Origin of the sequence: Lysinibacillus zambalensis, from assembly GCF_040183165.1 — a bacterium.
Classification (GTDB): domain Bacteria; phylum Bacillota; class Bacilli; order Bacillales_A; family Planococcaceae; genus Lysinibacillus; species Lysinibacillus zambalensis.
Genome location: NZ_JBEGDG010000008.1, coordinates 115343 through 173013 on the forward strand (window position 1 = coordinate 115343; position 57671 = coordinate 173013).

Here is a 57671-nt window from a genome sequence, read left to right on the forward strand (position 1 = left end):
AGCTCACGTTCGTCGAGCATATGCAAATAGTGATATAGTTGTGCAACATGCTCTTTATGTTCAATTTTTTCTGTTGCACTTTCTTCATCGCATTGTAAGAGATCACGGATTTGTAGGGCGTTACCATCCTTATCTGTACCGATTGGCTCAAATAAGGAAACATCTTTTTGCACTTTTTTTTGTGTACGCAGATGCATTAAAATTTCATTTTCGATACAGCGGGCGGCATAAGTGGCAAGACGGGTCTTTTTGTCAGGCGTATAACTTTCTACGGCTTTCATCAGACCAATCGTACCGATGGAAATATAATCATCAAGTTGTTCATGCTTCGGGTGGAATTTTTTTACAACGTGTGCGACAAGTCTCATATTACGTTCAATTAGGTCAAGACGCGCTTGCTCATCACCGCCTAAAAATCGTTCAATACAAGCAGCTTCCTCTTCTTTTGAAAAGGGTTTATGGAAAGTTTGCCCCTTTAAATAGCCAAGTAATGCTGGGATCTCAAGCCATAACTGCAACATAGATGTAAAAATTCCGCTCATTGAATGATTTCATCCTTTCCCCATTTTTCGACAGTATATGTTTTAAAGCTGTGTTAAATGAAAAAAAGTGCAACAGCAAATGCGCTGTTACACTTTTTTTAACGTGAGTGTACTAATCATTAGTAATGCTAGTATAGGGAATAGGAAAAGATAAAATACCGGGTGGAACGTATTAGATGCGAAATACGTTAAAGTTAAGACTGTACCTGCCGCAGTAATCGGTAGCCCTGTGAAATAGCCGTTTGCTTCTGAAATGTTGAAGCGAGCTAATCTCATCGCACCGCAGACGATATACAATACTGTCATTGTCATACCGACAAAACCAAAGTCGACTAAGACAACTTTATACATTAATAATGCAGGTGCCACACCAAATGATATAATATCACTCATAGAATCTAATTGTTTGCCTAAATCAGACACTTGTCCAAGTGCTCTAGCCACCTTCCCGTCATAGCGATCAAGAAGGGCTGCGATAAAGATAAACAAGACACTGTAGCTATAGTATTCATGTAGTGTAGCCATTATGGCCGCGCCGCCGAAGGACATATTACTGATTGTGATAAAATTTGCTGCTTGCGATTTCATTTTCTTAACCGTGGTATCCACCAACTTGTGATAAAAAAACAAGGGGGATCACTCCTTTGCACTTAAGATATTGTACCATTATACTTCGAATGCGAAAAAATTGACAGTCTAAATTAATCGATAGGGGTTTTGTTTTATGAAAGAAAAACTATATCAACGCTTAATTGAATTAACAAACGGTAAGCAATCTTCCCAGCTTTTGCAATCTATTGCAAAAGCAAAGTGGAGTAAACGTATTATTCCTAGTTACATGAAAGTATACGATATTAAACTTGAAGAGGTTGCGAAAAAACAACAACAATTTTCAAGTTTACATGACTTTTTTACAAGAGAGCTTTTAGAAGATGCACGTACAATTGAACAAAATCCCAGTACTTATGTGAGTCCAGTGGATGCCAAAGTAGAATCATTTGGGCGTATCGAATGGGATATGACATTTCTTGTAAAGGGTAAACCTTATTCATTACAAGATTTACTTGGCAATACAGAACGTGCTTCACAATATGCAGATGGGCATTTTATCGTGTTTTACTTGAGTCCCGCAGATTATCACCGAATTCATAGCCCGATTGATGGAGAGGTGTTACGACAGTATACACTTGGTCAAAAATCCTATCCTGTTAATCAGCTCGGTCTTACATACGGTAAAAAGCCAATATCGCACAATTATCGTTCGGTAACGGAGCTGAAAGTGGCAAATAAACAGCAGATAGCGTTTATTAAAGTTGGCGCTACCTTTGTAAACTCTATTGTGCTCACTAATACAACAACCCAGTGGCATAAGGGTCAAGAAGTCGGATATTTTTCATTTGGCTCAACAGTAGTTATGCTGTTTGAAAAGGATGCAATAGAATTTACGGAAAATGTTGTACAAGGAAGCCCAATTCAAATGGGTGAAGCCTTCGCAAATATGCTATAATGGTCGAATAATACGTTTAGATTAGGGGTCGCTATTTTGTATAATTTTTTATTACCAAATGAATTTGTCACGAGTATTTATGAAATTACACCGGAAAAGCTACAAAACTTAGGTATTAAAGGGATTATTACGGATTTAGATAATACGCTTGTGGAATGGGACCGTGCAGATGCAACGGAAGAGCTTATTATTTGGCTTCGCATTATGAAAGAATCTGGCATTCGTGTTATTATTGCGTCGAATAACAAAGAAGCGCGTGTTAAGCAGTTTGCTGAGCCATTAGGTATTCCTTATATTCATAAGGCAAGAAAGCCACTTCGTAATGCCTTTTATAGCGCCATTATTCAATTGGGGCTACGACCGCAGGAAGTAGTAATGGTAGGAGACCAACTACTAACTGATGTAATGGGCGCAAATCGTCTAGGCTTGCATACGGTACTAGTAAAGCCGGTTGCACAATCAGATGGGCTCGTAACAAAATTCAATCGATTTATTGAACGCCGTGTGTTCAATACTTTAAAACGAAAAGGAATCAGTACTTGGGAGGAAAAAGAATGAACGAAATGCCAAATTGTATTGGCTGTGGTACAACAATTCAAACAGAAGATAAAACAGCAGTTGGGTATGCACCCCCATCATCATTAGAAAAAGACGTGGTCATTTGCCAACGTTGCTTCCGTTTGAAAAATTATAATGAAATTCAACCAGTGTCATTAACAGATGACGACTTTTTACGTATTTTAAACGGTCTTGGAACTCAGCAAGGCTTAATCGTAAAAATTGTTGATATATTCGACTTCAATGGGAGTTGGCTACCGGGACTGCACCGCTTCGTAGGTAAAAATCCTGTGTTATTAATCGCCAATAAAGCTGATTTATTACCGAAATCTGTGAAACCGAAAAAAGTGATTAATTGGCTAAAACGAGAAGCGAAGGCTCTAGGTCTACAACCTATTGATGTACTTTTAGTAAGTGCTCATAAAGGAAAAGGGATGGCTGAAGCGATGGAAGCCATTGATGAGTACCGTAATGGACAAAATGTTTACGTTGTAGGCTGTACAAATGTTGGGAAATCCACGTTCATTAATCGCATTATCAAGCAGGCTACGGGTGAAGGTGAAGTAATTACAACTTCTCATTTCCCAGGTACCACTTTAGATATGATTGAAATTCCACTAGATGATGGTAGCTCATTATATGATACACCAGGAATTATTAATCATCATCAGATGGCACACCATATTGACGCTAGTGAATTAAAATATATTATGCCTAAAAAAGAAATAAAGCCAAAAGTATATCAACAAAATGCAGGACAAACATTATTTATTGGTGCCCTTGCTCGTTTTGACTTTATTCAAGGAGATCGTTCCGCATTTACGGTTCATGTGGCAAATGATTTACCAATTCACCGTACAAAGCTTGAGAAGGCAGATACATTATATGCAGAACATAAGGGTGAGTTGCTTGCACCTCCAACTGCTGAATTTATAGAACAACTACCGCCATTAGTGCGTCATGAGTTCTCAATCAAAGAAGCGAAAACAGATGTTGTATTCTCAGGTCTTGGGTGGATTACTGTGCAGCATGCTGATGTAGTTGTAGCAGCTTATGCACCAAAGGGTGTACAAGTTTCAATTCGCCCATCACTAATTTAAGTTGTACAAGTAGAGAAGAGGGACTAGGAAATGAAGAAATGGTTTGCGGTTATTGGTGATCCGATCGAGCATTCAAAATCCCCAGCGATGCATAATGCTTGGTTCGAGGAACTGTCGATAGATGCGACGTATATTCCAATTCGTGTATCTTCTGAAAGTTTGGAGTCAGCGGTTGCTGGTCTAAAAACATTAGGTGCAAGTGGTTGGAACGTTACAATTCCACATAAAACAGCGATCATTCCTTATTTAGATGAGCTAGATGAGTTGGCAGAAAAAATGGGAGCTGTCAATACGGTTGTCCGTACAAAAGAAGGAAAATTAAAGGGATACAATACAGACGGTGTTGGTTTTGTGCGCTCGCTTGAAGAGGCTGTTGGCAAGTCACATAAAGACAAGCCAGTTCTTCTGATTGGTGCGGGCGGTGCTGCTCGTGGCATTGCTTTTGCTATGCAGCAGCAAGGTTATACGAATTTAACCATTGCCAATCGCACAGTGGCAAACGCAAAGGTAATTGTCGATGAAATGGGTATAGGAAATGCTATTTCTTTAGCAGATGCAGAAGAATCATTAGCTGATTTCGGCATTTTAGTGCAAATGACATCGGCTGGCCTTGCTACGGGCAATTTTTCAATGCCATTTTCATTAGAACAACTTGCAGAAGGCGCAATTGTGGCCGATATTGTGTATAATCCATTAATGACGCCTTTTTTAAAAGCGGCTGATGAAAAAGGAGCAACCGTCGTTACGGGTCTTGGAATGTTTGTTCATCAAGGGGCTATTGCTTTTGAGCATTGGCTTGGTGAATACCCGAATACAAATTCAGTGATTGCCCAACTAAAGGTGCAATTAGGAGGATATTAATTTTTATGTTAACAGGTAAACAAAAACGTTTTTTACGTGCAGAAGCACATCATTTAACACCAATTTTCCAAGTAGGAAAAGGCGGCGTTAATGACGAAATGACAAAGCAAATTCGTGAAGCATTAGAAGTAAGAGAGTTGATTAAGGTACGTATTTTAGATAACTGTGAAGAAGACAAGCATGGAGTGGCAGAAGCACTTGCTAAAGGTGCTCATGCAGAGCTTGTACAATTAATTGGACTAACAGTTGTTTTATATAAAGAGTCACGTAATAATAAAAAGATTGCATTACCAAAAGCAACGAAATAAGGTGAAACGATGAAAAAGGTCGGTTTACTGGGAGGTACATTTAATCCGCCACATATTGGACATTTAATGATGGCTAATGAAGTACTTCATGCTTTAGATCTTGATGAAGTTCGCTTTATGCCCAATGCAATACCACCACATAAGTTTGCACCTCATGATGCTAGTGATGTGGAGCGCCTTGAAATGGTAAGGCGTGCAATAAGTCCATATCCGTATTTTTCTGTGGAGTCGTATGAGGTGGATAAGGGTGGCGTATCCTATTCATATAAGACACTTTCTGCGATGTGTATAAGAGAGCCTAATGTGAAGTTTTACTTTATCATTGGCGGTGACATGATTGATTCACTTCATACATGGTACTGTATTGATGAATTAGTGAAGCTTGTGCAATTTGTAGGAGTAAAGCGTCCAGGAACAGAGGCCACAACAGAGTATCCTATACTAATGGTGGAAGCTCCCCAAATCGATTTATCGTCCACACTGCTTCGTGAACGCCTTGCTACTGGAGGAACGGTTACTTTTTTACTGCCAGAAGCGGTAGAGACGTTCATACGAGAGGAAGGTCTTTATGGAACGCGAACAGTACCTAGCGGCGATTAAGCCACGCATGCCTGAGAAGCGCTATATTCATACCATTGGTGTAATGGAAACTGCCATTGAGCTAGCAAAATTTTATGGTGAGGATGAAAAAAAGGCTGAAATTGCAGCCATCCTTCACGATATTGCGAAATATGCAGATATTGAATGGATGGAGCAAATCGTCCTTGATGAAAAATTAGATGCTCGCCTTATTGGCTGGGGTAGTGAATTACTACATGGTCCAGTAGGTGCTTATATTGCAGAAAGCGAATTTGGCATTGTTGATGAGGATATGTTAAATGCTATTCGTTTTCATACAACAGGACGCGTAGGCATGAGCCGTTTAGAAAAAATTATTTTTGTTGCAGATATGATTGAACCGAATCGTAAATTTGATGGTGTTGATCGTCTGCGAAAAAAAGCAAAGAAAAGTTTGGATAAAGTGATGAGCGCTTGTGTACGCCATACATTGGGATTTTTAATTGACACAAAACAACCAATTTATCCATTATCAATAGAATGTTACAACGATATGATGAAAAGAGAGGACAGTGAAGGATGACTTCAACTTTATTACAATCAGCTTACAAAGCAATTGACGACAAACACGGTGAGGATATTGTCGTTTTAAATATGGAGGGCATTTCACTTTTAGCAGATTACTTTATTATTGCTCATGGTAATTCTGACCGCCAAGTGCAAGCAATCGCACGTGAATTACAAGAGGTAGCAGTAAAAGAGGGCTATGAAATTCGTCGTGTAGAAGGCTTTGATGCAGCACGCTGGATTCTTGTGGATCTTGGAGATGTTGTAGCGCATGTATTCCACAAAGATGAACGTGCTTATTATAATTTAGAACGTCTATGGGGCGATGCACCGCAATTAGACATGCCAGAGGCTTAAGTGTGAGTAGCTACGAACGATTTGCACACGTGTATGACGAGTTGCAAACGGATATCCCTTATGAACGTTATGTAGGATGGGTATTGCAGCATGCACCGAGCACTCAATACCCGAATCTTTTAGATATCGGCTGCGGTACAGGCGTGCTTAGCCTGGCGTTTGCGCAGGCAGGCTACAAGGTGAGTGGGGTTGATTTATCGGAAAGTATGCTCTCCATTGCTGCAGAGCGCTTTGCTGATGCAGGATTACATGTGCCTCTCTATTGTATGTCGATGGATGAATTAGATGGATTTGGGGCGCTTGACGTTGTAACGATTGCTATTGATTCGCTGAATTATGTAATGGACGAAAAAGCAGTTTATTCAACATTAGAACGTATTCATGCTGCTTTACGAGATGAAGGCCAACTGTTTTTTGATGTGCATTCGTTATTTAAAATGAATGATATATTTTTAGACGGTCCGTTTACGTATGACGATGGTGACATTAGCTATGTATGGCATACGGAGCCTGGCGATTTTGAACATTCCGTTGTCCACCAAATGACCTTTTATGTGCGTGATGCTGCAAGTGATTTGTATGAACGCTTTGACGAAGAGCATAATCAGCGCACGTTCTCAATCGATCAGTATATGGCATGGCTTCATGCAATTGGCTTTAAACATGTAGAAGTAACAGCTGATTTTACTGATGAAGGTCCTGAATATGAAAGTGAACGCATTTTTATCCGTGCGGTGAAATAGAAGAACAGCTTGCTGGTAAACTAACTAGCAAGCTGTTTTTTTGCTTTGTGAACAAGTTCTTTACTAAGAAAACAGAATTGTAATATCGATTTTGAAGTGGTGAATAAAGCAGAAAAGAATGTATAATAGCACGAATTATTTCAAGACAATTCGCATATATTATTTACAAAAAGGGGATATTGTAAATAGATAAAATTGTATTTTTGTAAAAAAATATATTGTATGGTGGTGAGAGGTGATGAAAATGAGTATAGCGGTAATCCAAAAAACACAAGAATCCATTGACTTAGCGTTTCAAACTAAAGACGCAGATTTATTAGAAAAAGAAACACAATTCCTTCTATATTCTCTTAGGGATTCTATCCCTGATACATTTTCAGAATCAGTTCGATATATTCAATTAAGAGAAACAAAATTAAAGCCATCTGAAAAATTCATGTCGGACACAATCAAACTATTTTTTGATCAAGTATTAGAACTATTGGATGAAAAAAATCAGAAAAAAAATGAGTTAAGTGCTGTTAAGTTGGCATTTGAAAAATTGTTTTTAGAAACGACAGATTGCGGATATATAGATTATGATTATGATATAGCCGAGTTAGTCTCTACTGAGCAAGCAGCAGAATATTTAGGGGTTTCAAAGCCAACTATTTATAAGTATCTAAATAATGGTCTAGAATATAAAATAATTAACAACGTTAAAAAAATTCCTAGAGTTGCACTTAAATTATGGTCCGATCCAGTTACATCGTTTGAAATGCAATGGATACACGAAGAGAAAAAACGTAGAGCCCAAACACTGGAAGAAAAGTTGGAGGTTATCCAAGGTAGAATAACTGAATATGAAATTGAATATGGCGGAGAGTTTGAATATTTGTATGGAAATAAAAGTGATAGCCTAATTGATGGATTAGATGAGGCTGTAGACGTTTTTGATTGGAAGGGGTATATAGTGCAGAAAAATGCTTTATTAAAGCAAATACAGGCTAAGAAAGGTACAAATGCCTAAATTAACTGATTATGCACCATTATTAACTCGCTTTAATCCAATCTTACGTCAACCTACAGATTTATTAATTGAAGATGATCCTATTAATCCAGACAATACAGTAATCAAAATTACATTACTTTCTTAGTGGTTTTTATGGCGAAACCCAACTTAGGGTTCGTGAGTGGTTTGATAAAAATGACAATAAAATACAATGCTGCTATCATAGAAAAAAATAGAAAGAAGCCTGGTCATATCAGTGCCTGGGAAAATGAGCACCATTTTGTTCCTCACCATATGCTACAAGAGACGCTCAATAGTGATCCACACCATCATCATCATCATCATCATCATGTAACAAGGGATAGGGCACAGTTGCAGGATAATTGGACAATAAGAGATTTAGAGAGTGTGTAACCTTTGTGGAAGAGTTTATTCGTGAAAATAAACCGTACGATAGTAAGATGTTGTAATCAACGTTCTGAAAATCAAGAAAATATTAAGAAGTGGTTTGCGTCTATGCATACAACCGCTTCTTTTAATAATGCTATAACCGAAGGGCTATCAATAAGTTTTGTAATGAAAATCCTGATTACAACAATTGAGTTTGTCACGAAAGGGAACGGAAAACCGCAAAATAATAAGATATAAATCATTTTCGATTCAGAATACCTTGCAGGCTAAATAAACGAAATAATTGTAAGAGTAATTTTTCTAACTACCCAATTAAAGGAGCTGAAATTATGTGGCACTTAACAATGCAAGATAAAAAAGCATATGAAAATGCGATGAGACTATTTATTTACGAATCAGATGAAGAGTGGACAGATTACCTTGCCTATGCAAAGGAAAATGATATTGATCCATATAAGGAAAAGAAGCAAGAGTTAGATGTAATACGCGATAGTTTAATGAACTATTTACCACTGCGATTTCATACATATATTTTAGATAGTACGTTGAATACACCAGATGTTCCTAAACATGTACGAGAAGATTTTTTAGGATGGAGAAATGAACAGGAGCAGCTATTTGAAAATATTCTCGATGCAGCATATGAGGAAAAGCAGAAAACGTTAGTTTATATGAAACCGAAGGAGAGAGAGGTCTTTGAACAAAGCCTTCATGATGCAACAATAGTTAGTATTCAACGTAATGCTACTCAAGTTGAATTAACATTTGATATGGCAGGGGGCTTTACTGCAAAATCAATCATTTCTCTAACGTTTAACAAAATTTTAAGTGAGGTAGGTCAAGTAGAACCAGAGCAGTTTTATATTTATGATGAGCTCAGAAAAACAGCGAATGGAATGGCACTACGTGTTATTTTTGATTGTCCAGAAGTGGAATGGACGATTGAAGCAGCGGAGTTAGACGCTGAATTTTATTATCGCCCAAAAACATATAGTGATTTTGCTGAAAACGGTAATTTTTCTACATACGTTCAAACATTGCAGCTAGAGCATGGTTTAATCTTTATTACACCACAATTAAAAAAACGAGTAATCGGGATTCAGCAACACGCACCGTTTTTAGTTTTAGAAAATAGCAATCTATATGAAAATGATCGAGGCGTTTTTGTAGATACAATATGTGTGGCAGACAAATTAGATGATTGTATTCATTTTTTACATACAGATACATATGAAGACCCGTATGCACATTTTAGTGAGCCAGTACCAATACAGGACTTGGAGGAGGCGGCCCTCGGTACGGATTTAGAGTTAAAGGTTCGCGCATGGAATACAATGTATGCTAATCCAGTACAGCTCGCGGAGAAGATTAATCATATTTTAATGAAGATGAATCCCGCTCAAGAGGATGATATGATGCGAAATGTGTTTATTCGCCATTTTTACAATGAGGGAATCTTAACGACTGAGCTCCAAGCGAAATTTAAAGATATCTTAGCAGAATAACGCTTGTAGAAAGTAATGCTGAAAAGAGGCTGGGACAAAACTGGTCGAAACCTTAAAAAGTGCGAGAAATCAATTTAGAAACGTTGATTTCTCGCGCTTTTTTGATGTGAAAATTTTTATACGCAAATTATTAGTGCGGTCAGATAGTGTTGCATGAAGGTAGATCTCGATATTTTTCGAAAGTTGGTAGATAAATTAAAAAAGTTGGTCGATAAATCGATAAAGTTGGTCGATAAACAATCAAAAGTTCTCGATAAATCTCAAAACTGCAGCTCAAAATTTATGACCATAAAAATAAAAGTGACGGATAGAATGTCAGAAAAAGAGTTCTTCACCAAAATGTTTGAGAAAGCAACACATTGTGTTCACCTCCACATGATGAGTGGTGATCTTACTAAAGTCTAGGGTCGACAGGATCACTTTCGAGTGCTAGTGTCCCGAGTACACATTCATGAATACGGGCAGTCGATTCACCTTTAACAAAACGTTCTATTCCTTCTAGTCCGAGTGCGAATTCACGCAATGCATGCTTCATTTTTTTACTTGGATTACGTTCCTTCAGTTTCGTTAAATGGGAAGGCTCTAAATAGTCCATACCATAAATAATTCGTAAATACTCACGACCACGTACTTTAATTGCGGGCTGAATGAGCTTGCCATTATATTTTGTGACAAATATTTCAGGTTTAATAACAATGCCTTCATGACCAGCAGCAGTCATTTCCTCCCACCAAGTAATGATCTCCTGTTCAGAAGCTTCATCCGTAAGGACTTTAAACTCTGTTTCAATAAATAGTGTTGAATTTTTGGCAAATAGTCGATTCATTTCCATATGCCATATATGCGGTTTATGGAAAAACGTTTCCGAACTATGAGCTAATACATGGAAGGGTGCAATTTGAATAGATGAAGCATCCTGGACATCCCAACAATAATTTTGGTGAACAGTTGAAAAACGTTGTGCATTTTCAAGTAACCCCTTATACTCCTGAAGCCATTCTGAAACATCGATTTGTACGGTGTCACGTAGTTTCTCTAAAAGCTTTGTGCGGTCCATTAGTGCTTGCTCAGCTACATGTGCATACTGTTGATCGATTAGTTGTTGCGCTTTTAAGTTCCAAGGTAAAATTTCTGCATCGAGTAGTACGAAATTTGTATTAAACTGTTCGAAATAATTTTTCTCTATTAATTCTGTATGAAGTTGTTGCAAAATTTTTTGTTCTGTCTCTTTATCGAAAAAACGCCTTCCAGCTCTAGTTGTAATTATACCAAGTGTTTCTGTATCAACATATTCCTTTGCAATAAGCGCATCTTTAAACAGTAAAAGAACAGCGCGACTGCCCATATGTTTTTTCTCGGCAATCATTGTCTGGACACCGTGCTTTTTATAATAGGCAAATGCCTCAGAAGGGTGTTCTAACGTATCTGCTAATGCAGATGTTTGTGGCGTTGGGCTCATCGTTGGTGGAATATAAACTAGCTGTTCTAACGGCAGTGCATGATGAGAAACACTGTCAATCGCTGCCTTTGCATGAGCACCACCTATTTGTACATTGTTAAAGTAGGCAGTTTCCACTGTGAAACCTTCTAAAAATGCTCCTATGTTTGGTGGTGCAAAACGTTGAGCTTTTGCCTCAAGTAGGGGATTTCGTTCGATACCGGCATAGTTTTTATACGCCTTCACAAACTCAATTGTCTTTTCAGGGTAGCGAAAAGCAGTTAGCTGCCCCCCAAAAACAACTCCTTGATCAATATTCAACGTATTATTTTGCTTTAAAGGCTGAGTTTTAGGATCATGCCCCCAAATAATAAGCTGTGAAGTTTGATGCTCTATAAACCAATCATTACGAATAGGTTTTCCAGATTTATCTTGCCCCTGAACATCACCGTAACGACAAAAATCAGAAATTCTTGTTGATTGTTTGCCTATATAACGGTCACGGATACCTGCGTGTGTAACTACAGCTGAAGAAATGCCATTATTCACTAACAAATAGTGAGAGGGCGCAGCAAGTAAACATTTTGCGAGACGAGCTTTTAAGGCATTTGTTTTCTCCGCTCCGTAATCTTCTTCATAAACGTTAAATTCAGCTTCAACAAGCTCATCCCCATGATTTAATGTTACTTTGCGTCCATCTAACCAACGAGCGATTTTCCAGCCATGATTACTGTCAGTCATATAGGCAAGCCCACGCTCAATATGGCGATCGAAAAAGTCCATCGTTGCGATTGATTTTGGTCCTCGGCTCATAATATCTCCAACTGAAACAAAGCGTCGACCTTGTGGATGAATATAGTAACCTTCCTCATTTTCTTCGTAGCCTAGCTTACTAAGTAATTCGATAAATTCATCAAAGCAGGCATGAATATCACCAATAATATCAAGCCCAGACTCTACATTTAACAGTAGCGTCGACTTTTGTCTTGATAATGTTAGTCCATCCGTCTCTGTTACAAAATAGGTTTTAGTAAACGACTCTTTTTTAATAAATCGTTTTTCTGATTTTAATAAGCGTGCCTGCTGTTTAATACGTTTACTACCTCTTGGGTCTTTGCGCAAAGAATCTCGATGTAACAATTTATCAAGAGGAATGTCCAATACAATTGCACTAACAGGGACATGTAGTTTTTTTCCAAGCGAAATATATTTTTGACGTTCCTCTGATTGTAAATGTGTAGCATCAACAAAGGTACATTTATTTAATGAGCTTCTAGCCTCTATTACGCGCTCCATAACTGCAAAGGCTTGTGCTGAAATAGCGAAATATTCATCATATAATAAATCTGCTGCTTCCTTCGAATGATGTTGGAAATCGATATAATCCGTATCGGAAACAAGTGTCCGATATGCATCAGAGCTAATAATTTCAGAAGGAGAAAGCATACCTGTATTAACCCATTGTTGTAAAAGAGTAGATTTTCCACTATTGGATGGACCAATTAGCAGAACAATCCCCGCATGTGGAATCTTGATGTTCATACATTCTCCTCCTTTTTCGTATAAATGCACATTTGGGTAGGTTGTCCGTATATTTCATGTTGATCGCCGATGCCAGTAAATGAAAGCGCATATTGTTCATTGCGATTCATCGCATGACACCACTCTTGAAATTGTTGGCGTGTCCATTCAAATCGGTGATCAACATGACGCATTTCATCTAATTTGTAAACAGCATTGTATTCAGCATTTGGTGTTGTCACTATTAATGTTAGAGGACTATATTGAGTTAAAAGCAACTTCATTATTTTAGGTAAGCGTTCCTCATTAATATGTTCAATGACTTCACATAAAACAATGACGTCTTTATGTTCTAATCGTGCATCGTAATAAAATAGCGAGCCCCATGTAGGTTTGGGGTTACAAATGCATCCTCTAAGCCTTCAAAACGCCTTATTGCTTTTTTCATTGCAGCTTCACTTGGTTCAACCGCAAGCAACTCATCAATTCCTTTAACATAGGCAAGTAAACTTGAAAGCTTTCCTTCACCAGAACCAAAGTCCACGATTGATGCTTTGCGAGGTAAATTTTCAATGGTTTCAACAATTTTTTCGTAGCGTAATGTATTGAGTGACCGCGTTACATTTTGTAGTGATGTGTTACCATCATATAAATGAGAGAAGCGTAGGGCTTTTTTATAAATATACTCCTTCATAGGATGTGTATCTAACCAGCCTTCTCCGTATCGTTTAAGCTTATCCACTTCCAACTCATCGATAAAGTAGTGCTTATAATCATCTAAAACTGGAATTAGTACAAAAAGATGCTGTAGTGCACGTTGTAGCGTAATGTCCGCACATAATGTGAGAAAACGCGCACGATGATGATTATTCAGAGCCTCGATGTTTACAGTGTAGCCAAGAGGCTGAAACAATCCAACTATCTCTTCATTTGTCATAGCTGAAGCGATTGGACCGAATTCAAATGAAAATGAAAATGGTTGAGCTACCCATTCAATATATTGTTCTTTTGGTCTACCATTTAACTTATTTCAGCGGATGTTCAAACATCCGCTGAAATAAGTTAAGCCTCCGGCGGATGTCACAGAATCGGAAAGGAGTTCTTTGTGCAAGCACAAAGCCGAATCCAGACACAATTATGCCGAGGCATAATTGATTGCAGTAACTAAAGTAGAACGGATAAGGGATAAAAAAATACTACTAGCGGCGAATTCACGGTCATTAATATAATGTGTAATATCAAGTGCATTGTCATTTTGAATAAGTGCGAGTGCATTTGGTGTAATAAATATTGTCACAACAAGGCTTGTTTCAGAAAGCTCGTGATAGACAAGGCGAACAAAATGATCCTTTACACGCCGTTCATATATATTATTCGGATTTTTTGATAGTAAGTAGGAGATCGCTTTCACATTTTCTCCCTTTGCCTGTATTGTTAGCTGCATATTCTTCCTCCATTCAGTACGCAAAGGCATTATGTATCTTCTTTATTATATTCATCACCAAAAATTGTGGGTGACATTTGTTAAAATGTATGCCATGTATATAGTTGGACCAGGGAAGTGCTCAGTCGGAACGGAAATCAATGCTACATTTCGGTGATGGACTATTATTCAAAGCATAACATAATTTTACATCGTTATGTCAGTATCATAATAAGCAAAGGTCGGGGATGCCTTCCTTTTCTCTTAATATTTAATTTATCTTTTCAACGCATGAATGATATTGTAAGATGAAATAGACTCCATATGATTACCTTTTGCAAAGGAAAGGATGTTATAGATGATCCAATCTTTTTGGCAAAAGTATAAAAAAAGTATGTTGATCCCCGGCATACTTGTTATTAGTGGACTTAGTTACTTCTTTTTTTCGAGTTCTGACTCTTCACCTCCCCAAGAAGAGCTCATCGAAACAATCCAACCTATTGAACAACATGTAATAAAAGAATCTGTTGATGAAGCGGTCATACAGCAGGTATTTGTTGATATAAAGGGTGCTGTTAAGTATCCTGGTGTCTATGAGTTACAGCCTGATAAACGCATTATAGACGCCGTACAGCTTGCAGGTGGCTATACCCAGGACGCTGATACGCAACTTATTAATCATGCGCAAAAAGTTGAGGATGAGATGGTTATTTATATTCCTCAAAAGGGTGAAAAGCTAGACGAAATCACCTCCTCTATTTTGAAGATGCCTACTAGCGGAACTTCACAAGGCGACAACGGTATGAAAGATCAAAAGGTCAATTTAAATAAAGCAGATGAAGCAATGCTTACGACATTATCAGGTATTGGTCCATCAAAGGCGCAAAGCATTATTTCGTACCGTGAGGAAAATGGTGGCTTTAAAACAATTGAAGATTTAAAAAAAGTGAGCGGTATTGGCGACAAAACATTTGAGAAGCTAAAGGATTTTATTACAGTTAAGTAATGGTAGCAGGCGTGTTGATTGAGAAAAACAGGTTTATTATTGAGCGATAAAATGATTTTTTTGTTGCTATTTTGCTAATATATGCCCATTTTTAAATGAATGTAGGGTAGGGCTACTCGACTCCCGCAGGAAAGCGAGTAGCCCGCAGCGGAAATCAGTGCCTTCTAATTAATTAGAGTGGATAAAAATGGTTAATCAACATACCTGTAATGGCAGTAAGTTTTGAGATATTGACGACTCTTTTCAAAAAGGGCTACACTATAGTAGAAAAGGACTGTTGCAATAAAAGCACAGCGTAAATAATCAATATAAGTAAATTTTCGGAGGTAGTCATATGGAGCGAATTACTTGGGATCAATTTTTCATGGCGCAAAGCCATTTACTCGCATTACGTAGTACATGTACAAGGCTTGCAGTAGGAGCAACTGTCGTTAGAGATAAGCGAATTATTGCAGGTGGCTATAATGGTTCAATTACAGGTGATGAACATTGTATAGAAAATGGTTGCTATGTAGTTGATAACCATTGTGTGCGCACAGTGCATGCTGAAATGAATGCACTACTACAATGTGCTAAATATGGGACGCCTACAAAAGGTGCAGACTTATATGTTACACATTTCCCATGTCTACCATGTACGAAATCTATTATTCAAGCAGGTATTGAACGTGTGTATTACGCTACGGATTATAAAAATAACCCTTATGCACAAGAGTTATTTGAAAAAGCAGGTGTAGAGGTAGTACACGTTCCGTTTGATGAACGTAAAATCGACTTCTTAAGCGACGAAAAATTAGCCTTGTACATAGACATGCTAAATGAACTTCGTGAGAGTGGTATGCCAGCAGAAAAATTGCTTCCATATGAACAGAAGGTGAGTTCATTATTTGGCAAAAAGCTTTAAAGCATAAATGGATTTACGTAGCACTAGCTGTACTTGTTGCTTCAATAGCGGCACACAAGTCAGCTTGGCTACTTGCCGTTCTTCTACTTTTCACATTCTGGCTTAAATGGAAAGGTGAAATACGTTTAATTTCAGCGCTTGTGATTGTCTTTGGATTTCTTTCCTATTTCTTCATCGTTACATTTCAACTGACGGATTCTTCCCCTCTACCGTCAACATTCCCAATAACTTGGTCGAGTGAATATAAAATAAATGGTCAAAAGCTCAGAGGCTTTGTAAAAACTGAAACAGATGAGAAGCTGTATGTCGTCTATACTTTTTCGTCAGAAGAAGAGAAAAGCTTTTATGAAACTATGTCATTGACAGGTAGGACCTATTTAGTTCAAGGAGAACTAATAGCACCCCTTCCACCCGCACATGCGTATGCGTTTTCTATGGAAAAATATTTAATCAGTAAAGGTGCTAGGGGAATATATGAAGTTTCAACCTGGACCTTTATAGAAGAGAAAAAAACCATTCGTTCGTTTCTTGCTAAACAGAGACACTATATGAAAAAACATATTGAAAAAACATTCCCGAAGTCGCTAGTTGCAGAAGCACAAGCACTTCTAATAGGATTGCAGGATCAAGTCGACCATGATCTTCAAAGAGCCTATCAAAAACTAGGCATCACACATATATTTGCTATCTCTGGTTTACATGTGGCGTTTGTCTCATGGTTGTTTTTTGAAGGTCTTCTACGTATAGGCGTAAGGAAGGAAATAGCGACCCTAGTGTTACTCATCATCTTACCTATATATGGTGTGATAGCTGGTGGTGCTCCTTCCGTATGGCGTGCAGTATCTGTCGTAGAATTAATCATGTTAATGCGGTACTTTAGGTGGCATGTATTTATTGATGATGCACTAGCCATTAGCTTTATTTGTTTTGTTCTTCTTGAGCCAGGTGTCATTTATCAGATTGGCTTTCAATTGTCATATTTAGCAGCGGTAAGTCTCGTCTATTCAGCTGTCATTTTTAGACGTTTTGCGAACTGGTTAATCCGCTCATTTTTCATTACATTCGTGTGCCAGCTTCTTGTTTATCCATTATTGCTCCATCATTTTTATGAAATTTCTATTTCTTCATTTTTAGCAAATATTATTTTCGTACCACTGTTTTCCTTTGTTATTCTGCCTTTTAATATGACTTTGTTTGTTATATCCATACTATCAAAGCCAGTAGCAAAAGCTTTATTTGATATGTACGAGCCGCTCCGTATTTGGCTTGCGAAGTTTATTTTATATCTTCAGGATTTGCCGTTTCAGCTGTGGTCGCCAGGGAAGCCTGTGATATGGCTTATTTGCGTGGCGTTAATAAGTGTATTAGCTGGCCTCTATTTTATCGAGATAAAACAGTATGGTAAATTTGCAGTTGTGATCTTTATTCCTGCATTATGTATTCACTTTTTACCGATGCTGTTTAGCGAAACTAAACTGACATTTTTAAATGTTGGTCAAGGTGATTGTACAGTTATTGAATTACCGTTTAGAAGGGCTGTGTATGTCATTGATTCAGGAGGCTTACTACGCTTTGAGCAGCAGGATATATGGAAGACGTCAGAAAGTCCATATGAGGTCGGGAGACAAGTTGTTGTACCGTTTTTGAAAGGAAAAGGGATACGAAACATTGATATTTTTATCGTCACTCATGCGGATGCCGATCACGTAGAGGGCGCTGAAGAGATTTTGCAAGAGATTAACATGCATGAAATTCACCTCACTCCAGGTTCAATGGACAAGCCAGTAATGCGGGATTTACTGATGGAAGCCAAAAAGAAAAAAGTTCCTGTGAAAGAAAAAATGAAGGGAACAGCGTGGCGCATAGGAAACACTAGTTTTCATTATTTATGGCCCCGTGACACTCTTTATGAGGGCAATGACGATTCAATCGTTTTATATATGCAACTGGGCTTATTTCGAGCATTGTTAACAGGTGACTTAGAGGAGCATGGCGAACAAGAGCTTCTTCATCTTTACAACAAGAAGTTAGCGAATATGACATTGTTGAAGGCCGGGCATCATGGTAGTAAAACATCAAGTATTGAGCCGTTTGTAGAGCTGTTACGGCCTGAACTAACCATTTTCAGCGCTGGGCTCAATAATCGCTACCGTCATCCACATAAAGAGATTGTGGAGCGTTTTACAAGCCGACATTTATCTACATTAACAACTGGAATAGATGGGACGATTGAAGTAAGAATTCGTAAAAATAGTTGGTCTGTGCAATAGGAAAAAGACCTTGTCCAATGAGCAAGGTCTTTTTCCTAGACATAAAAATAATTATCTAGATGCTACTTCTACTATAATTGCGATAAGAAACATAAGCGTAAACATCCCAAATGATACACCGAAGCCAACTCCAGAATCGATTGCATCGTTGCGGCGACATTGTATGTTTTTTCCTTCAAATGGATTCATTGTTATCCCTCCAATTCTGTTATTTATTATAAGACATCAATTTCATAAAAGCTATAAAGAAACGGAGAATTTGCCATATGGCAAGGAATCGACACAATTCAGTCAAAGTCACAAAGGAATATAAATCATGTATACTAGTAGTATTGCTACATGGAGGGAAAATTATGATTTCAACGGTTTGGAATAATATTAAAAAAGGACAGCTCTCACCAGTTTATTTACTAGTTGGTGAAGAAAGCTATTTTATAGACGAAACAGTTAAACGGCTAAAAGAAGCGATAGGACCCAAAGAAGAGATAGAAATGTCAACATTTGATTTGGAAGAAATGCCAGTGGATGTCGTTATAGATGAAGCAGATACAATTCCTTTTTTCTCTGAGCGAAAACTTATTATTGCTAAAAATGCATCTTTTTTAAAGGCAACAGAAAAGGGAAAAGAAAAAATTGACCATGATATAAAACGTTTAGAATCATGGCTCGCTAACCCTTCTGATTTTTCAGTAACAGTATTTATCGCGCCATATGAGAAATTGGATGAACGTAAAAAAGTGACAAAGATGATGAAGGAGCATGCGTTATTAGTCCAAGCTGAAACACCAAAGGAGCAGGACTTAGCTGTGTGGATACAAAGTATAGTGAAAGCAGAAGGCAACAGCATAAATCAACATGCAATTGAGCAGCTTGTCGCAATGGTTGGACCGAATATGCTACAGTTGCAAATGGAAATTGAGAAGTTAACTATTTATGTAGGCGAGGGTGGTGAAATAACTGCCACACTAGTCGAGGATTTAGTAGCAAAAACATTAGAACAGGATGCCTTTAAAATGTTAAATGCTTACTTTGCAAACGATTCTGTTGGAGCATTGTCTATTTATCACGATTTACTGCGTCAAAAGCAAGAGCCTATCATGCTTGTTGGATTGCTTGCATCAAATGTGCGTACGATGTCCAATGTCTTTTATTTATTAAAAAAGGGTTATCATCAACAGCAAATCGCAAAAAATTTAAAAATACATCCTTATCGTGTCAAGTTAATGGTTGAGCAGCGTAATCGTCCGTCAGAGGAAAGCTTATTGAAGGCTTTATATCAGTTAGCAGAGGTCGATTTACAATTGAAATCAACAGGAGGCAATCGTGAGCGTTATTTAGAACTCTTCTTACTGCGCCGACTTTAAGGGCATAACGGTTGTGTAGAAATGAAAACAACTATTGATGAGCTGTCCGAAGCAATATGGGCAGCTCTTTTAGGCGTAATTAATTTTTCTTATAAATTAAAAAGATCAGCAACTCTTAGTAGAGTATACTGATCTTTTACAACAATTACGCTTTTTTAGCAAGGCGAGACTTTTTACGAGCCGCCGCGTTTTTGTGGATAAGTCCTTTTGAAGCTGCTTTATCTAAAGATTTGTAAGCTGCTTGTAAAAGTTCTTGTGTGTTTTCAGCTTTAGCAGCAACAGCGTTTTCAGCTTTTTTCACTGTAGTACGCATTGCAGATTTAGCTTTTGTGTTAGCAGCGTTAGCTTTTTCGTTAACTTTTACGCGTTTAATCGCAGATTTAATGTTTGGCATATGTTTCACCTCCTAAAATAGGTACGAGATGATATCTTCTCATTAATTTCTTGTGTCAATACAACAAAAATCATTTTAACAAACGCTTGGCCAAATTGCAATAGATAAATGCAAAGAATATTTACTTGACAGTTTGAACAAACTACTGTTGAGGTGAACTGTATGCAAAATTTTAATTGGCAACGTACAGATTTAATCGATGAATCTGAAGAGGTTGTATTACATCAAACGAAAGAACAAAAAGAAACGCTTGAAGAGTCGAGTGGTATTCAAATTGAAGATCGGAATGCTGGTAGGGTAAAAATCACTGATGTAGTTGTGAATGCAGAAGGCGAACAACAAATTGGGAAAAAGAAGGGGCAGTATATTACCCTCTCTGTGCCTACTTTGACGTTGGAAGATCGAGATGGATTTGAGCAGCTTGAGAAAGAATTGCTTGTGAATTTTAAAAAAATGCATGAATCCATGTCATGGAAAGAAGATGACAAAATATTAATTATTGGTCTAGGTAATCGTACAATTACACCTGATGCTATAGGACCATATCTTATTGATCATTTGCATAGTTTAGATGTAATTGATGAAAAATTCGTCATGTATGCGCCTGGTGTAACGGGGCAAACAGGATATGAAACGGGTGAATTTGTAGCGGCGATAGCTGAACGATTAAAGCCAAAATTAATTATTGTTGTGGACGCACTTGCAACAAGAGCTAGTGACCGCTTATGTAAAACAATTCAATTAACGAATACAGGGATACATCCTGGTTCTGGCGTAGGAAATAAGCGTAAGGAAATCTCATATGAGATGCTTGGCATTCCTGTTACTGCAATTGGTATCCCAACAGTAGTTGATGCACCTGTACTAATTGCCGATGCTGTAGAGGTAATGCTACGTTCTATAGCTGCACGAGTGTCAGAGCGGAGTAAACCTTCATCAAAATTATCATTGTCTTCTTGGCAACCAGATATAAATAAAGAACTAGACATGTCTTTAGTACAGCCGATTTTTGGTGAATGGGCAACATGGTCTAAAGAAGAGCGTCAACAATTGTTTGCAGAGACTTTCGCCGGCTCTCATAACCAGCTGATGGTTACTCCAAAAGAAGCTGATTATTGGATAGATAATTATGCAAAACTCGTATCATCTATGCTTATGAATTGGGCAAATAATCTATAATTTTTTCCGTTCTAAAAGGCACATCCTCTCCATACGATAAGGGGAGGAGGGTGTGACTTTGCTAAAAAAACTACAGTGGTCATTTGGTTTATTATTGTTCTTCTTCGTATTACCTGTCATTGCTGGGCAACTTCCGTTCAACAAGCAAGCATCGACTCCGATTAAAGAGCCAGAGGATAAACCAGTCGTGTTTGCCGCTACTAATTTACCTGAACAAAGTTTCCTTGAGGAGACAAAAGAGGAAATAAAAGAGGAAATAAAAGATCCATTTAAAGTATTGTTAGTATTTACGCATTCAGAGGAAGCATATCAACCAATGGTGCAAGCTGTTAGCGGAAAAGCGGCAGTTTATGATGACAAAACAAATATTTTTAGTTTAAAAGATACTATTTCTAAGCATTTTAGTATGAACGGTATACAAACGGACGTTTTAGATGTTGATGTGATGAAGGAATTAAAACGTCAGAAAAAACTTTTTCCGGCAGCTTACAACGTCGTACGTCCTTATTTAGCAAAACGTTTACAAGAGCAATCCTACGATTTAGTGATTGATTTACATCGAGATTCTGCTAGGAAAAATGCGACAACGATAACTCATAATAATGAATCATATGCACGGATTGCAATTGTCATTGGTGCTGAGCATAAAAATTATAGATGGAATACTGCGTATGCAGAAAGTTTATCAGCTACAATGAATGAAATTGTGCCGAAAATTTCTAGAGGTGTTATATCAAAAAGTGGTGACACAGTGGATGGACGTTATAATCAAGATTTAACAAAAGAAATGGTCTTAATTGAAATAGGTGGAATTGACAATACAGAAGAGGAATTAAATCGTACAATTGCTGTAATAGGAAAAGCAATAGCAAAATCTTTCGTTACAGAAAAACAATAGTATTAGAAATTATCATAATAGTCTCTCTTTTTGCCAATTAGGCGTTGCATTTAATATTTTTTTAAAAGAATAAATGATTGCAAAAATGCTAGAAATTTTTTTAGAAAAAATTGTAGTTAAGCCTTTTAATTATTCGTTTCTTGCCTTATAATTTTCGAGTCAGCACATAAAGATTTGACTTTGAATTGTAAAAGTTTTGAGGCATATGCAATAGGCGAAATACGCTTTTGAAGCATCTACCATTTTTGGAGATGCTTTTTTGATGGGTAAAATGAACCTTTATTCCAAAAAGGATAAAGGGTAACTATACATATGAGAAGAATTTCGTGTTGTTTATGTGATAAAATGTAAACTTTTATAAATACTCATTCGTCAATTATATAAGTGAATGCACTGATTCAATCGTTAAAAGGGGACGATGTAACTTAAAACTAACGTTTACACTATAAAAATGTCGCAAAGGTTTATGGATTATCGGAAGAAGAGGACGGAATATTATGTCAGGCAAGGCAGTCAATCATCGTTATATCCCTGGGTTAGACGGGATTCGAGCTTTAGCAGTACTAGCTGTGATAGCTTATCATTTTAACTTCAGATGGGCCAGTGGTGGGTTCCTAGGAGTGGATATCTTTTTTGTTTTATCGGGTTACTTAATTACTTCTACTGTTTTACCCTTAAAAGGCAATCAGTTAACGGTAGGATTGGGGGCATTTTGGATTGGGCGATTTCGACGCCTACTACCTGCTGCATACGTAATGATTATTACTTCATTCGCGTGGGCTACCTTATTTCATAAGGAACTTCTAGATACATTGCGTGGAGATGCAATATCCTCTATTTTTTATTCAAGTAATTGGTGGTTCATTTTTCATAAACTCTCTTATTTTGATAGTTTTGGATCCCCTTCACCTATAAAAAATTTATGGTCTTTAGCCATTGAGGAACAATTTTATTTGATTTGGCCAATTGTGTTAATGCTAGGACTTTTTCTTGTTAAAAAGCAGGCTAAATTAGCCATTTATATCTTTATCGCTGCAATATGCTCAGCTATTTTAATGGGCGTAATGTATGAACCAGGAGCGGATCCAAGTCGAGTATATTACGGGACAGATACGCGATCTTTTGAATTACTTATAGGCTGCTGGCTAGCGCTCGTTTGGCCGATGAAAAGACTATCTTCTCAAAAATTATCTACTGACCATGTCAATAAACTAAATGCAATAAGTTTGGTTGCTTTTAGTATTTTTATTTTAAGTATTATTTTTGTAGATGAATATCAAACTTACTTATATAGAGGAGGTATGTTCCTTTTCTGTTTGAATGCAGCTATATTAATAGCATGTGTTTGTCATCCAATTAGCATTTTAGGAAAAATACTTTCGTTGAAGCCTCTGCGTTGGATAGGTTCAAGATCGTATGGAATTTATCTATGGCATTATCCGATTATGGTATTGGGTACGCCAGTCCATGAAATAGGTAATCCTGCGTACTGGCGAGTTGCATTACAATTAGTTCTTATTTTAATGATTGCTGAATTATCGTATCGATTTATCGAAATGCCAATACGGAAGGAAGGATTCCGTGCATACTATCGACAACACCTTGTCATTAATAAAAATAAGTGGAGTAGCCTAACGATTGCTAGAAAAATTTCAACGGTGCTCGTTCCACTATTCTTGTTAGTATTTTTTACTGGGATGACAGGTGTAGTAGGTGAAGAAAAAACGGAGTCAAAAGAGTCTCAACCAACAGAAATTAAAATAGATGGCGGAGAACAACCGTCTAAGCAGAATGATGCAGTAGCGGAAAAAGAAGCACCAGAAAGCGACTCAGGGAATGTTGAGAATGAAAAAGCTGAAGCTAGCCCTCCTGACAAAGAAGAACCTAAGCAAGGCGAAAATGATACAACTGCTAACCCTGAAAGTGAATCTTATAATGGAATATTAGCTATTGGAGATTCTTTAATGATAGATATCGCTTCAAGTTTACATAATATCTATCCAAACATTACAATTGATGCAAAAATTGGCCGCCAAGTTTCACAAGCAATCCAATTGGCACCTAATTATGCTAGTTTTAATCAGCCAAATAAAGCTGTTATTATTCAACTTGGCACAAATGGTTTCTTTACGAATGATCAGATTGATGCACTACTTGAAGCTTTCGCCAATGCCGATATTTATTTAGTGAATACACGGGTACCTCGTGCTTGGGAAGGTAAAGTGAATTATTCATTACAACAAAAAGCTCAAGAGCACGATAATATTACATTGATTGATTGGCATTCGACTGCTATCAATCATCCGGAATTTTTTGCTCCAGATGGCGTACATTTAGAACAAAAAGGTATTAATACGTTAACGAGCCTAATTCAACAATCAGTCAATATATAATTGTTCAATATTAAAATAGCCAGCAGGTACCATGTTATAAGTGTAGCTGGCTATTTTTTTGTTAAGAGTATAGGAAAATACACATTATTCAGAATAACGATTGACTTAACAGCAATTATGCCGTTCTATTGGGTTTGTATAAGGTTCATAGTATAATTCATACTAGTTTGAAGTTTCAAGAATCCCCTTTATATCAATGGTTCAGAGCGTGTAGGACTAGTATTTTAGCCCCGGAATTTGCCACGCTTGCCAATAAACTTTTACTAAACAGTGTTACGGACTGCTCCTCTAATTCCTTCAATACATGGCCGTAAATCTTATAGATACAGCCTACAGTCCAGATACGAGATTTTCATTCTACATTGCGTTCCAATATACTGTACTTTATTGTCGATACATATTTGCATAAAAAAGATTATTGAGCCTAGTTACAAACTATTTTTAGATGCATAATAAATGACAAAGAAATTAAATAATCGAACTTTATATAAATAGTTGTTTGTATCCATTTTTCTAACTAATAATCAGAATGTTCTAATAACTTTAGTGAGTTGAAGGAGATATTAAATGTGTGAGGTTTTTAAATAATAGATAGTACGTTTGACTGCCCTCAATTCATTCTAATTTGTTTCTTGTTAAAAGAAAGAATATTCGCAATAATTTGACACCTCTATTGATCTTTGATAATATGAAATCGCATACATTACTTACATAGAAACTGGGGGGGAGTAAATCAAATGGTGAAAACTCTGTACAAACTAGATTTAAGCAAATCAATGGAAGAACAGGCGCATCCTGGTCACAATCGATGGCACCCAGACATACCAGCAGCATTTTCAGTAGATCCAGGCACTTCTTTTAGAATGGAATGTAAAGACTGGACAGATGGACAAATTAAAAATGATGATAGTCCAAATGATATTCGGGATGTGAATCTTGCACGTGTTCATGTGTTGAGTGGACCGGTCTATGTGAACGGCGTTGAACCTGGAGATTTACTTGTCGTAGATATTTTAGATATTGGTACTTTCCAAGATTCGGCGTGGGGGTTTAACGGCATTTTCGCAAGAGAGAATGGGGGAAGTTTCTTAGTTGACGAATTTCCAGAAGCAGCTAAATCAATCTGGGATTTTGAAGGCATTTATACGACTTCGAGACATGTACCTGGTGTGAAGTTTGCTGGGATTATCCATCCTGGCTTAATAGGCGTTGCTCCCTCTATGGAACTTTTGCAAAAATGGAATGAACGAGAAAAAGAACTCATCTTGACCGACCCGGCCCGGGTTCCAACGTTGGCCAATGCACCGACTCCAGAGAGGGCAGTGCTCGGCACATTAAAAGGGGCTGAGTTTGATCGAGTAGCTAAGGAAGGAGCTCGAACAGTACCACCAAGGGAAAATGGCGGGAACTGTGATATTAAAAATCTATCTAAAGGGTCGAAAATCTTCTTCCCAGTATTTGTGGAGGGGGCGAAGTTATCGGTAGGAGATCTTCATTTTTCACAAGGGGATGGAGAAATCACATTTTGTGGTGGTATCGAGATGGCAGGATGGATTGATCTAAAGGTGGATGTCATTAAAGGTGGTATGGAAACCTATAAAATTTACGAGAATCCTGTATTCCAACCGGGCCCAGTAGATCCAAACTATAATGATTTCCTCGTTTTCCAAGGGATTTCAGTAGATAATAAGGATGGGAAACAACACTATTTAGATGCTAATCTTGCGTTTCGTCGCGCATGCTTGAATGCAATTGAGTATTTAAAAACGCTGGGTTATACAGGTGAACAAGCCTATATGTTGCTTAGTACAGCACCAGTTGAAAGTCGAATCAATGGCATAGTCGATGTTCCAAATGCTTGTTGTACCATTGCAATCCCTACAAAAATATTCGATAAAAATATTATGCCAAAATAATAGGATAAGGAGGTTTATTCTTGCCTAGTTACACATTTCGTTGCAATAATTGTGGAGATTTTACGTTATTTTTTAAATCAATGGCAGGGAATAAAGACAAATCAACTTGTCCTATTTGCCAATTAGAGTCAAATCGGGTCTATTTTGCACCGAATGTGTATACACTTTCGAGAGCGCTTAGTTCTCAAATCGAAAAGGGAATGGAACCGCAAATTATGAGTCGAGAAGAATTAGGGAGCAATATACCAAGGAAAAAGGCGGGCGCAAATCGTCCGTGGCAATTCGGGTAAGCACCTATTGCTTTACTCGATATATAGGATAAAGATGCTAATCTATCATTCGGCGAAGGCGCCTACTGTGATAGGCGAAAATAATAGGACTGACAGTAGTTTTCTGTTTATTTTATTGCGGGTGATATCCCAAGCGCCGAGCGTTGTCGGTAGGATTTTTTATTAGATCCTGACAGAAGGCTCCCGCTTTAAGCGTTAGCTAAGTGGCGAGTAGTTTTCAATTCAACGTATATTAATCATCTCTAAACGACAAAAAAGCTGATTGCCCGTTGTAAAATGGACAATCAGCTTTTTGTGGGGTCTTGAAGTGCGTTATTAAAGCGCCAAGCGGTTTAACAGCTGGCCTGGACATAACTTAGACACAATTCTGACAAACGGAGAGGCATAACATTTGTTATTTAAAGTAATCGATTTCTAATAAATAAGCTAGAACCGTAACTTAATCCGCGAATATCTTCATCAATCATCAGTGTATGGATCTCTAATCAATTCCAATAAATTTCTCCTAATATGCCGCAGTGGATTTGATCATTTTCATCTGTGAGGAAGCGGTCGATTTCTTGATATCTGCCTCGTAAATCTTCGGGAAATGTTTGAATTATACTCGTAAAGTTTATTATTAATCGGATAAACAATGGCATGTCTTTTTAGCGATGGTATTTTACGTGATAAATATGTAGATAAATGCGAAAGATGTTCTGAACATATTCCTTGGACAAATATGTATAGTGCTATTTTTATGTAAGTGAGATATTCTTATAATTTACCAACAAAAAAGATCGAAGCAATTAGCCTCAATCTTTCTTATTCACGCATTCCTGTACACACGCTTGCCGTATTTTATTAGTCCCAATCTAGCCCCAAATAGCCCCGAAATCATGCTGTAATATACATTAACCTGCAAAATCTAAAAAATGCATAAAACACTTACAAGTATTGATGTAACAGGCTTTCTAGTCTAGTTGTTGTTGTACTTTGCATATCTTTCATAGTATAATTCATTATAGTTTAATTAGGAGTGGAAAAGATGAACCGAGAAGCACGTTTAAAAAGACAAGAGAATATTCGAAATTTCTCTATTATTGCACATATTGACCACGGGAAATCAACGCTTGCTGACCGTATTTTAGAGCAAACGAAATCATTAACATCTCGTGAAATGAAGGCACAGCTCCTTGACTCAATGGATTTAGAACGTGAGCGAGGCATTACGATTAAATTAAATGCGGTACAATTAAAGTACGAAGCAAAAGATGGCGAAGTGTATACATTCCATTTAATCGACACACCAGGGCACGTCGATTTCACATATGAAGTATCACGTAGTCTAGCTGCTTGTGAAGGTGCTATTTTAGTTGTAGACGCAGCACAAGGTATTGAAGCACAAACACTTGCAAATGTTTATTTAGCTCTTGATAATGACCTAGAAATTTTACCAGTTATCAATAAAATCGATTTACCAGCTGCAGACCCAGAACGCGTTCGTCAAGAAGTTGAGGACGTAATCGGGTTAGATGCTTCAGAAGCGGTTTTAGCTTCTGCTAAAGCTGGTATCGGAATTGAAGATATTTTAGAACAAATTGTAGAGAAAGTGCCTGCACCAACTGGTGATCCAGAAGCACCTTTACAAGCCCTTATTTTTGACTCTGTTTATGATGCTTATAAAGGTGTTATTATTTCCATTCGAATCATGAACGGTACAGTAAAACCTGGCGATAAAATTAAAATGATGGCAACTGGAGCAGAATTTGAAGTTATCGAAGTTGGTGTACACACACCGAAAGTTGTACCACAGTCTGAATTAACTGTTGGTGACGTAGGCTATTTAACAGCCTCCATTAAAAATGTAGGTGATACTCGTGTCGGTGATACAGTTACATTTGCTAATCGCCCAGCAGCTGAGCCATTAGCAGGTTATCGTCGTTTAAATCCAATGGTATACTGCGGATTATATCCAATCGATACAGCGAGATATAATGACTTACGTGAAGCGTTAGAAAAGTTAGAGCTTAATGACTCTGCACTTCAATATGAGCCAGAGACATCACAAGCACTAGGATTTGGTTTCCGCTGTGGCTTCTTAGGGCTTTTACACATGGAAATCATTCAAGAGCGTATTGAGCGTGAGTTTAATATTGATCTAATCACAACAGCGCCTTCTGTAATTTATAATGTTCACATGACAGATGGATCTTCAGTTAAGGTTGACAACCCGTCATTTATGCCGGATCCTCAAAAAATTGATCATGTGGAAGAACCATATGTAAAAGCGACAATTATGGTACCGAACGATTATGTAGGAGCTGTTATGGAGCTTTGTCAATTAAAACGCGGTAACTTCATGACAATGGATTATATCGATACTACACGTGTCAGCATTATTTATGAAATGCCGTTATCAGAAATCGTTTATGATTTCTTTGATTATTTAAAATCAAATACGAAGGGCTATGCGTCATTTGACTATGAACTCATTGGTTATCAGACTTCAAAACTAGTGAAGATGGATATCTTATTAAATGGTGAGCAAGTCGATGCACTAAGCTTTATCGTGCACCGTGACTTTGCGTACGAGCGAGGTAAAGTCATCGTTGAAAAATTAAAAGAATTAATCCCACGCCAACAATTTGAAGTACCAATTCAAGCAGCTGTTGGACAAAAAATTGTTGCTCGTTCAACAATTAAAGCTATGCGTAAAAACGTTTTAGCAAAATGTTATGGTGGGGATATTTCTCGTAAACGTAAACTTCTTGATAAACAAAAAGAAGGTAAAAAACGTATGAAACAAGTAGGTTCAGTCGAAGTACCACAAGAAGCATTCATGGCTGTTCTGAAGATGGATGATTCGAAGTAATTTAGTAATGATAAGGGTTTGTAACGTATTTAGTTAATTAAAGTAAGGGCTAAATGGTGGGGTACCCCACCAATTCCCCTCTATAAAAAAATACGTTAGCAATTTTTATATATCTTGAGCGAATGAATCAAAGATGTTTGCAGCATCTCTGGCCATTTTCTCAGTGAGGTGGACATAGCGATCTTCTGTGACGGCAGCTCTGCTATGTCCCAATCTTTTTTGTACAGTTTTAACGGGTGAGCCATTCTCTATTAATGTTGTTGCATGTGTGTGTCGTAATGAATGATAGTTAAAGGTAATGTTTAATTTTTCACTAATTTTTCTAGTATTATATTTGATGACACTTGGCGTACAATGTTCGCCATTTTCTTTTTTACATACATAATCATGTTCTGGATCCTGTTTATAAAATTCGCCGTACTTCAAACGATTTTCCAGTTGACTTTTTTTAGCGCGTCTTAAGATTTCGGCAAGAGCATTACCGAATGGAATAGTTCGATAACCAGCTTTTGATTTTGGAGGTCTAGGTTGCCACTGCATTTTTCCGTTTGCATCTTTAATATCGACTAATTGTTGTTCAATTTCTAAAGTCATTTCCTCGAAATTTATATGTTTCCATTCAAGCCCACAAACTTCTCCTACACGTATCCCACAATGTAATCCAATGTGAAATGGTAAATAAAAAGGGTGGTCCTCATATAAAACACTATTAATACGTCTTAAGTTTTCTTTTGATTGAATTTTTAAATCTTCACGAGTAGGTTTTCTGCTTTTATCTTTCAAAAGCTCTACATAATGCATAGGGTTTTCTTTGATATATTTGTACGGATATACAGCATGATTTAATGCTTTGCTTAAGATACCTATTATTATGCTTAATGTTTGGCGAGCATAGCCCTCACGTGTTTTCAAATTAATGAATTGCTGTAATACATGTGGGGTTAAAGATTTTACTTTATATTTACCTAAATGCGGTAAGATATGATTTTTTATAGTTGACTCATAATTATAATACGTATTTGGTTATAATTTGAGGTCCACATATTCCTCCATCCAAAAACTTAAAAAATCCTGCAATGTGATTTCTTGAGGTTTAAATACGGTTCCAGCATTTTCGTACTCTAATATCTTTCTCCGTAATATTGCTTCTGCTTCTGCTTTTGTATGGGCTCCTTGGGGTGGGTTTAGTATTCACTGAAAGAAAGAAGTCCTTTTTAGTGCAAATAAATAAATTTTTGCAAACATAATATAATCTAATTGAAATAATAGCGGGGAGGATACATTTGTCTAATAATCGTGAATTCAAAAAGGTTTGCGAGGGTTGTGAAGACTGTAAAAGTTTCTCCAAGGTTAGGGTTTCTAGTTGTCCCAATGTGCCAACTAAAGAAGAACCAGTACAATTCACCCCAGCTTATGGTTCAATATATAATGTAGCTGGAGGAGATCCTACAACTGATCCAAATGTTAATTTCGACACAGTCGGACCTTTCAGTGGAACAACACCAAATACCGTTGATGATTCTATTACTGTTAATAGCCAAGGGGTATATACTGTTACGTTTACAATTGAACTAAGAGCAAGTTTAGCAGGAACATCTAGTAATATTATTTTTCGTCTCTCTATAAATGGGACTCCTCTTGCAACAAAACAGATTGAATACCAAACCTTTGTAGCTGGTGCTATGAATGAAGTAGATGTAGTATCAAGAACAGACCAAATTGCGTTAAACCAAGGTGATGTTATACGAGTTGCCATAGTAAGTTCAACTGGAGTCATTACTTATGATAATGCTGCATTGGTAGTAACAAAAGTTGCATAGGTCAAATATATACATTGAAATTGTGCCATATAGCGAATTACGCTCAAAACCATGTTAAATTGATATTGTGATAATTTTTAAAAGCGCACGGAAATGCGTTAACAAAATTGCTTTACAAATATAGCACGTTCGCTTGTACGTGTGTTTCGCAAACAAGCACTGGAGGCTACTAAATTGGTAGTCTCTTTTTATATCAAAATTGTATTACATACTCTTACTTCCGTTTCATTTACAATTGTAGATGATGGGAGGTGAACGAGATGGGATGGAAAAATTGTCCGAATTGTGGCAAAGAATATTGGATTCATGAAATGAGGTTTCCGTTTACTGATTCTGGTGGTTCATTAAGTTGTACAAATTGCGGAACTAAACTTCATTCATGGAATAAAGGTACATATGACTATATGTTAGTTGAAGCAGAAGAAAAAAGAAAACAACTGAAACGCCAAGAATGGGAAGCAACTAATTATCCTAAATGTTACTGCGGAAATACAATGGTTAAGCGTAAAGGTGGTTATGGCGAGTTCTTTGGATGTGCTAATTATCCAAATGGATGTACTAAGACGGTTAATGTTAATGAAGTTGAAGATGAAGAGTTTTATTAAGTAAAGTGAGTCACATCTAACAAGGTGTGGCTTTTTAATCGGAGTGAGAAAATGTCTCAAAATAAAAAGTATTATAAAATTTATAACTTTAAAGAAATTTACTCAGAATTTGAATCTCATTTAACAAAAAAAGACTATGAAGATTCAGATGTAAACAAGTATATTAAAGATAATATGAACAAATATTTTTATAATGAATTGGAAATTATGAAAGAAACTACATTAAAACATAAAGAACGTAAATCCTTCGAGGGTACTGTTGCATTTTCAGCTTTATCAGCTATTTTTACTCTATTAGCGATTCTCGTAGCTATTATTTCAGTTGATAAAAGATTACAAGGTTTAAAAGAAGTATGTTTAATTATTATCTTATTTATTTATGTATTATTGACCACGGGTTTTGCCTTTTATTTATTAAAAGAATCTACTAAAATTATTAGAACAGAAAATTTATTGGATATTACTATTAGATTAAGAAAGAGTAAAATTTAACTCTCGTTAAATCATGAATCGGTCTACATTCATTTGAGTGTAGGCTTTTTATTATGCCTTGAAGACTGTATATCCTATCGACCATCCAATAATCGTAGGAGTTAATCGTGGGGTTATGAATAGGGTGAGCAGTCTTGAAGATATAAAGTCGAAAGCTAAACAGACTATAAAAGCTAATGAGCAAACCATTATTAATTGTGGAGGGCAAACATGAAATGGCTACATTAGTTATTTAGTTTAGCTGGACTCTCATTAGGTGGGCTAACACTTGCATTAAATACAAATGTAAAGAGTATTGCGGTTAGAGTCCGAGCGAGTTCATTCGATTTCAAGATGGGAAGGTGAAGAGGAAATGAAAAGACTCCTATTTATGGAGTCGTAGTTTTATCTCGATTTTCAATACCTTTTCTTTTCCCTTCTGGTAACTTATCGAAAAGAGATTGAATAGTATTAAGACGAGTTATTCTATCTTCAACTATAAAGTTAATAAATTCGAATAGTTTTTGGGTTGTTGCAGTATCGTCTTTTAAATCCAATTGTCCAGGATGTACAGACTCATTACCAATAACTCTAACAATATCTAACGCTTGTTGCACTTGAGGATGCAGACCTTTTTGAACTAAAGAACCTATATCTTTGTTTATATCTTTTCCTTGTTCACCTAAATAAACCATAAGTTTTTGTAACACTAATCTTAATAATGCAGCAGCACCTCTTGGTGATTTATTTACAATATTTGAAGCTTCTATGTAATCTTCTAATAATTCTTGAGGTAAATCTTCATGAGGGTTAGGTGCAATTGTACTTTCTGGATATAACAATTTCCCATCCTTCCAAACTGAATAACCATTACAATAAGAGCACCTATAGGTATTAAAGCCATGTAAGCTGGCATTCCAATTAGGATGGTAGTATAAAATATGCCAATCTTGCTTTGCATACACATTACAAAGTGGGCAATGAAAACTCTTTTCATTAAATATAGGCGGATAAAATTTATGCATATTTCCAACTCCTTTTCCAATTAATATACAATCGATGTTTAATTTGGTCAAACCAAAAACAATTAGAAAGAGGGATGAAATGAATAAAACAAAAGGAATTTCATTATCAGTTGATATGGACACAGACAAAGTGCAATTAAAGTTACGAGCAAACGCAAAGCATACTGAAGCATTGGCTGATGAGTTGGATGCTATTGATAATACTTGGTCATGTGATTGTGGTTCGCTCGATTATTCAGACCACACTTATCCTAGCGGTTCGTTAGTTACAAGGGTTTGTGATATGTGCAAAGAATCGTACATCATTCCGAACGAAGAACTACCAACACGATTAGAAGGCAGCGACTAACAACCATGCAGCAGTACAAAACAAAACAAGAGCAAACTGCATTCTATAAATCTTCCAGGTGGCTGAAGCTACGACTCGAAGCACTCGAACGAGACAATCACGAATGTGTATGGTGTGCAAAAGAAGGAAAGGTCACAACAAAACATGATGCAGTTTTAGAAGTCGACCACATTAAAGAGATTGAAGACTATCCAGAACTAGCATTAGAGTTAGACAACCTACGAACATTATGTAAGAAGTGTCACAACAAAAGACATAATCGTTTTGATGGTAAAGAGAATAAATGGATTGATGACGAGAAGTGGTAAAGAGATAAAAGTATAGTACCCCCGGGTCAAAAGGTTTTGCGATTCAAAAAACCCCTGGGACCGGCGTGGGGTCAACTCTCTGAAAATAACCTTCACATTAGGGAGGTAGGGGGGAGGGGTTAGATGAAAAAAGTGAATCTTGATGATTTAAAAGAGCAGCTACTAAGTCATTAGATGAATTGTCTTTATTAGACGAGGCAGCCGTTTGGGAACAATCCATTGAAATGTTTGTGGAAGGCTCAAAAGAACGTATCTTAGCACAAAAGGAATATCAAAAGGCTGTAGAGGCTGTAAACAAAGAAATCCTAGCTATTAATAAAGACTACCAATCTCAAATGCAAAAAATTAATGATGACTTAATCAAACAAGAAAACGATTTAAATAAAGCATATGACGATGCATTCTCTAAACGTCTATCATCATTAATGTCTTTCGCTGGATTGTTTGATGAATTTAAAGTTGAGATTAATAAAACAGGTTATGAATTACTCAGCAATTTACAATCACAAGTGGATGGATTTAAGCAATGGCAAGATGAATTTGCTAAATTATCTGCGCGTAATATCGATGCTGATCTGTTAAGTGAATTATCGGATTTAGGTGTTAAAACACTTCCACAATTAATGGCACTGAATCAATTAACGGACGAACAATTAACTCAATACAGTGCGTTGTATCAAGAAAAATCTGCGCTAGCTAGCTCGTCAACAAGCAGAAAAAGAACTTACAGGTATGAGAGAAGATACCGACAAGCAAATTCTCGCTTTACGTGAAGTTGCGTCAAAACAACTTGATAAGTTAAAAACTGAATGGAGTTTGAAAATCAAAGAGCTCACAAGCACTACAGCAAGTGAACTAAGCTCGTTACAACAAATTGGTGCAGACGCTGGACAAAAGTAGGAAGAAAGGAGTAGATATTATATGATTCATAAGGAAATTCAAGAGTTGCTTAATGATCTTAATTCATTTGCCAAACAGATAGCAAATGTTAGATTATCAAATTTATCATTTGATGTATATGAGTTTAGAGATGAATATGTAATGCAAGTAGATTTAATATTTGCAGAAAAAAGTCAATTTGATAATATTCAAGATGCATTTTCTGCAATATTTAAAAAAGAATTGTTCGATGGAGAGGAATGGGATATCAATGATGAACCAAATCCTGCTGATGAACAATGGCTAACAGCGTTAGAAGATGGCTGGATTAATGATTATTACCCCAAAAAATATGTTTGTATTGAGTTAGTGAACAAAGATGAGTTTATATGTAGATTTAAAAATGAATTAGCATATCTTAATGTAACAGAATCAATTGTTAAAGAACTTTTAACTAGATTGAATCACATTGAAATTATTCAAATAAAAAAGGGATATACATATGATTACATATTTGGACAGTCTGATAGTCATTACTTTTTGTTTGAATGGGGAATATATGCTTAGTATGTTGACCATTTCGTGATTAGTGGTTTTTTATTATGTGTTCATATAGTTGTGGAAGACAAAGCAATTGATGCGTTCAAAATATAAGCAGAAAGAAGTGTATGGAAGAAGGTATTTTTACTTAGACCATATTTCTTATTTAGGACATATATGGTAACTTTGTTTTGTACATATAGTTTTTATAAAAGGAGAGCATGAAATGTTACATAAGAAATCATCTAACAAAAATTTAATGATTAAAGCACTAGCTGCGAGTGTTATGACAGCTGCTGTCGTTATTCCAGTTGCTACTGAAAATGTGGAAGCAGCACCAGTAACAAAAACTACATTTAAAGATGTAACTAAATCACATTGGGCATATGAGTCCATTAAACAGGTAGCTGAAAAAGGGTTAGTAACAGGTTATGAAGATGGTACATATAAACCATCTGCTCAAGTTACACGTGCTGAATTTGCAACGTTTTTAGCCAGAGTATTTGAAAGTAATGAGCGAGCTACTGTAAGTTTTTATGATATTTCAGATACACATTGGGCTAATGAAGCAATCCAAGAGGGATTAGCTTTAGGATTTATTAAATTAGGGGATTTCTCTAAAAATAAATTTGAACCAAACAAAGCAATGACTCGTGGCGAAATGTCTAGATGGCTTGCAAATGGGTTAGCCCATGCAAATGCTGATTATGGCAAAGCGATTGAGGAAATGGCGAATTCAAACCTTACTTTAATACCGATTCCCGAATTTTATAAGGGTGGAGTAAACAAAAAAGACTTACCTTATATTGGGGTAGCACTAGGTACTGGATTGCTTTCAGGTTATGAGGACTTCACTTTTAAGCCAAATGGGAATACAACACGTGCCGAGGCGGCAACAATCCTTATTCGTTTCATGGATACATTGAAGAAAGTGCCATCTGATTTCGTAGGGCTGCAGGAACTTCGTGAGGTTGCTAATACTGGGACTAATATTTTAACACTCACAAATTATGAAAAATCGCGGTTTAATGATACTAGTTTTTGGTACAAAACTACAGAAAAATCTGCAAAAGAGAAAAATATGAGTGTAGAAGAATATGTTAAAATGCTCTGGGGAGAGGCATATAAGCTACCTGTTACGGGAGAAGAGGTAGGTGGTTTCGAGGATGTGCTAGGGAAACCGTACACGTTGAATAACAAACGTGCTGTTAACATGATAGAACGTGCCATATTCGTGGACACAAGAGGCTCACAAGCAAAAGGTATCTACAAAGATATGTTTTTTATGGATGTTACAAATCCGAACATGCCTGGTGAAAGATTAAATGAAAATTATTATTCGGTATATTATGAATACACAACAACACCAAGTCAAAATACCACTTTAGCTAGTATGTATAATGGTTCTGTACTGGGGCAAATAGGTGATCGAACAGTTAATTTAGTGAAGGCGGAACAATTTGGTATCACGACACCTCTAACGAAATATGAATCGTACTACAGGGAAGTGGAAAAGGGCGTATTCAAAAAAATAACAAACGATTTCTTCACAAAAGATAAAACTGTCCGCTATTGGGCTGTACAAACTGTGGGTAAAGTATTTGAAGGATCAATAAGAGGAATGACAGATGATGGCAGTCGGTACCATTATGAAATTATAGAATAAAAAGAAATGTTTATATAGGGTAAGAATCATAAAGAAAAACCAAAAAAGACCACTCCGTGATGGGTGGTCTTAAATTTTTCCCCATCATATCCCCACCAGTAGTAGAAAATAAAGCTCGATAAATAAAAATACCCATGAATAAAATTAAATAAAAAGATACGCCTGAATACAGCATTTCTATAGGAAGCATTCATGGCTGTTCTGAAGATGGATGATTCGAAGTAATTAGGAATATCAAGGGTTGGCAGGCATTTGCCTAGTGAAATAAATATGTGCTTTAAGGCATTTGCCACCCGTTTGCCACCCATTTAGAATTTATATTCATATTACACCTAAAGATCTTGAGCAAATGAATCAAAGATATCTACAGCATCTCTGAACATTTTCTCTGTAAGATGGACATAGTGGTCTTCTGTAATAACTGATCTGCTGTGTCCTAATCTTTTTGCACAATTTTAATAGATGTACCACCATTTTCAATTAATGTTGTTCGTGTGTGTGGCGCATGAAATGATAGTTAAAACTGATATTTAATTTTTTTAGTATTATATTTGAAGACACTTGACGTACAATGTTCGCCATTTTCTTTTTTTTACATACATAATCATGTTACAGTAAACGAGTAAACGGAGCATAGGCTAGCGTTATTTTTATACCTTCATCCATCTTTTTGTTATGATTAAATAACATCAAGGAGGGAACAAAATGAAAATATATAAAAGTGATGACGAAATGATTGATGAATTATATACAATCATTCGGTACATTCAATCGAATCACCGTGAGAATTCTGAGGTACTTGAAACATCTTATGAAATAAAAGATGCAGTAATCAAAATAAGAGAATCTTTAGGCGTTTAATTCGAAGCCCTCCACAATCATCTGTGGAGGGCTTTTATGATGCAGAAAAGGAAGGTGTCAGATGAAAACAGACACATTATATACATCCATATTATAGCCACTTTCTTGATTCAACAATCGAGTGGACCACCTCTAGGCATCCACTGTCATACTTTCTTTGGTAGAAGGGAGTAATTAAAATCTTTAAAATTGATTCAACACATATGATTTATAGAATCATGAAATTATTTGAGTCATTCTACTTGTGAGATATTTAAATTGTATTCACTCTCAAAAGTTTCAATAAATTTAATAGCACCTTTTGAAAGGTAACGGTCCTTCAACCAGATAACGGCGGAATCTGATTGAATACTTAGTTCTTCAAGCTCCAATATTTTCAGGCCATTCATAGAAAATGAATGTAAGACAGACCTTGGAAGTAAGGAAGCACCGACACCTTCTCTAACTAGGGACATAATCATAGCAGCGTCTGAACATTGACAGACAATATTTGGTTCATAGTGATATTTTCTACAAGCTTCTATAACGAGTTCGTATTGACCAACACCCTTAAAACGTTGTAGCAACATTAGTGGCATACTTGAAAGTTCATCTAGTCTTAATGTATTTTCATAATTCCACGTCTCAGGGATAACGGCAACAAAATGGTCGGGAGGTAATGGCAGTGAGGATAAGTCATCTGATTCTGCCTCTAAAGGTAACCGGACTATAGCAACCTCAATATGCCTATTTCTTAAATCTTGTAATAATCGATAGGTATCCCCTTCGTATAAACGAAATGTAACGTTTGAATACTTTTCTCGGAAAAAACGAATGCGTTCAGGTAGGTAAGAAAAGCATGTTTTTACAGATCCAATTGATAATGTACCCTTAAGACCTTCCCCTACTTCTTTCACTTCCATAATTGTTTCATCAATCTGACTTAAAAGATTGGTAGCTCTCTTATACAAGACTTTTCCTGCTGCTGTTAGTTCTATATTCTTTCCATTTCGTACTATCAAAAGAGTACTAAGTTCTTCCTCCAGCGCTTTTAGCTGTTGACTAAGGGGGGGTTGGGCCATATGTAACTTTTTTGCTGCTCTAGTGATCTGGCCTTCTTCAACAATAGTGGTAAAGTATCGCAATTGTCTTATATCCATGAAAATCCTCCTTAGAAAGCATATTTATTTTATATACGTTACAAACATTTTAAATATTTTAAATATTTCAAACTTAATGATACATTAATCTTGAAAACGATTCCATGAAAAGGTAGAAAAGGAGAAGATAAAATGTCTAGAATTCGAAAAGCTAAAGAAAGTATAAAAGGTTCGATTGCACCAGTTATTACACCATTCAAGGAAGATGAAAGTTTAGATTTACAGACATTTAAAAGTTTAATTAACTGGCAGATAGAAAGTGGGAGCCATGGCATTTCGGTAACCGGGACTTCTGGGGAACCTAGTTCTCTAACGATCGAAGAAAGAGAGCTTGTGATGGAAACAGCAAGTAAAACGATTAATGGACGAGTTCCATTTATACCAGCAACGGGATCAGTTAATCATAATGAAGCACTTCGGCTAACAAAGGCTGCTCAAGAAATGGGAGCAGATGCCGCGATGGTCATTGTTCCGTACTATAATAAGCCTTCTCAGCAAGCATTATATAAACACTATAAAACTATTGCAGATGCCGTGGATATTCCAATTATTATATATAACATTCCTGGAAGAACAGGGGTGAATATGGAAGTAACAACTATGGCTCGACTTGTTGAAGATTGCCCGAACATTATTGGTGCCAAAGAGTCTAATAAAGATTTCGAACATGTCAATCGAGTGCTATTAAATTGTGGGAGAGATTTTAGTCTATTCTCGGGAATTGAACTTCTTTGCTACCCAATGTTAACAATTGGTGGGAAAGGTTCTATTAGCGCTACAGCAAACGTTGCACCAGCGAAAGTAGCAGAAATGCATAATGCTTGGGAGGAAGGAGACACTGAAAAAGCGTTAGATCTTCATTTTGAATTAATGACATTAAATGATGTGTTATTCAAAGAGACTAATCCTGGACCAGTAAAAGCAGCGCTGGGGATGATGGATAAAATTACGCCAGTTTTACGCAAGCCAATGGATTTACCATCTGAGGCGCTGCAAAACGAAATTCGGGAAGTTTTAAATCAATATGGTATTTTATCAAATGAGATTGTAACTAAATAATAAATTCGAAATCTAAAAAATTCTCTTACTCCTTATTAGAGGAGTAAGAGAAGAATAAGGAGTGTAATAACATGCAAGTTCAAGTAACTGAGACTCAAAAAAATCACGAACACATGCAAGTAGAAAATATAAAACTCTTTATTAATGGACAGTTTGTCGACAGTAAATCAGGTGCTTCTTTTGAAAATAAAAATCCATTTACCAATAAAATAAACAACTATATCGCTGAGGGACGTGAAGCGGATATAAATCAAGCTGTTCTTTCAGCAAAAGAAGCATTTGAGAATGGTCCGTGGGGCAAGATGAAATTGAAAGAAAGAATGAATTATATTAATAGAATTGCAGATCTTATCGATGAGGAGATTGAAGAAATTGCTTTCTTAGAAGCATTAGATACAGGTCTGCCAATTAGCCAAACAAGAAATCAAACCGCACGTGCTGCAGAAAATTTCCGTTTCTACGCACGAATGGTTGAGACAAAATTGCATGGTGAATCTTACCCAATGGATGATGAATTCATTAATTATACAGTTTATAAACCATTAGGAGTTATAGGGTTAATTACTCCATGGAATGCCCCATTCATGTTAGAGACTTGGAAAGTAGCGCCTGCATTAGCAACTGGAAATACTGTTGTTCTAAAACCAGCGGAACTTTCACCATTAACGGCAAATAAATTAGCTGAAATTATTCATAAAGCAAAAGTTCCGGATGGAGTCTTTAATGTCGTTCATGGCTTTGGAGAAACAGCAGGGGCTGCTCTTGTTGCTCACCCAAATGTGAAAGCGATTTCATTTACAGGTGAAACGACTACAGGTTCCACTATTATTAAAAACTCTGCGGATACTTTAAAGAAAACATCGATGGAGCTTGGTGGAAAATCACCTTTAATTGTCTTTGATGATGCAGATCTTGAACGAGCTCTAGATGCAGCAATATGGGGGATTTTCTCTTTTAATGGTGAACGTTGCACATCCAATTCTCGGGTATTCTTGCATAAAAATATTAAAGATCAATTTATTGAAAAATTAAAAGTACGTGTCGCTAACATTAAAATCGGTGACCCAATGGATTCATCAACTCAGCTTGGTCCGCTAATTGAAAAAGATCATTACAACAAAGTAAAAAAGTATATAGAAATCGCTAAACAAGAAGGTTGTGAAGTAATTCAGGGAGTGGTTCCGGAGAAGGTAAAGGCAGGTAATTTTGTACCACCGACACTTTTATTAAATGCAAGAAATGACATGAGAGTATGTCAGGAAGAAATTTTTGGTCCTGTTATGGCCGTAATCGAATTTGAAACAGATGAAGAAGTACTTCATATGGCAAATGACGTATCTTACGGACTAGCAGGTTTTGTATGGACAAAAGATTTAAAACGAGCACATCGTATGGCGGATGCTATTGAAGCGGGTATGCTTTGGATTAACGCTCAAAACGTACGAGATCTTCGAATTCCATTTGGCGGTATGAAAGATAGTGGAATTGGAAGAGAGGGCGGTCATTACGCAATGTTTGAATTCTATACAGAACCAAAGGTAATCCATGTTGCTATAGGTGATCATCATATTCCGCAATTTGGAAAGTAAAAACTATTTTTTGAGGGGGAAGCAATAATGCCAGCAAAAACAGGAAAGCAATATATTGAAAGAGTTGATAATGCACAGGCAAATATATGGATTGATGGAAAACGAGTAGAAGGTAAAATTTCTGAACATTCAGCTTTTAATGGGGTTATGAAAACTCAGGCAGAACTTTATGATTTGCAACATGATCCAGAAAAAAGGGATTACATGACATATGTATCTCCAACTACTGGTGAACGGGTAGGTACATCTTTTATACAGCCAAAAACAAAAGAAGATTTGGTGACACGTCGTAAAATGATGCAAGAATGGGCGAAATATAATGGTGGCATGATGGGACGTTCCCCTGATTACATTAATGTCGGGATGATGGCGTATGGTTCAGCTTCAGAAATGTTTGGAAAACAGGACTCCATCTATGCCGAAAACATGGCCAACTACTACGAGTATTGCCGTGAAAATGATTTATCTTTAACACATACGTTGATTCAGCCTCAAGTCAATAGGGGAGTGAATTCAGCACAGCTTCCAGATCCGTATATTGCAGCACGGATTAAAGAGAAAACATCTGAAGGGGTTGTTATTAAAGGGGCAAGATTACTTGCTACTCAAGGTGGTATTACAGATGAAATCATGGTATTCCCATCTACTTTGTTAAAACAATCAGCTGAAGAAAATCCATATGCATTTGCATTTTCTATTCCTAATAATACTCCGGGCTTAAAGTTTATTTGTCGAGAATCTTTTGATTATGGTAAGTCTCATTTCGACCATCCGCTAGGGTCTCGCTTTGAAGAAATGGATACTATTGTAGTGTTTGATAATGTTGTCGTTCCTTGGAATCGAGTCTTTGCCCTTGGTGATGTTAATGTGTGTAACCAGGCCTACAACGAAAGTAATGCAGTTGTTCATATGACCCATCAAGTTGTATCAAAAAATATCGCGAAAACAGAGTTTGTACTTGGTATTCTTCAATTAATGGCAGAGACAATTAATATTGGCCAATACCAACATATACAGGAGAAAATCTCTGAAGTAATTATTGCACTTGAAACGATGAAAGCATATGTCGTTGCTGCCGAAGCAAATGCAAAAGTGGATAGATGGGGAACTATGACACCGGATTTTGCACCGTTAAATGCAGCACGTCATTACTTCCCTAAAATTTACCCTCGCTTTACAGAAATTATGCAATTAATGGGTGCAAGTGGCTTAATGGCGATTCCATCAGAATCAGACTTCAATTCTGATATTCGTCCGGATCTTGATAAGTATTTACAATCAGCCACTGGAGATGCTTATCATCGTGTGAAACTTTATCGTTTGGCATGGGATGTATGTATAAGTTCATTCGGTTCTCGACAAACACTTTATGAGCGCTTCTTCTTCGGTGATCCCGTTAGAATGGCAAGTACGCTTTATAACGGGTATGACAAACAGGAATATGTTAATCGTGTAAAAGAATTTTTGAATCGATCAGAAGAGTTTGTTAAAAATAGCTAATTAAACGACTAAGGGAGATGGGGAGTATGGATTTCAATATCATTCGCATTGCCAGAACTGTTATTAATGTGAAGGATTTAGATCGTTCAAAAGATTTTTATGTAAAAGCGCTTGGCATGATTGAAACGGAAACAAAGGACAACTGTGTTTATTTAAGAGGGCTTGAAGAACACACACACCACAGCTTGGTTCTTAAAAAGTCCGAGACGTTAGGGGTACACGCACTCGGTTACAAAGTAGAAAAAGAAGAAGATCTTGATCGTCTGGCTGAATTGTTTCAATCAAAAGGCTTAAAAACAAAGTGGCTTAAGGAAGGAACCCAGCATGCTCTTGGACGTGCACTGCATGTACATGATATTTCAGGAATGCCTCTTGAATTTTTCTGCAAGATTGAAAAAGCAGAGCGCTTACTTCAGCGCTACGACTTATACAGCGGGGCACGAATTCAAAGGATTGACCACGTAAACTGTGCTGTACCGGATGTGGAAAAAGCTTACAACTTCTTTATCAACGAACTAGGCTTTGCATGTTCTGAATATACAACTATAGAAAATGGAAGTATCTGGGCTGCATGGCTCCACCGCAAACAGACTGTGCATGATCAAGCCTTTATGAACGGAGATGGTCCGCGTCTTCATCACTTTGCTTACTGGTTACCGGATCCACTTGCTCTAATTCACTGCTGCGATGTTTTAGCTTCTCTTGGCTATTCACAGAACATTGAAAGAGGTCCAGCACGCCATGGTTTATCCAATGCGTTCTTCTTGTATTTAAGAGATCCAGATGGATACCGCATTGAGCTGTATAACGGAGATTACTTAACAAGTGACAATGACTTCGAGCCAATCCGATGGGATTTAAATGACCCACGTCGTCAAACATTATGGGGTGCAAAAGCACCGGACAGCTGGTTTAATGAAACATCTCCGTTTTTAGATATTGAAACAAATGAACAAATTCAATCGATGTCACCAATTCTTGCACAGAGGAAACCAGAACTTGTTATATAAATTAAAAGAATGGAGGAGTTTCAATGGATGATCGTATATTTCGAGATGCCATGGGTAAATTTGCTACCGGCGTAACAGTTATTACAACGGATATTGATGGAGAGCCTCATGGCATGACGGCAAATGCCTTCATGTCAGTGTCGCTAAATCCGAAACTCGTACTAATATCGATTAAAGAAAATGCAAAAATGCTGGATAAAATTAACCGCTCCGGTAAATTTGCAGTGAATATTTTATCGGAAGACCAGCAAGAAGTTTCTATGTTATTCGCCGGCCAGATCAAAGAAAAGCGTGAACCAGAATTTGACCGCCTAAGCGAAATCTCGGTAGTAAAGGATGCTCTGGCGAATATTGTATGTAATGTATATGGAAAGCAAGTAGCTGGTGACCATACGTTGTTCCTTGGAGAAGTAGAAGATATTGTGCTCCGTGAAGGAAATCCCCTGACATTCTTTGCAGGAAAATATGGCCAGATCACCGCGCCGCAGTTAACTTAACATAAAAGGGGAGGGCAAACGATGGAGACAATTACTATCAACAGTTCAATTGATAAATCAAAGTTCACTGAAATGGAAGCTTGTGTTTTGGCTCTTGGTTTTTTTGATGGCGTTCACATCGGCCATCAAAAAATTCTTGAAACAGCAAAACAAATTGCTAGGCAAAAACAATGCGCCTTTGGTGTTATGACGTTTTATCCGCACCCAAAAGATATACTCTTTCCTCATATGGAGCCAATGACTTATTTAACTCCGCTTCCTTTGAAAGAAGATCGATTCGAAAAGTTAGGTGTTGAGAAGTTATTTGTTGTTGAGTTTAGCCCCGAGTTTGCCCGTCTTTCTCCAAACGATTTTGTTGAACAATACATTATTGGACTTGGATGTATACATGTTGTAGCAGGCTTTGATTATCATTATGGCTATAAAGGGCTCGGTAATATGAAAACGTTATCAGAGTATAATCCCGGAAGTTTGGATGTAACGACTGTTCCAAAGATCCAACATGATGATGAAAAAATTAGTTCTACAGCAATCCGAAAATTGCTTGATGAAGGTCATGTGCAAAAGATTCCTATGTACCTTGGCGATTTTTATGAAATTAATGGAGAAGTAAATCAAAGTTCTCTTTTTTACAAAAACCATCAGTTTCTTAAATTAATAGTAGAAAAGAGATATCGAATGCCTAAACCTGGTATTTACCATATTCAAGTTGAAATAGATGGTAATCATTATGATGGAACTTGCCACCAAATATCTATAAATGAGCAACATTCTTCATTATTAACCCAATTAAAAGATTGTTCTGTATACCCATACAAAAAGCGGATTAAAGTAAAGTGGCTAGATTATAAATATGGCAAGCAGAATGAGTCATACGGAATGAATGAATACATGAAAAAAGATGAACTAGTAATCTAATTAAAAGTAGGCTATTACAGAAAGGAGTAGAATATGAATTTAAAAGTGCAAGTAAGAAAGAAAAACTTATATATTGATGGTCAATGGCAAGAAGCCACTGAACATGCATCCCTAACATCTCCATACTCTGGAGATGTTATTGCATATATTCCTAAGGCTAATGAAAAAGAAGTGAATGAGGCAATTGATGCTGCATGTCGTGCAAAAACAGTCATGGCGAAAATGCCAGCTCACGAACGTGCAGCTATTTTGGAACGTTTAGTAGATTTGTATGAGAAGCGTTTAGATGAAGCTGCAGAAATTATCGCTTTAGAGGCAGCTAAACCAATTGCTACTGCAATCGAAGAAGTAAAACGGACCATACAAACATATAAGTTTGCAGCTGAAGAAGCAAAGCGAATTCATGGAGAAACAATTCCATTGGATGCTGCACCAGGCGGAGAAAAACGAGTAGCATATACGGTGCGTGAACCTATTGGGGTTATTGGAGCGATTACTCCATTTAATTTCCCGATGAATTTAGTAGCCCATAAAGTAGGTCCTGCCATTGCCGCAGGAAATACAGTTGTATTAAAACCAGCATCTCAAACTCCACTATCCTCTTTCTTTTTAGCAGAGTTGTTACAGGAGGCTGGTTTACCTAATGGAGCTCTTAATGTGATTACTGGAAGCGGAAGAGTCGTGGGGGATAAAATCGTGACCGATGATAGAATTGCTGCTATTACATTTACCGGAAGCCCAGCTGTTGGGATTGGTATTCGAAACAAAGCTGGACTGAAGCGCGTGACATTAGAACTGGGTTCGAATGCAGCCGTTATTATTGATAAAGGGATCGATATAGATTCAATTATTAATCGTTGTGTGAAGGGAGCCTTTTCTTTCCAAGGTCAAGTATGTATATCATTACAACGCATTTATATTCATGAAAGTTTGTACGAAACATTTGTGCAAAAATTTGTTGAAGCAACTCAGCAACTCAAAATTGGTGACCCTTTAGATCCATGTACGGATGTTTCAGCGCTTATTTCAAAAGAAGATGTGGAACGTACTTTAGATTGGATTCATGAGGCGAAACAACATGGAGCAGAAGTAGCAACTGGAGGAATCGCCAAAGGAAATATTCTATTGCCAACGGTATTATTAAACGCAGAGTCTTCGTTAAAAGTTTCATGTCAAGAAATGTTTGCTCCAATTGTCATCATCAATAAAGTGCAAGCAGTAGAGGGAGCGATTGAGCAAGTAAATGATTCGCGATATGGTCTCCAAGCGGGAATTTACACGGATAATGTTCATACAGCGTTAACTGCAGCTGAAAACCTTCATGTTGGTGGCATAATGATTAATGACATTCCAACGTTTCGTGTAGATAACATGCCTTATGGAGGTGTGAAGGAAAGTGGAGTCGGAAGAGAAGGCATAAAATATGCCGTAGAGGAAATGACAGAGCTAAAACTAGTAGTTTTTAATAGAAATTAAAAATTAGAAGCATTTAAGAACCCTATTGAATTATTAGGAAAGAGGTGCTATCAATTTGGAGCTAGTAAAAGAACAGAGTAATGTAAAAAAAGATATCGAACAACAAGACAACAACCAAATCGATTATGACAAAATTTCCACTTCAGAGGATTTTAAACAACTACTTTTAGATAAGAAAAAGTTTATTATTTCATACACAATTTTTTATTTGGCTTATTCACTAGCTTTACCATTCCTATCATTGTTTACAAATATATTAAACGTTCAAGTAATAGGAGACATTACGTTGGCGTGGATTTACGGTATTTCAATTATCTTTATGTCATTTGGAGTATGCAGTATTTACGTAAAGAAGTCTGCTGAATTTGACGAAAAAGTAAAGCAAATCATAGTAAAAGAGGGGCTGTAAACATATGGGATGGGATATTATTCTTCTTTTTGTACTCATGTCAATAGGGGTACTTTTCATTACGTACTATGCTTCCAAAAAAACAAAAACAGCAGGTTCTTTTTATACAGCTGGAGGGGGTCTAACTGCTAGGCAAAATGGACTTGCTTTAGCAGGTGACTTTATGTCTGCATCTACCTTTTTAGGGTTAATTGGAGCCTTTTCTTTAACGGGATATGACGGATTCTTCCTCATGTACGGTGCGCTAGTTTCATTTCTTGTCATTTTATTTTTAGTTGCAGAACCATTAAGGAATCTAGGGAAATATACGTTAGGTGATATGATTACTGCTCGATTTAAGTTTAAACAAGTACGAGGAGTAACTGCCTTCAATACAATAATCATCTCAGTTTTTTATATGCTTGCACAGCTTGTTGCTGCTGGAGCTTTATTCAAATTATTATTAGGTATTCCGTATAATACTTCAGTCCTTATTGTTGGTGTTGCTATGTTAGCTTTTGTTTTGTTTGGAGGAATGACCGCAACAAGCTGGGTTCAAATTATTAAAGCCGTTCTTTTAGTAGGTGGAACCTTTATTATGTTTGTAATGGTTATGTGGAAATTTAATTTTAATTTTATTGGCATTTTTACGGATATGAAAACAGCCACTCCTTTTGGAATTGATTTCTTAAACCCTGGTTTGAAATATAAAAACGGTTGGGATGCTACTTCTTTAACACTTGGGCTCATTCTTGGGACAGCGGGTCTACCCCATGTATTAGTTCGCTTTTTAACTGTACCGAATGCTAAGGTTGCCAGAAAGTCAGTTGTTTGGCTTATGTGGATTATGGGGTTGTTCCATATTATGGTTATTTTCCTTGGGTTTGGAGCGGCAAAGCTAGTTGGAACTTCGAAAATTATTGAGGCTAACCCAGCAGGAAATATGGCAGCGCCATTATTAGCAAAATATATTGGCGGAGATTTTATGTTTGCTTTTATTTCTGCGGTTTCCTTTGCTACTATTCTCGCAGTTGTTGCTGGAATTGTAGTTACGGGAGCAACAGCATTTTCTCATGACTTTTATAACGAAATTTTAAAAGACGGGAAAGCAACCGAAAAACAGCAAATGTTTATGGTACGTCTTGCGTCGATTGTCATCACTGCTATCGCCATTGCCTTATCACTATTTCTTCAAAATTTTAATGTTGCCTTTGTAGCATCAATCGCTCTTACATTAGCAGCGAGTTCGAATTTACCAGTTATTTTATTAACTATTTTTTGGAGAAAGTTCAACAAAAATGGAGCAATCTTCGGGATGCTTATAGGATTAATTAGCACGATTGGTCTAGTTATGTTAAGTCCAAATGTTTGGAATCCGGAACCAGGTGTAGCCTTATTTACTGGTAAGCCTATTTTCCCTCTTGCGTCACCAGGAATTCTTTCTATACCGTTAGGTTTCTTAGGCTGCTATATTGGTACATTAATAGGGGCCCGTAAGACAAAAAATGTAGAGGATAATTTTTCAGAAATTATCGTTAAGTCAAATATAGGTAATGATGTTAAAGGTGTAGTTAATCATTAGTGATAGTTTGGCAAGTTCAAAAAGATTAAGTAATCATCAGAAGAATTTTACGAGTTTATGAGAGGTGTGAATAGTTATGAGTAAGGCAATTATTAAATTGAGTGAAACCCTTCACACAAAAGAAGTGGAAGTAGATCCTCAAAGCAATACAATCATTCTCGGTGATAGAAATGTAACCTTAGAGCAGTCCTCTTTGGAGGCGCCAATTTCGGGTACAGTATATGGGGCTTTATTAAATTATAGTGGCGAGCTTGAGGCATTAGGCTCATCTTTAACGAAAGAACCTTATAAACAGCCTCCCAAAGCGCCTGTGTTATATATAAAACCGGTAAACACGATTACTGGATTTAAATCTTCAATTCCACTACCCGAGGATACGTCGCATCTGCAAGTAGGTGCCTCATTAGGCATTGTCATTGGGAAAAAGGCTACTCGTGTAACAGAAGAAAAAGCTTTAGATCATGTATTAGGATACACCATTGTAAATGATGTGAGTATTCCACATGAGAGTTTATACCGACCAGCTATTAAACAAAAAGCAAGAGATAAATTTTGCCCTGTAGGTCCATGGATTATTGAACGCGATGCAATCGCTGACCCGAATAAGTTGACGATTACAGTATTCGTTAACGATGAATTAAAACAAAAGAATACAACGGCCAATTTAATTCGACCTGTATCACAACTTATTTCTGAAATTTCGGGATTCATGACCCTGTTTGAGGGCGATGTTTTACTAGTTGGGGTACCTGAAATTCCTCCTCTTGTTAAAGAGGGAGATCGAGTACGAATTGAAATCGATGGAATCGGTTATTTAGAAAATACAGTTAAATGACAATCTCATTGTTTTATAAAGGAGCGTGATTATTATGAAACATGCACGTGTAGTATTTCAGGATGTCATTCATCAAGCGATTGAAACAGATGATGGTCACCTGAAACTAGATAATGGACAAATTGTTTCTGAGGAGGAAGTGGTCTGGCTACCGCCTGTCCAACCTAGAACCGTTTTCGCTTTAGGGCTAAATTATGCAGATCATGCAAAGGAACTTGCTTTTCAAGCACCAACAGAACCTTTAGTTTTTCTAAAAGGTCCTAATACTTTTATTGGTCATCGAGGTCAGACGTACCGACCGGCTGAGGCTACCAATATGCATTATGAATGTGAACTTGCAGTTGTCATAGGGCGTTCCGGGACTAACATTAAACAAGAAGATGCTTATGATTATGTAGCAGGATATACAGTTGCAAATGACTATGCCATCCGCGATTATTTAGAAAACTATTATCGTCCGAACTTAAAAGTAAAGAATAGAGATAATTGTACACCAATCGGTCCATGGCTAGTCGATGCAAAAGATATTGAAGATCCTATGAATCTTACATTGCGTACTTATGTAAATGGAAAAGTTACGCAGGAAGGCACAACGAAAGATATGATTTTTAGTATTCCGCATTTAATTGAGTATTTAAGTAGTTTTATGACATTAAATAAAAACGACATTATCCTTACTGGTACGCCTGAGGGCTTAGTTGATACAAAGGTAGGGGATGAAGTCATTACTGAAATTGAAGGTGTGGGGCGACTAGTAAATACTATTATTAGTGAAAAACAGTTCTTAAGAACAGAAAGTGAGAACGCCATTTTTAGTCAGTGAAAGGGATGAAAACATGCCGCATTTTATTGTTGAGTATACCGATAACATAAAGGAAGAAGCAGCCATTCCAAATTTGCTTGAAAAAGTGAATGATGTTTTGATTAGCCGTAGTAATCTTTTTCCAACTGGAGGAATTCGATCAAGAGCAGTTGAACTTCATGATTACCGAGTAGCAGATGGAGAAGAAGATGATGCATTTGTTCATGCTACATTAAAAATTGGGGCAGGTAGATCGGCTGAACATAAGAAAGAAACTTGTGACGAGCTATTCGAAGTAATCAAGGATCATTTTGCTGATCTATATAATAGGCGCTATCTAGCATTATCGATGGAATTGATTGAATTCAGTGAGGAAGGTACTTACAAGTATAATAATATCCATAAGCGTTTTAAAAAGTAAAAGGGCTGAAAGTCAATCAAGGTAATAGATTAGAATTTGGCTAAAAGGAGTTTTCTAGTTTTCATCACTGTTGTTTTTTATTGATTAAAAGGCTCATAACCTCCATTTTTCCGAGGTTATGAGCCTTTAGACAACATTCGGGATGACTCGTTTTAGATGAAACATGCATTGTGAAAACGAGCAGGAAAAGGCGAAATACAATGTGAACGAGGTAAATATGAAACAATGGTTGAATCTGTTTGTAAGAGTAGTTCCGCTTTTTACAATAAAAAATAATTGATTTCGCTTACAATTTAGGTTACATCGCGTTAAGTGTAGATTTTCATTTTAGGAAGGGGACTTTAAATGACAAACAATCAAGCTTTAGATGTGAACTGCATTGAATGGGCAAGTAAAATCAACAAAAGTTATATTGGAGGTCAATGGGTAGAGGGTGGTAGTGCAAGAACCTATTCAATAAAGGATCCATATGATCAGTCAATTATTACATCTGTAGAATTAGCGAATATAGAGCAAATAAAAGACGCTTATCAAAAAGCAAAAGCAGCACAAAAGGAGTGGGCTAAATCTACTCCAGAACAAAGAAGAGAAGTTTTAACGAAAGCATTACACTATTTAGAGAAAAATAAAGAGTATATTTTGGAATTAATTACACGAGAAACTGGTGGAACACTACTTAAGGCTCAAATTGAGTTTGGCTTTGGAGTTAGTGACATCAAAGATTCTATAAATATGGTAGATGAAATTTACACACCTAAACATTATACATCTTCTACACCGGGAAAGGTTAGTCGTGTATATCGATTACCTTTAGGTGTTATTACGTCCATCACACCTTTTAACTTCCCATTTAACATGGCAACAAGAACAATTTTCCCTGCCATTGCTCTCGGGAATAGTGTTGTTCATAAACCAGATCTCCAAGTAGGAATAGTTGGCGGACAAGTTTTTGCAAAAGCTTTTGAAGAAGCAGGACTTCCTGCTGGAGTGTTTAATTCAATTTTAACTGATCTTCAAGAAGCAGGAGATGAATTCCTGTTAAATACGAATTCTTCGTTTATCAGTTTTACAGGATCAACTGAAGTAGGAAAACATATTAATAAAGTAACAGGCGGAACATTAAAACAAATGGCATTAGAACTTGGAGGCAATAACCCTTTAGTAGTTTTAAAAGATGCCGACGTTGAACAAGCGGTGAAAGTAGCCATCTTCGGGAAATTTTTGCATAGTGGTCAAATTTGTGCGATTACAAATCGAATTATTGTTCATAAAGATATTTATGATGAATTTGTTACTAAATACGTAGAAAAAGTTAAGGGATTAACAGTAGGAGACCCTAAAGACCCAAAAACAATTATTGGACCTGTTATAAATGAAAAACAAGCTGATAAAATCATGGATTTAGTTAATAAAGCAAAGGAAAAGGGATTAAAAGTTGCAGTAGAAGGTGACCGTACAGGAAATGTTATTTCTCCATTTGTATTTGTTGATGTACCTAATGATTCAAGTCTTGCATCTTGCGAGATCTTCGGTCCTGTTGCACAAATTATTCCGGCTGAAAGTGATGAAGAGGCCATTCGCTTTGCGAATGACACGGAATATGGATTATCCTCTGCCATTCTGACTAGTGACATAGAAAGAGGGGAAAGATTAGCCCTTGAGATCGAATCTGGTACAACACATATAAATGATATGCCTGCAGTGCTAGAAGGAAATGTTCCATTTGGTGGAGTGAAACAAAGTGGAATTGGACGCTTTGGATATGAATGGATTGTAGAGGAGTTTACTGTTGCGAAATGGGTATCTGTACAAACGAGCAAATTAGATTATCCGTTTTAGGATTGCAGCGAAATTCATGGTTGTTAAAAAAGCCTGTAACCTTGAGGTAACAAGGGATACAGGCTTTTAACTTAAATACTGATAGTAATTAAGAGTGGGAAAGCGCTCTAAATTGCTATTTTAAAATTTTCCCGCTATTCGTTTTTTGATAACTCATTTTACTTTTTCAACGAATTTAGGGATTTTACGATGATTGAATCAGGAACGGCAATGCCACTTCCGATTTAAAATAAAGTAATAACCATCATCATTAAATAAAAAGTCAGTAACAATGAGGGAAGGTGATTAATTATCTAAATTTTCCGAAAGTTATATTGATTATTTTTCCTTTTTTAATTACACTTTTTTTACGAACGTTCGTAGTGACGTGGAATATGAAAGCTCTACTAATTCAGAAATATACTTTGGTTCATTTTTGAATTTTTTAGATAGCATGTTATTGAGTTGATTTACGTAAGTATAGAAAAATTTAATTTAAGGCTTGGTGTGTCTTGGAAAATCTCCTGGCAGGGTATTTCCAAAATGAAGAATAGCTACTTCTTGAAATGAAGATGGCTATTTTTATGCGAAAAATAGGCATTAAGATTAAGTTCATCATACCTTATCTCCTTGTAATCATTTAGCCAGAGAGTAGACGTAGATAAGGAATCAACCCTGAATAATTGCAAAATACCTACTTAAACTTACTTTGTGTAAGAAAAGTAGTAAACAGTTGATTTAGCTGTTATTTGATTAACCTAGGAAATAATCATATATTAAGCATCGAATTGTAAGCGTTTACTAATTTGTATTACAAGGGGGTAAAAAGTTGATTAGTCCTTTGAATTCGAAAATAATTAGTTACTTGCCGTCCCAGCCTGACTTTGAATTTCAAACAGATTACTATATTGAACAAAAAGTTAGAATTAAACCAAATCAACCATCTATTCTGTTTTATCAATTTAAAATGGGAGGGGTAAGTAGTCAAATTTCTGTTATTCCGGATGGATGTATCGATATTCTCATTAATTGTGATCAGCACTACGGTAATATTTGTGGAAGCGTTACTAAAAGTAGAGTGATTAATCTACTCCCAAACAGTACATACTTTGGTATTCGTTTTCTGCCATGCCTAGATATTAAGAAACTAAAATTCGGTATAAAAGACCTTACAGATAAAGAAATTTCCTTAAATGAAATGTTTCCTGTAAATACGAATATTTTAGAAAGGGTAGCAACCGATGAAAGTTTTATGCAGAGAGTCAATATATTCAATGAAATATTGGAAAGTCATATTTTTGAGATTGATAAATCAACAAAACTAATAAAACAATCATTATATAATATATACGCGACAAGAGGTAATATTACCATTACGCAACTTGCAGAAGAAGTAGGATATTCAACTAGATATTTAAGAAAACAATTTGAAGACCATATTGGAATTTCCCCCAAATTATTTAGCCAAATAGTTAGATTTCAATCATCACTAAATATGCTTCTGAGGACAACCCACTTTACGTTAAATGATGTTATTTATGAGAATGGTTATTATGACCAAGCTCATTTGATTCGTGAGTTTCGGAATTTTGGATGCACGACACCTTACCAATTAACGGGGCAAAAAAGAATAATGATTGTCTAGCTAAAGAGGCTGGGACAGAAGGATTTTAGCCAATAAAAACACGAACAATATTACGAAACGCGCATTCTGTGTTTCTTAATAGTTCGGGTTTTTTATTTATATTCTTTGTTAATTTAAAAATTATCCGTCTTTCATAAAGGACAAATTAGTTATGTCCCACCCTCTTTTACGTGCGCCTGACATACGCGTTTGATAACTTTTTTTAGATGAAAATTTAGAATGTTCCGATTTTTACAATATCAAATTATCTTATTCTGATAATCTGAAATTAATAGAAAGAATGCTTATTGTTCCTACTACAGTCAAAGGAAAAATGGGCAATCAACAAAACAAAAGAGGGGAGTCAGATGATTGACGCAATACCAACTGTTCATTAATGGTAATTGGGTTGAGGCTACATCAAGTAGAACGTTTGAGTCTATTGATCTCAGAACCGGAAATGTACAGTTAGACAAAGCACGCATGGGTTTACTTTAATAGGAAAGTTTTGAATACGGAGGGTAACGCTTTGTATAAATAACAAAATTATAATAATGCCAATGGGGGTAGGGATTATAGAGAACATTCAAATTGTATCAGATGGGCAAAGTCTAAAAAGAAGTTTAAAGATGCGAGATTTAGTTATTTTTGGTCTTGGCTTTATGGCACCAGTTGCAGCGATGTCAATGTTTGGAATTATCACATTGGTATCTCAGGGCCATTCTGTCCTCTCATATGTTCTTGGTTTTGTTGCTATGTTATTTACAGCGTACAGTTTCGGTAAAATGGTTGAAGCTTACCCGGTTGCGGGCTCAACCTATACCTACGCCCATCAAGCGCTACACCCTAAAATAGGATTTATTGCTGGATGGGGAGTGCTGCTTGATTATCTGTTGATACCCATGCTAACTTTTTTGATCAGTGCAAGTTTTGCAAACGCCCTTGTACCAAGTATTCCGGTTTGGGGTTGGGTTCTCATTTTCGCTATTCCAATCACGATTGTTAATATAATCGGAATTGATATAGCAACTAAGTTGAATTCAGTTTTAGTGCTCTTCATGATTATCGCGGTGATTGCCTTCGTTTTTAGCGCAAGTCATTTTATAATAACGGGTGATTTATCTTTAATAAATTATAAGGCAATTTATGATGGTGATTCTTTTTCAATAGGAGCAGTTATTGGCGGGGCAGCAATTGTTATTGTCGCTTACCTAGGTTTTGATGCTATTACAACCTTAGCTGAAGAGACGAACGTAGAGGGGAATAAAATTGGTTTGGCTATTATGTTTACCTGTGTCATTCAAACGGTATTTTATGTTTCCGTCACTTATTTAGCAGTGATTCTTGTAGGAAACTATTTAACTATTGATAATCCCGACACAGCCTTCTTCAACGTTTTAGAGACGATAGGGGGCGGGTTTCTTCAGACTTTTATTACATTTACGATTATCGCATCTGGAATTGCAAGCGCTTTAGCAAGCCAATCAGCTTCAAGTCGTCTGCTCTTGGGGATGGGGCGTGACAATGTCATCCCTCAAAAATTTTTTAGCTATATTCATCCAAAGTATAAAACACCGATGAATAATATTTTATTAATGTCAATAATCGGCGTTATTGGTGCAATATCTTTGGATTTGCAAATTGTATCCGACTTAGTCGCGTTTGGTGGATTATTAGGATTTGCTTTCGTAAATATTTGTGTTATTAATCATTACTATTTAAAAAATAAGCGAAAAAATATCGTTAAATATTTGGTTGTTCCATTAATTGGGGTGTCGGTTTGTCTTTATATTTTGTGGGGGCTTTCAACAGCCGGAAAAATAGTTGGATTTACTTGGATGGGATTTGGTGTTTGTTATTTCTCGATTCGATCCATGTATTCAAAAGAATCTAAGAAACTCTTAACAGATATAAAAGGGCAGAATATTAGTTAACTAAAATAATAAGCTTTATACCTACTCAGACATTAAGGGAGGAATAAAATATGCAATACGTTGCAAAGCGGAATAACTTAAACAAATTGGAATTATCAGAACTAGATAAAAAACATTATTTACATCCAACCACTCCACCAAGAGCTCATTATTTATCAGGGCCCTCAACAATTTTTACAGAAGGTAAAGGAATTTATCTGAAAGACATAGAGGGGAAAGAGCGTATTGATGGGGTTTCGATGCTTTGGAATGTTAACCTTGGCTATGGAAATGAAGAGCTTGCTGAGGTAGCAAAACAGCAGATGTTAAAACTTTCTTACAGCTCTTCTTTCAGCGGACAATCCAATGAGCCTGCTATCCTTTTAGCACAGAAGGTGGCCTCATTAGCACCTGGTGATTTGAATGTTTGCTTTTTCACATCGGGAGGTTCGGAATCTAATGATACTGCATTTAAGCTAGCTCGTTTTTATTGGAAAGTAAAAGGTCAGCCAGAGAAAACTAAAATTATTTCTCTTGAACAATCATTCCATGGGGTTACAGTAGGAGCCACTAGTGCTACTGGAATCGAAGGATTCAACAAATTTACGACTTCTAATGCTCCGAACTTCCTTACAGCTGCAGCGCATGTTTTGAATGCAGAACTTGGTGATAAAAGTGATCCAAATTATTCGCGTTCTATTCGTGGGATAATTGAGTC

Annotated in this window: 58 protein-coding genes and 2 pseudogenes (2 of these 60 running past the window's edge); 48 read left to right on the top strand and 12 right to left on the bottom strand. The window is 36.7% G+C overall.

Annotated elements, in window-relative coordinates; all coding sequences use genetic code 11:
- Nucleotides 1-542, bottom strand: partial view of an RNA polymerase sporulation sigma factor SigK gene (sigK, locus tag ABNX05_RS12605; protein ID WP_049667745.1) — the 5' portion only. The gene continues 166 nt to the left of window position 1, outside the view; the window shows 542 of its 708 coding nt (coding positions 1-542); its start codon is at nt 540-542; the stop codon falls past the left edge of the window.
- An 87-nt stretch (nt 543-629) separates the two neighbouring features.
- Nucleotides 630-1130, bottom strand: a complete 501-nt coding sequence (gene pssA, locus ABNX05_RS12610) for a CDP-diacylglycerol--serine O-phosphatidyltransferase (RefSeq protein ID WP_386827752.1) — start codon at nt 1128-1130, stop codon at nt 630-632.
- Nucleotides 1131-1266: 136 nt separating this feature from the next.
- On the opposite strand from pssA, the gene ABNX05_RS12615 reads away from it, so the two are divergent.
- From ABNX05_RS12615 to ABNX05_RS12675, 13 genes are all read left to right on the top strand, one after another.
- Nucleotides 1267-2049, top strand: coding sequence for a phosphatidylserine decarboxylase (locus ABNX05_RS12615; RefSeq protein WP_349660067.1), 783 nt, complete (start codon nt 1267-1269; stop codon nt 2047-2049).
- 36 nt (nt 2050-2085) lie between these two features.
- The gene (locus tag ABNX05_RS12620) at nt 2086-2607 is read left to right on the top strand and encodes a YqeG family HAD IIIA-type phosphatase (RefSeq protein ID WP_349660068.1); all 522 of its coding nucleotides are present in this window, start codon (nt 2086-2088) and stop codon (nt 2605-2607) included.
- Nucleotides 2604-3707, top strand: a complete 1104-nt coding sequence (gene yqeH, locus ABNX05_RS12625) for a ribosome biogenesis GTPase YqeH (protein ID WP_349660069.1) — start codon at nt 2604-2606, stop codon at nt 3705-3707. The genes ABNX05_RS12620 and yqeH overlap by 4 nt, the downstream gene beginning before the upstream one ends.
- A gap of 30 nt (nt 3708-3737) precedes the next feature.
- Complete coding sequence (gene aroE, locus ABNX05_RS12630; protein WP_349660070.1) at nt 3738-4568, top strand: shikimate dehydrogenase; 831 nt, start codon at nt 3738-3740, stop codon at nt 4566-4568.
- 5 nt (nt 4569-4573) lie between these two features.
- Nucleotides 4574-4876 (top strand): ribosome assembly RNA-binding protein YhbY, encoded by a 303-nt coding sequence (gene yhbY, locus ABNX05_RS12635; RefSeq protein WP_349660071.1) that lies wholly within the window; start codon nt 4574-4576, stop codon nt 4874-4876.
- A 9-nt stretch (nt 4877-4885) separates the two neighbouring features.
- Nucleotides 4886-5476 (top strand): nicotinate-nucleotide adenylyltransferase, encoded by a 591-nt coding sequence (locus tag ABNX05_RS12640; RefSeq protein WP_349660072.1) that lies wholly within the window; start codon nt 4886-4888, stop codon nt 5474-5476.
- On the top strand, nt 5445-6017 hold the full coding sequence (gene yqeK, locus ABNX05_RS12645; RefSeq protein WP_349660073.1) for a bis(5'-nucleosyl)-tetraphosphatase (symmetrical) YqeK: 573 nt from the start codon (nt 5445-5447) through the stop codon (nt 6015-6017). Before ABNX05_RS12640 ends, yqeK begins: the two co-directional genes overlap by 32 nt.
- Nucleotides 6014-6358, top strand: a complete 345-nt coding sequence (rsfS, locus tag ABNX05_RS12650) for a ribosome silencing factor (protein ID WP_349660074.1) — start codon at nt 6014-6016, stop codon at nt 6356-6358. Before yqeK ends, rsfS begins: the two co-directional genes overlap by 4 nt.
- A gap of 2 nt (nt 6359-6360) precedes the next feature.
- Entirely contained in the window at nt 6361-7101 is a 741-nt protein-coding gene (locus tag ABNX05_RS12655; RefSeq protein ID WP_349660075.1) for a class I SAM-dependent DNA methyltransferase, read from the top strand.
- A gap of 244 nt (nt 7102-7345) precedes the next feature.
- Entirely contained in the window at nt 7346-8110 is a 765-nt protein-coding gene (locus ABNX05_RS12660) for a helix-turn-helix domain-containing protein (RefSeq protein ID WP_349660076.1), read from the top strand.
- Nucleotides 8103-8237: a hypothetical protein gene (locus ABNX05_RS12665; protein ID WP_349660077.1), complete on the top strand. Its 135-nt coding sequence runs from the start codon at nt 8103-8105 to the stop codon at nt 8235-8237. The genes ABNX05_RS12660 and ABNX05_RS12665 overlap by 8 nt, the downstream gene beginning before the upstream one ends.
- A gap of 50 nt (nt 8238-8287) precedes the next feature.
- A complete protein-coding gene (locus ABNX05_RS12670) occupies nt 8288-8506 on the top strand; it encodes a hypothetical protein (RefSeq protein WP_349660078.1) in 219 nt (72 codons plus the stop codon).
- A 326-nt stretch (nt 8507-8832) separates the two neighbouring features.
- A complete protein-coding gene (locus ABNX05_RS12675; RefSeq protein ID WP_349660079.1) occupies nt 8833-10008 on the top strand; it encodes a DUF4085 family protein in 1176 nt (391 codons plus the stop codon).
- 394 nt (nt 10009-10402) lie between these two features.
- On the opposite strand, the gene ABNX05_RS12680 is transcribed toward ABNX05_RS12675, so the two are convergent.
- The 3 genes and pseudogenes from ABNX05_RS12680 to ABNX05_RS26385 form a co-directional block, all read right to left on the bottom strand.
- On the bottom strand, nt 10403-12988 hold the full coding sequence (locus ABNX05_RS12680) for a polynucleotide kinase-phosphatase (RefSeq protein WP_349660080.1): 2586 nt from the start codon (nt 12986-12988) through the stop codon (nt 10403-10405).
- Nucleotides 12985-13251 carry a hypothetical protein gene (locus ABNX05_RS12685; protein ID WP_349660081.1) on the bottom strand — a complete coding sequence of 89 codons (267 nt, stop codon included), beginning with the start codon at nt 13249-13251 and terminating at the stop codon, nt 12985-12987. Before ABNX05_RS12685 ends, ABNX05_RS12680 begins: the two co-directional genes overlap by 4 nt.
- Before the next feature lie 68 nt (nt 13252-13319).
- A pseudogene (locus ABNX05_RS26385) lies at nt 13320-14441 on the bottom strand (3' terminal RNA ribose 2'-O-methyltransferase Hen1).
- A 307-nt stretch (nt 14442-14748) separates the two neighbouring features.
- On the opposite strand from ABNX05_RS26385, the gene ABNX05_RS12700 reads away from it, so the two are divergent.
- From ABNX05_RS12700 to ABNX05_RS12710, 3 genes are all read left to right on the top strand, one after another.
- Nucleotides 14749-15396 (top strand): helix-hairpin-helix domain-containing protein, encoded by a 648-nt coding sequence (locus ABNX05_RS12700; RefSeq protein WP_349660083.1) that lies wholly within the window; start codon nt 14749-14751, stop codon nt 15394-15396.
- Nucleotides 15397-15730: 334 nt separating this feature from the next.
- Nucleotides 15731-16300 carry a ComE operon protein 2 gene (locus ABNX05_RS12705; RefSeq protein WP_349660084.1) on the top strand — a complete coding sequence of 190 codons (570 nt, stop codon included), beginning with the start codon at nt 15731-15733 and terminating at the stop codon, nt 16298-16300.
- Between the two features lie 140 nt (nt 16301-16440).
- Nucleotides 16441-18570 carry a DNA internalization-related competence protein ComEC/Rec2 gene (locus ABNX05_RS12710; protein WP_349660085.1) on the top strand — a complete coding sequence of 710 codons (2130 nt, stop codon included), beginning with the start codon at nt 16441-16443 and terminating at the stop codon, nt 18568-18570.
- 51 nt (nt 18571-18621) lie between these two features.
- Here the strand turns inward: ABNX05_RS12710 and ABNX05_RS12715 are convergent, their stop codons facing one another.
- A complete protein-coding gene (locus ABNX05_RS12715; RefSeq protein WP_349660086.1) occupies nt 18622-18759 on the bottom strand; it encodes a YqzM family protein in 138 nt (45 codons plus the stop codon).
- A 164-nt stretch (nt 18760-18923) separates the two neighbouring features.
- Here ABNX05_RS12715 and holA point away from each other — a divergent pair, with 164 nt between their 5' ends.
- Complete coding sequence (gene holA / locus ABNX05_RS12720) at nt 18924-19934, top strand: DNA polymerase III subunit delta (RefSeq protein ID WP_349660087.1); 1011 nt, start codon at nt 18924-18926, stop codon at nt 19932-19934.
- A 145-nt stretch (nt 19935-20079) separates the two neighbouring features.
- On the opposite strand, the gene rpsT is transcribed toward holA, so the two are convergent.
- Complete coding sequence (rpsT, locus tag ABNX05_RS12725; protein ID WP_079562884.1) at nt 20080-20328, bottom strand: 30S ribosomal protein S20; 249 nt, start codon at nt 20326-20328, stop codon at nt 20080-20082.
- 162 nt (nt 20329-20490) lie between these two features.
- Here rpsT and gpr point away from each other — a divergent pair, with 162 nt between their 5' ends.
- The 6 genes from gpr to lepA all read left to right on the top strand — a co-directional run bounded on the left by gpr (nt 20491) and on the right by lepA (nt 29858).
- Nucleotides 20491-21507, top strand: a complete 1017-nt coding sequence (gene gpr / locus ABNX05_RS12730; protein ID WP_349660088.1) for a GPR endopeptidase — start codon at nt 20491-20493, stop codon at nt 21505-21507.
- Between the two features lie 52 nt (nt 21508-21559).
- Entirely contained in the window at nt 21560-22405 is an 846-nt protein-coding gene (gene spoIIP / locus ABNX05_RS12735; protein ID WP_349660089.1) for a stage II sporulation protein P, read from the top strand.
- Between the two features lie 497 nt (nt 22406-22902).
- Nucleotides 22903-24798, top strand: a complete 1896-nt coding sequence (locus tag ABNX05_RS12740; protein ID WP_349660090.1) for an acyltransferase family protein — start codon at nt 22903-22905, stop codon at nt 24796-24798.
- 737 nt (nt 24799-25535) lie between these two features.
- Nucleotides 25536-26714, top strand: a complete 1179-nt coding sequence (gene fmdA, locus ABNX05_RS12745) for a formamidase (protein WP_349660091.1) — start codon at nt 25536-25538, stop codon at nt 26712-26714.
- Between the two features lie 20 nt (nt 26715-26734).
- Nucleotides 26735-27004: an FmdB family zinc ribbon protein gene (locus ABNX05_RS12750; protein WP_349660092.1), complete on the top strand. Its 270-nt coding sequence runs from the start codon at nt 26735-26737 to the stop codon at nt 27002-27004.
- 1027 nt (nt 27005-28031) lie between these two features.
- The gene (lepA, locus tag ABNX05_RS12755) at nt 28032-29858 is read left to right on the top strand and encodes a translation elongation factor 4 (RefSeq protein ID WP_349660093.1); all 1827 of its coding nucleotides are present in this window, start codon (nt 28032-28034) and stop codon (nt 29856-29858) included.
- A gap of 105 nt (nt 29859-29963) precedes the next feature.
- Here lepA and ABNX05_RS12760 read toward each other — a convergent pair whose 3' ends face one another.
- Entirely contained in the window at nt 29964-30770 is an 807-nt protein-coding gene (locus ABNX05_RS12760; protein ID WP_349660094.1) for a tyrosine-type recombinase/integrase, read from the bottom strand.
- A gap of 12 nt (nt 30771-30782) precedes the next feature.
- A pseudogene (locus tag ABNX05_RS26390) lies at nt 30783-30869 on the bottom strand (tyrosine-type recombinase/integrase); the annotation flags it as partial.
- Between the two features lie 362 nt (nt 30870-31231).
- On the opposite strand from ABNX05_RS26390, the gene ABNX05_RS12765 reads away from it, so the two are divergent.
- The 3 genes from ABNX05_RS12765 (at nt 31232) to ABNX05_RS12775 (ending at nt 32775) form a co-directional block, all read left to right on the top strand.
- The gene (locus tag ABNX05_RS12765; protein ID WP_349660095.1) at nt 31232-31678 is read left to right on the top strand and encodes a hypothetical protein; all 447 of its coding nucleotides are present in this window, start codon (nt 31232-31234) and stop codon (nt 31676-31678) included.
- A 260-nt stretch (nt 31679-31938) separates the two neighbouring features.
- Nucleotides 31939-32283, top strand: coding sequence for a topoisomerase DNA-binding C4 zinc finger domain-containing protein (locus tag ABNX05_RS12770; RefSeq protein ID WP_349660096.1), 345 nt, complete (start codon nt 31939-31941; stop codon nt 32281-32283).
- Nucleotides 32284-32334: 51 nt separating this feature from the next.
- Nucleotides 32335-32775: a hypothetical protein gene (locus ABNX05_RS12775; protein ID WP_349660097.1), complete on the top strand. Its 441-nt coding sequence runs from the start codon at nt 32335-32337 to the stop codon at nt 32773-32775.
- Between the two features lie 368 nt (nt 32776-33143).
- Here ABNX05_RS12775 and ABNX05_RS12780 read toward each other — a convergent pair whose 3' ends face one another.
- Complete coding sequence (locus ABNX05_RS12780) at nt 33144-33779, bottom strand: DUF4145 domain-containing protein (protein ID WP_349660098.1); 636 nt, start codon at nt 33777-33779, stop codon at nt 33144-33146.
- Nucleotides 33780-33813: 34 nt separating this feature from the next.
- Between ABNX05_RS12780 and ABNX05_RS12785 the strand changes: the two genes are divergently transcribed.
- The 5 genes from ABNX05_RS12785 (at nt 33814) to ABNX05_RS12805 (ending at nt 37521) form a co-directional block, all read left to right on the top strand.
- Nucleotides 33814-34128, top strand: a complete 315-nt coding sequence (locus tag ABNX05_RS12785) for a hypothetical protein (RefSeq protein WP_349660099.1) — start codon at nt 33814-33816, stop codon at nt 34126-34128.
- A 5-nt stretch (nt 34129-34133) separates the two neighbouring features.
- Nucleotides 34134-34436 carry an HNH endonuclease gene (locus tag ABNX05_RS12790; RefSeq protein ID WP_349660100.1) on the top strand — a complete coding sequence of 101 codons (303 nt, stop codon included), beginning with the start codon at nt 34134-34136 and terminating at the stop codon, nt 34434-34436.
- A 179-nt stretch (nt 34437-34615) separates the two neighbouring features.
- Nucleotides 34616-35209 (top strand): hypothetical protein, encoded by a 594-nt coding sequence (locus ABNX05_RS12795; RefSeq protein WP_349660101.1) that lies wholly within the window; start codon nt 34616-34618, stop codon nt 35207-35209.
- Nucleotides 35210-35357: 148 nt separating this feature from the next.
- Nucleotides 35358-35882 carry a hypothetical protein gene (locus ABNX05_RS12800; protein ID WP_349660102.1) on the top strand — a complete coding sequence of 175 codons (525 nt, stop codon included), beginning with the start codon at nt 35358-35360 and terminating at the stop codon, nt 35880-35882.
- A 199-nt stretch (nt 35883-36081) separates the two neighbouring features.
- Nucleotides 36082-37521 (top strand): S-layer homology domain-containing protein, encoded by a 1440-nt coding sequence (locus ABNX05_RS12805; protein ID WP_349660103.1) that lies wholly within the window; start codon nt 36082-36084, stop codon nt 37519-37521.
- A 26-nt stretch (nt 37522-37547) separates the two neighbouring features.
- Here ABNX05_RS12805 and ABNX05_RS12810 read toward each other — a convergent pair whose 3' ends face one another.
- The gene (locus ABNX05_RS12810; protein ID WP_349660104.1) at nt 37548-37814 is read right to left on the bottom strand and encodes a hypothetical protein; all 267 of its coding nucleotides are present in this window, start codon (nt 37812-37814) and stop codon (nt 37548-37550) included.
- Between the two features lie 412 nt (nt 37815-38226).
- Between ABNX05_RS12810 and ABNX05_RS12815 the strand changes: the two genes are divergently transcribed.
- The gene (locus ABNX05_RS12815; protein ID WP_349660105.1) at nt 38227-38382 is read left to right on the top strand and encodes a hypothetical protein; all 156 of its coding nucleotides are present in this window, start codon (nt 38227-38229) and stop codon (nt 38380-38382) included.
- A 233-nt stretch (nt 38383-38615) separates the two neighbouring features.
- Here ABNX05_RS12815 and ABNX05_RS12820 read toward each other — a convergent pair whose 3' ends face one another.
- Nucleotides 38616-39521, bottom strand: coding sequence for a LysR family transcriptional regulator (locus tag ABNX05_RS12820; protein WP_349660106.1), 906 nt, complete (start codon nt 39519-39521; stop codon nt 38616-38618).
- Nucleotides 39522-39653: 132 nt separating this feature from the next.
- On the opposite strand from ABNX05_RS12820, the gene hpaI reads away from it, so the two are divergent.
- The 16 genes from hpaI to ABNX05_RS12900 all read left to right on the top strand — a co-directional run.
- On the top strand, nt 39654-40580 hold the full coding sequence (gene hpaI / locus ABNX05_RS12825; RefSeq protein WP_349660107.1) for a 2,4-dihydroxyhept-2-ene-1,7-dioic acid aldolase: 927 nt from the start codon (nt 39654-39656) through the stop codon (nt 40578-40580).
- Between the two features lie 71 nt (nt 40581-40651).
- On the top strand, nt 40652-42169 hold the full coding sequence (gene hpaE / locus ABNX05_RS12830) for a 5-carboxymethyl-2-hydroxymuconate semialdehyde dehydrogenase (RefSeq protein WP_349660108.1): 1518 nt from the start codon (nt 40652-40654) through the stop codon (nt 42167-42169).
- Nucleotides 42170-42196: 27 nt separating this feature from the next.
- Nucleotides 42197-43669, top strand: a complete 1473-nt coding sequence (hpaB, locus tag ABNX05_RS12835) for a 4-hydroxyphenylacetate 3-monooxygenase, oxygenase component (RefSeq protein ID WP_349660109.1) — start codon at nt 42197-42199, stop codon at nt 43667-43669.
- Between the two features lie 26 nt (nt 43670-43695).
- Entirely contained in the window at nt 43696-44679 is a 984-nt protein-coding gene (gene hpaD, locus ABNX05_RS12840; RefSeq protein WP_349660110.1) for a 3,4-dihydroxyphenylacetate 2,3-dioxygenase, read from the top strand.
- A gap of 23 nt (nt 44680-44702) precedes the next feature.
- Nucleotides 44703-45176: a flavin reductase family protein gene (locus ABNX05_RS12845; protein ID WP_349660111.1), complete on the top strand. Its 474-nt coding sequence runs from the start codon at nt 44703-44705 to the stop codon at nt 45174-45176.
- Nucleotides 45177-45197: 21 nt separating this feature from the next.
- Entirely contained in the window at nt 45198-46094 is an 897-nt protein-coding gene (locus ABNX05_RS12850) for a cytidyltransferase (protein ID WP_349660112.1), read from the top strand.
- A gap of 33 nt (nt 46095-46127) precedes the next feature.
- Nucleotides 46128-47570 (top strand): aldehyde dehydrogenase family protein, encoded by a 1443-nt coding sequence (locus ABNX05_RS12855; RefSeq protein ID WP_349660113.1) that lies wholly within the window; start codon nt 46128-46130, stop codon nt 47568-47570.
- A 55-nt stretch (nt 47571-47625) separates the two neighbouring features.
- On the top strand, nt 47626-47979 hold the full coding sequence (locus ABNX05_RS12860) for a DUF485 domain-containing protein (protein ID WP_349660114.1): 354 nt from the start codon (nt 47626-47628) through the stop codon (nt 47977-47979).
- Nucleotides 47980-47983: 4 nt separating this feature from the next.
- Complete coding sequence (locus ABNX05_RS12865) at nt 47984-49540, top strand: solute symporter family protein (protein ID WP_349660115.1); 1557 nt, start codon at nt 47984-47986, stop codon at nt 49538-49540.
- Nucleotides 49541-49616: 76 nt separating this feature from the next.
- On the top strand, nt 49617-50375 hold the full coding sequence (locus ABNX05_RS12870) for a fumarylacetoacetate hydrolase family protein (RefSeq protein ID WP_349660116.1): 759 nt from the start codon (nt 49617-49619) through the stop codon (nt 50373-50375).
- A gap of 34 nt (nt 50376-50409) precedes the next feature.
- Complete coding sequence (locus ABNX05_RS12875; protein WP_349660117.1) at nt 50410-51198, top strand: fumarylacetoacetate hydrolase family protein; 789 nt, start codon at nt 50410-50412, stop codon at nt 51196-51198.
- A gap of 13 nt (nt 51199-51211) precedes the next feature.
- Nucleotides 51212-51598, top strand: coding sequence for a 5-carboxymethyl-2-hydroxymuconate Delta-isomerase (locus ABNX05_RS12880; protein WP_349660118.1), 387 nt, complete (start codon nt 51212-51214; stop codon nt 51596-51598).
- Nucleotides 51599-51943: 345 nt separating this feature from the next.
- Nucleotides 51944-53437, top strand: coding sequence for an aldehyde dehydrogenase family protein (locus ABNX05_RS12885; protein WP_349660119.1), 1494 nt, complete (start codon nt 51944-51946; stop codon nt 53435-53437).
- A gap of 808 nt (nt 53438-54245) precedes the next feature.
- Entirely contained in the window at nt 54246-55061 is an 816-nt protein-coding gene (locus ABNX05_RS12890; RefSeq protein WP_349660120.1) for a helix-turn-helix domain-containing protein, read from the top strand.
- A gap of 533 nt (nt 55062-55594) precedes the next feature.
- Nucleotides 55595-56974 (top strand): APC family permease, encoded by a 1380-nt coding sequence (locus ABNX05_RS12895; protein ID WP_349660121.1) that lies wholly within the window; start codon nt 55595-55597, stop codon nt 56972-56974.
- A gap of 50 nt (nt 56975-57024) precedes the next feature.
- Nucleotides 57025-57671 carry the beginning of an aminotransferase family protein gene (locus ABNX05_RS12900; RefSeq protein WP_349660122.1) on the top strand. The gene runs 733 nt beyond the window's last position, so 647 of the gene's 1380 nt are visible here — the first part of the coding sequence; the start codon lies at nt 57025-57027; its stop codon lies off the right edge, out of view.

Excerpts from the sequence above, each read along its gene's own strand:
- hpaD (WP_349660110.1), top strand. The coding sequence starts at position 43,696 with ATGGATTTCAATATCATTCGCATTGCCAGAACTGTTATTAATGTGAAG.
- ABNX05_RS12870 (WP_349660116.1), top strand. The coding sequence starts at position 49,617 with ATGAGTAAGGCAATTATTAAATTGAGTGAAACCCTTCACACAAAAGAA.
- ABNX05_RS12700 (WP_349660083.1), top strand. The coding sequence starts at position 14,749 with ATGATCCAATCTTTTTGGCAAAAGTATAAAAAAAGTATGTTGATCCCC.
- ABNX05_RS12885 (WP_349660119.1), top strand. The coding sequence starts at position 51,944 with ATGACAAACAATCAAGCTTTAGATGTGAACTGCATTGAATGGGCAAGT.
- ABNX05_RS12875 (WP_349660117.1), top strand. The coding sequence starts at position 50,410 with ATGAAACATGCACGTGTAGTATTTCAGGATGTCATTCATCAAGCGATT.
- ABNX05_RS12670 (WP_349660078.1), top strand. The coding sequence starts at position 8,288 with ATGACAATAAAATACAATGCTGCTATCATAGAAAAAAATAGAAAGAAG.
- ABNX05_RS12675 (WP_349660079.1), top strand. The coding sequence starts at position 8,833 with ATGTGGCACTTAACAATGCAAGATAAAAAAGCATATGAAAATGCGATG.
- pssA (WP_386827752.1), bottom strand. The coding sequence starts at position 1,130 with ATGAAATCGCAAGCAGCAAATTTTATCACAATCAGTAATATGTCCTTC.
- ABNX05_RS12680 (WP_349660080.1), bottom strand. The coding sequence starts at position 12,988 with ATGAACATCAAGATTCCACATGCGGGGATTGTTCTGCTAATTGGTCCA.
- rpsT (WP_079562884.1), bottom strand. The coding sequence starts at position 20,328 with ATGCCAAACATTAAATCTGCGATTAAACGCGTAAAAGTTAACGAAAAA.
- ABNX05_RS12865 (WP_349660115.1), top strand. The coding sequence starts at position 47,984 with ATGGGATGGGATATTATTCTTCTTTTTGTACTCATGTCAATAGGGGTA.
- lepA (WP_349660093.1), top strand. The coding sequence starts at position 28,032 with ATGAACCGAGAAGCACGTTTAAAAAGACAAGAGAATATTCGAAATTTC.
- ABNX05_RS12845 (WP_349660111.1), top strand. The coding sequence starts at position 44,703 with ATGGATGATCGTATATTTCGAGATGCCATGGGTAAATTTGCTACCGGC.
- ABNX05_RS12770 (WP_349660096.1), top strand. The coding sequence starts at position 31,939 with ATGGGATGGAAAAATTGTCCGAATTGTGGCAAAGAATATTGGATTCAT.
- yhbY (WP_349660071.1), top strand. The coding sequence starts at position 4,574 with ATGTTAACAGGTAAACAAAAACGTTTTTTACGTGCAGAAGCACATCAT.
- ABNX05_RS12790 (WP_349660100.1), top strand. The coding sequence starts at position 34,134 with ATGCAGCAGTACAAAACAAAACAAGAGCAAACTGCATTCTATAAATCT.
- ABNX05_RS12660 (WP_349660076.1), top strand. The coding sequence starts at position 7,346 with ATGAGTATAGCGGTAATCCAAAAAACACAAGAATCCATTGACTTAGCG.
- ABNX05_RS12855 (WP_349660113.1), top strand. The coding sequence starts at position 46,128 with ATGAATTTAAAAGTGCAAGTAAGAAAGAAAAACTTATATATTGATGGT.
- ABNX05_RS12705 (WP_349660084.1), top strand. The coding sequence starts at position 15,731 with ATGGAGCGAATTACTTGGGATCAATTTTTCATGGCGCAAAGCCATTTA.
- ABNX05_RS12850 (WP_349660112.1), top strand. The coding sequence starts at position 45,198 with ATGGAGACAATTACTATCAACAGTTCAATTGATAAATCAAAGTTCACT.
- hpaE (WP_349660108.1), top strand. The coding sequence starts at position 40,652 with ATGCAAGTTCAAGTAACTGAGACTCAAAAAAATCACGAACACATGCAA.
- ABNX05_RS12820 (WP_349660106.1), bottom strand. The coding sequence starts at position 39,521 with ATGGATATAAGACAATTGCGATACTTTACCACTATTGTTGAAGAAGGC.
- ABNX05_RS12780 (WP_349660098.1), bottom strand. The coding sequence starts at position 33,779 with ATGCATAAATTTTATCCGCCTATATTTAATGAAAAGAGTTTTCATTGC.
- hpaI (WP_349660107.1), top strand. The coding sequence starts at position 39,654 with ATGTCTAGAATTCGAAAAGCTAAAGAAAGTATAAAAGGTTCGATTGCA.
- yqeK (WP_349660073.1), top strand. The coding sequence starts at position 5,445 with ATGGAACGCGAACAGTACCTAGCGGCGATTAAGCCACGCATGCCTGAG.
- ABNX05_RS12715 (WP_349660086.1), bottom strand. The coding sequence starts at position 18,759 with ATGAATCCATTTGAAGGAAAAAACATACAATGTCGCCGCAACGATGCA.
- ABNX05_RS12740 (WP_349660090.1), top strand. The coding sequence starts at position 22,903 with ATGTCAGGCAAGGCAGTCAATCATCGTTATATCCCTGGGTTAGACGGG.
- ABNX05_RS12640 (WP_349660072.1), top strand. The coding sequence starts at position 4,886 with ATGAAAAAGGTCGGTTTACTGGGAGGTACATTTAATCCGCCACATATT.
- ABNX05_RS12880 (WP_349660118.1), top strand. The coding sequence starts at position 51,212 with ATGCCGCATTTTATTGTTGAGTATACCGATAACATAAAGGAAGAAGCA.
- ABNX05_RS12685 (WP_349660081.1), bottom strand. The coding sequence starts at position 13,251 with ATGAAGTTGCTTTTAACTCAATATAGTCCTCTAACATTAATAGTGACA.
- ABNX05_RS12895 (WP_349660121.1), top strand. The coding sequence starts at position 55,595 with ATGCCAATGGGGGTAGGGATTATAGAGAACATTCAAATTGTATCAGAT.
- gpr (WP_349660088.1), top strand. The coding sequence starts at position 20,491 with ATGCAAAATTTTAATTGGCAACGTACAGATTTAATCGATGAATCTGAA.
- ABNX05_RS12800 (WP_349660102.1), top strand. The coding sequence starts at position 35,358 with ATGATTCATAAGGAAATTCAAGAGTTGCTTAATGATCTTAATTCATTT.
- hpaB (WP_349660109.1), top strand. The coding sequence starts at position 42,197 with ATGCCAGCAAAAACAGGAAAGCAATATATTGAAAGAGTTGATAATGCA.
- fmdA (WP_349660091.1), top strand. The coding sequence starts at position 25,536 with ATGGTGAAAACTCTGTACAAACTAGATTTAAGCAAATCAATGGAAGAA.
- ABNX05_RS12615 (WP_349660067.1), top strand. The coding sequence starts at position 1,267 with ATGAAAGAAAAACTATATCAACGCTTAATTGAATTAACAAACGGTAAG.
- yqeH (WP_349660069.1), top strand. The coding sequence starts at position 2,604 with ATGAACGAAATGCCAAATTGTATTGGCTGTGGTACAACAATTCAAACA.
- ABNX05_RS12775 (WP_349660097.1), top strand. The coding sequence starts at position 32,335 with ATGTCTCAAAATAAAAAGTATTATAAAATTTATAACTTTAAAGAAATT.
- ABNX05_RS12815 (WP_349660105.1), top strand. The coding sequence starts at position 38,227 with ATGAAAATATATAAAAGTGATGACGAAATGATTGATGAATTATATACA.
- ABNX05_RS12665 (WP_349660077.1), top strand. The coding sequence starts at position 8,103 with ATGCCTAAATTAACTGATTATGCACCATTATTAACTCGCTTTAATCCA.
- ABNX05_RS12805 (WP_349660103.1), top strand. The coding sequence starts at position 36,082 with ATGTTACATAAGAAATCATCTAACAAAAATTTAATGATTAAAGCACTA.
- aroE (WP_349660070.1), top strand. The coding sequence starts at position 3,738 with ATGAAGAAATGGTTTGCGGTTATTGGTGATCCGATCGAGCATTCAAAA.
- ABNX05_RS12785 (WP_349660099.1), top strand. The coding sequence starts at position 33,814 with ATGTTTAATTTGGTCAAACCAAAAACAATTAGAAAGAGGGATGAAATG.
- rsfS (WP_349660074.1), top strand. The coding sequence starts at position 6,014 with ATGACTTCAACTTTATTACAATCAGCTTACAAAGCAATTGACGACAAA.
- holA (WP_349660087.1), top strand. The coding sequence starts at position 18,924 with ATGATTTCAACGGTTTGGAATAATATTAAAAAAGGACAGCTCTCACCA.